Source organism: Pseudomonas sp. B329 (assembly GCF_023127835.1).
In the GTDB taxonomy this organism is placed as follows: Bacteria; Pseudomonadota; Gammaproteobacteria; order Pseudomonadales; family Pseudomonadaceae; genus Aquipseudomonas; species Aquipseudomonas synxantha_A.
In genome coordinates this window covers 1-57,671 of the sequence record NZ_SPKP01000006.1, presented here as the reverse complement: position 1 = coordinate 57,671, position 57,671 = coordinate 1, and the positions used below count along the sequence as shown (strand labels likewise).

General features: G+C 57.0%; 39 protein-coding genes and 3 pseudogenes (1 of these 42 running past the window's edge). 11 read left to right on the top strand and 31 right to left on the bottom strand.

Going from position 1 to position 57,671, the window contains the following annotated elements; genetic code table 11:
* From E4P00_RS04150 to E4P00_RS04135, 4 genes are all read left to right on the top strand, one after another.
* On the top strand, positions 1-683 hold the 3' portion of the coding sequence (locus tag E4P00_RS04150; RefSeq protein ID WP_248130726.1) for an MFS transporter. It extends 535 nt beyond the left edge of the window; only the last 683 of its 1,218 coding nucleotides appear in the window; its start codon lies off the left edge, out of view; its stop codon occupies positions 681-683.
* Positions 684-745: 62 nt separating this feature from the next.
* Positions 746-1,861 carry an efflux RND transporter periplasmic adaptor subunit gene (locus E4P00_RS04145; protein ID WP_216091371.1) on the top strand — a complete coding sequence of 372 codons (1,116 nt, stop codon included), beginning with the start codon at positions 746-748 and terminating at the stop codon, positions 1,859-1,861.
* A gap of 19 nt (positions 1,862-1,880) precedes the next feature.
* Positions 1,881-4,982, top strand: coding sequence for a MexW/MexI family multidrug efflux RND transporter permease subunit (locus E4P00_RS04140; RefSeq protein ID WP_216091370.1), 3,102 nt, complete (start codon positions 1,881-1,883; stop codon positions 4,980-4,982).
* Positions 4,983-4,992: 10 nt separating this feature from the next.
* Complete coding sequence (locus tag E4P00_RS04135) at positions 4,993-6,426, top strand: efflux transporter outer membrane subunit (RefSeq protein WP_138454148.1); 1,434 nt, start codon at positions 4,993-4,995, stop codon at positions 6,424-6,426.
* Positions 6,427-6,463: 37 nt separating this feature from the next.
* On the opposite strand, the gene E4P00_RS04130 is transcribed toward E4P00_RS04135, so the two are convergent.
* The gene (locus E4P00_RS04130; RefSeq protein ID WP_248130724.1) at positions 6,464-9,688 is read right to left on the bottom strand and encodes a hybrid sensor histidine kinase/response regulator; all 3,225 of its coding nucleotides are present in this window, start codon (positions 9,686-9,688) and stop codon (positions 6,464-6,466) included.
* A gap of 206 nt (positions 9,689-9,894) precedes the next feature.
* Here E4P00_RS04130 and E4P00_RS04125 point away from each other — a divergent pair, with 206 nt between their 5' ends.
* Positions 9,895-10,743, top strand: coding sequence for an EAL domain-containing protein (locus E4P00_RS04125; protein ID WP_248130722.1), 849 nt, complete (start codon positions 9,895-9,897; stop codon positions 10,741-10,743).
* A gap of 105 nt (positions 10,744-10,848) precedes the next feature.
* Entirely contained in the window at positions 10,849-14,481 is a 3,633-nt protein-coding gene (locus E4P00_RS04120; protein ID WP_248130720.1) for a transporter substrate-binding domain-containing protein, read from the top strand.
* 11 nt (positions 14,482-14,492) lie between these two features.
* Here E4P00_RS04120 and E4P00_RS04115 read toward each other — a convergent pair whose 3' ends face one another.
* Positions 14,493-15,122, bottom strand: a complete 630-nt coding sequence (locus E4P00_RS04115) for a response regulator transcription factor (RefSeq protein WP_138450859.1) — start codon at positions 15,120-15,122, stop codon at positions 14,493-14,495.
* A gap of 449 nt (positions 15,123-15,571) precedes the next feature.
* Positions 15,572-17,047 (bottom strand): aldehyde dehydrogenase family protein, encoded by a 1,476-nt coding sequence (locus E4P00_RS04110; protein WP_248130718.1) that lies wholly within the window; start codon positions 17,045-17,047, stop codon positions 15,572-15,574.
* 86 nt (positions 17,048-17,133) lie between these two features.
* Here E4P00_RS04110 and E4P00_RS04105 point away from each other — a divergent pair, with 86 nt between their 5' ends.
* Positions 17,134-18,054: an AraC family transcriptional regulator gene (locus E4P00_RS04105; RefSeq protein WP_248130716.1), complete on the top strand. Its 921-nt coding sequence runs from the start codon at positions 17,134-17,136 to the stop codon at positions 18,052-18,054.
* Here the strand turns inward: E4P00_RS04105 and E4P00_RS04100 are convergent.
* From E4P00_RS04100 to E4P00_RS04080, 5 genes are all read right to left on the bottom strand, one after another.
* Positions 18,051-18,800: a glucose 1-dehydrogenase gene (locus E4P00_RS04100; RefSeq protein WP_248130714.1), complete on the bottom strand. Its 750-nt coding sequence runs from the start codon at positions 18,798-18,800 to the stop codon at positions 18,051-18,053. The genes E4P00_RS04105 and E4P00_RS04100 overlap by 4 nt on opposite strands.
* Before the next feature lie 255 nt (positions 18,801-19,055).
* The gene (locus E4P00_RS04095; protein WP_248130712.1) at positions 19,056-20,045 is read right to left on the bottom strand and encodes a fimbrial protein; all 990 of its coding nucleotides are present in this window, start codon (positions 20,043-20,045) and stop codon (positions 19,056-19,058) included.
* Between the two features lie 290 nt (positions 20,046-20,335).
* Entirely contained in the window at positions 20,336-22,159 is a 1,824-nt protein-coding gene (locus tag E4P00_RS04090; RefSeq protein WP_248130710.1) for a Gldg family protein, read from the bottom strand.
* Positions 22,160-22,163: 4 nt separating this feature from the next.
* The gene (locus E4P00_RS04085) at positions 22,164-22,898 is read right to left on the bottom strand and encodes an ABC transporter permease (protein WP_198844846.1); all 735 of its coding nucleotides are present in this window, start codon (positions 22,896-22,898) and stop codon (positions 22,164-22,166) included.
* Positions 22,895-23,818, bottom strand: coding sequence for an ABC transporter ATP-binding protein (locus tag E4P00_RS04080; protein WP_248130708.1), 924 nt, complete (start codon positions 23,816-23,818; stop codon positions 22,895-22,897). Before E4P00_RS04080 ends, E4P00_RS04085 begins: the two co-directional genes overlap by 4 nt.
* Before the next feature lie 239 nt (positions 23,819-24,057).
* Between E4P00_RS04080 and E4P00_RS04075 the strand changes: the two genes are divergently transcribed.
* From E4P00_RS04075 to E4P00_RS04065, 3 genes are all read left to right on the top strand, one after another.
* Complete coding sequence (locus E4P00_RS04075) at positions 24,058-24,813, top strand: hypothetical protein (protein ID WP_248130706.1); 756 nt, start codon at positions 24,058-24,060, stop codon at positions 24,811-24,813.
* An 83-nt stretch (positions 24,814-24,896) separates the two neighbouring features.
* Entirely contained in the window at positions 24,897-25,847 is a 951-nt protein-coding gene (locus tag E4P00_RS04070) for a fimbrial protein (RefSeq protein WP_248130704.1), read from the top strand.
* A gap of 404 nt (positions 25,848-26,251) precedes the next feature.
* Positions 26,252-27,463: a fimbrial protein gene (locus tag E4P00_RS04065; RefSeq protein ID WP_248130702.1), complete on the top strand. Its 1,212-nt coding sequence runs from the start codon at positions 26,252-26,254 to the stop codon at positions 27,461-27,463.
* Positions 27,464-27,516: 53 nt separating this feature from the next.
* Here E4P00_RS04065 and E4P00_RS04060 read toward each other — a convergent pair whose 3' ends face one another.
* The 7 genes from E4P00_RS04060 to E4P00_RS04030 all read right to left on the bottom strand — a co-directional run bounded on the left by E4P00_RS04060 (position 27,517) and on the right by E4P00_RS04030 (position 38,303).
* The gene (locus tag E4P00_RS04060) at positions 27,517-28,668 is read right to left on the bottom strand and encodes a fimbrial protein (RefSeq protein WP_248130700.1); all 1,152 of its coding nucleotides are present in this window, start codon (positions 28,666-28,668) and stop codon (positions 27,517-27,519) included.
* A gap of 92 nt (positions 28,669-28,760) precedes the next feature.
* Positions 28,761-31,778, bottom strand: a complete 3,018-nt coding sequence (locus tag E4P00_RS04055) for a GLUG motif-containing protein (protein WP_248130698.1) — start codon at positions 31,776-31,778, stop codon at positions 28,761-28,763.
* A gap of 72 nt (positions 31,779-31,850) precedes the next feature.
* Complete coding sequence (locus E4P00_RS04050) at positions 31,851-33,527, bottom strand: ShlB/FhaC/HecB family hemolysin secretion/activation protein (RefSeq protein WP_216091358.1); 1,677 nt, start codon at positions 33,525-33,527, stop codon at positions 31,851-31,853.
* Positions 33,520-34,221, bottom strand: a complete 702-nt coding sequence (locus E4P00_RS04045; protein WP_216091357.1) for a fimbria/pilus periplasmic chaperone — start codon at positions 34,219-34,221, stop codon at positions 33,520-33,522. The genes E4P00_RS04050 and E4P00_RS04045 overlap by 8 nt, the downstream gene beginning before the upstream one ends.
* Positions 34,218-36,710, bottom strand: coding sequence for a fimbria/pilus outer membrane usher protein (locus E4P00_RS04040; protein ID WP_282443171.1), 2,493 nt, complete (start codon positions 36,708-36,710; stop codon positions 34,218-34,220). The genes E4P00_RS04045 and E4P00_RS04040 overlap by 4 nt, the downstream gene beginning before the upstream one ends.
* Positions 36,711-36,970: 260 nt before the next feature.
* Positions 36,971-37,717 carry a fimbria/pilus periplasmic chaperone gene (locus E4P00_RS04035; RefSeq protein WP_248130694.1) on the bottom strand — a complete coding sequence of 249 codons (747 nt, stop codon included), beginning with the start codon at positions 37,715-37,717 and terminating at the stop codon, positions 36,971-36,973.
* Positions 37,718-37,742: 25 nt separating this feature from the next.
* Positions 37,743-38,303: a fimbrial protein gene (locus E4P00_RS04030; protein ID WP_198844856.1), complete on the bottom strand. Its 561-nt coding sequence runs from the start codon at positions 38,301-38,303 to the stop codon at positions 37,743-37,745.
* Between the two features lie 316 nt (positions 38,304-38,619).
* On the opposite strand from E4P00_RS04030, the gene E4P00_RS04025 reads away from it, so the two are divergent.
* Positions 38,620-39,270 carry a response regulator transcription factor gene (locus tag E4P00_RS04025; RefSeq protein ID WP_248130692.1) on the top strand — a complete coding sequence of 217 codons (651 nt, stop codon included), beginning with the start codon at positions 38,620-38,622 and terminating at the stop codon, positions 39,268-39,270.
* Between the two features lie 132 nt (positions 39,271-39,402).
* On the opposite strand, the gene E4P00_RS04020 is transcribed toward E4P00_RS04025, so the two are convergent.
* The 16 genes and pseudogenes from E4P00_RS04020 to E4P00_RS03945 all read right to left on the bottom strand — a co-directional run.
* Positions 39,403-40,761: a lytic polysaccharide monooxygenase gene (locus E4P00_RS04020; RefSeq protein WP_248130690.1), complete on the bottom strand. Its 1,359-nt coding sequence runs from the start codon at positions 40,759-40,761 to the stop codon at positions 39,403-39,405.
* Between the two features lie 48 nt (positions 40,762-40,809).
* Positions 40,810-42,243 (bottom strand): glycosyl hydrolase family 18 protein, encoded by a 1,434-nt coding sequence (locus E4P00_RS04015; protein ID WP_248130688.1) that lies wholly within the window; start codon positions 42,241-42,243, stop codon positions 40,810-40,812.
* A gap of 278 nt (positions 42,244-42,521) precedes the next feature.
* Positions 42,522-44,177: a BBE domain-containing protein gene (locus E4P00_RS04010; protein ID WP_248130686.1), complete on the bottom strand. Its 1,656-nt coding sequence runs from the start codon at positions 44,175-44,177 to the stop codon at positions 42,522-42,524.
* Between the two features lie 435 nt (positions 44,178-44,612).
* Positions 44,613-44,793: pseudogene (locus E4P00_RS04005) on the bottom strand (hypothetical protein); the annotation flags it as partial.
* A 450-nt stretch (positions 44,794-45,243) separates the two neighbouring features.
* Positions 45,244-45,693: pseudogene (locus E4P00_RS04000) on the bottom strand (IS3 family transposase); the annotation flags it as partial.
* A 28-nt stretch (positions 45,694-45,721) separates the two neighbouring features.
* Positions 45,722-46,453: a type VI secretion system ImpA family N-terminal domain-containing protein gene (locus tag E4P00_RS03995; protein ID WP_248130684.1), complete on the bottom strand. Its 732-nt coding sequence runs from the start codon at positions 46,451-46,453 to the stop codon at positions 45,722-45,724.
* Positions 46,454-46,470: 17 nt separating this feature from the next.
* Entirely contained in the window at positions 46,471-46,911 is a 441-nt protein-coding gene (gene tssE, locus E4P00_RS03990) for a type VI secretion system baseplate subunit TssE (RefSeq protein WP_248130682.1), read from the bottom strand.
* A gap of 3 nt (positions 46,912-46,914) precedes the next feature.
* Positions 46,915-47,451, bottom strand: coding sequence for a type VI secretion system lipoprotein TssJ (gene tssJ / locus E4P00_RS03985; protein ID WP_065944078.1), 537 nt, complete (start codon positions 47,449-47,451; stop codon positions 46,915-46,917).
* Positions 47,432-48,529, bottom strand: coding sequence for a type VI secretion system baseplate subunit TssG (tssG, locus tag E4P00_RS03980; RefSeq protein ID WP_248130680.1), 1,098 nt, complete (start codon positions 48,527-48,529; stop codon positions 47,432-47,434). The genes tssJ and tssG overlap by 20 nt, the downstream gene beginning before the upstream one ends.
* Positions 48,493-50,262, bottom strand: coding sequence for a type VI secretion system baseplate subunit TssF (gene tssF, locus E4P00_RS03975; RefSeq protein WP_248130678.1), 1,770 nt, complete (start codon positions 50,260-50,262; stop codon positions 48,493-48,495). The genes tssG and tssF overlap by 37 nt, the downstream gene beginning before the upstream one ends.
* A gap of 24 nt (positions 50,263-50,286) precedes the next feature.
* Positions 50,287-51,873 carry a type VI secretion system protein TssA gene (tssA, locus tag E4P00_RS03970; RefSeq protein WP_248130676.1) on the bottom strand — a complete coding sequence of 529 codons (1,587 nt, stop codon included), beginning with the start codon at positions 51,871-51,873 and terminating at the stop codon, positions 50,287-50,289.
* The gene (locus E4P00_RS03965) at positions 51,870-54,962 is read right to left on the bottom strand and encodes an ImcF-related family protein (protein WP_248130674.1); all 3,093 of its coding nucleotides are present in this window, start codon (positions 54,960-54,962) and stop codon (positions 51,870-51,872) included. Before E4P00_RS03965 ends, tssA begins: the two co-directional genes overlap by 4 nt.
* A 260-nt stretch (positions 54,963-55,222) precedes the next feature.
* Complete coding sequence (locus E4P00_RS03960; RefSeq protein ID WP_248130673.1) at positions 55,223-56,329, bottom strand: hypothetical protein; 1,107 nt, start codon at positions 56,327-56,329, stop codon at positions 55,223-55,225.
* Between the two features lie 56 nt (positions 56,330-56,385).
* Positions 56,386-56,652 (bottom strand): PAAR domain-containing protein, encoded by a 267-nt coding sequence (locus E4P00_RS03955; RefSeq protein WP_248130672.1) that lies wholly within the window; start codon positions 56,650-56,652, stop codon positions 56,386-56,388.
* 106 nt (positions 56,653-56,758) lie between these two features.
* Entirely contained in the window at positions 56,759-57,043 is a 285-nt protein-coding gene (locus tag E4P00_RS03950; RefSeq protein ID WP_248130671.1) for a YceK/YidQ family lipoprotein, read from the bottom strand.
* 98 nt (positions 57,044-57,141) lie between these two features.
* A pseudogene (locus E4P00_RS03945) lies at positions 57,142-57,671 on the bottom strand (hypothetical protein); the annotation flags it as partial.

The following is a 57,671-nucleotide window of genomic DNA, read 5'->3' as shown; positions in this document are numbered from 1 at the left end:
TCGCTGTCGCCGCCCTCGGCATGCTGGCGCTCTGGCCGCGTCACACCCTCCAGGCCCAAACCGCCGCTCATACAGTACAAGCGTCGCTACGTGAAGGCCTGCGCGGTATTGGTCGGCCCTTCCACTTGTGCGCATGGTCGGTGTTTTTCAGTTGGTCGTTCACGGCCTGCGTTTTCGTGATTGGCCCTGGCGCAGCCGAACAGCAACTGGGCTTGAGTGACCGCGGGATGTTTGGCTACAGCATGGCGGTGTACCTGTTGATCGCCGGGGCCAGCCAACTGTATTGCAAACGCCTGGATGCAGCGCGTGCATTGCGTTCTGGGTTGCTCGCCCAGTGTGCAGCCTTCCTGCTCCTGCTGACGGCCTTCTCGGTCCATTCGCTGACGCTCGCGGCGCTGGCCCTGGTAATCGGCGGCTACGCCTATGGCGCCATTTTTGTCGGCAGTGCGCGGCTGATCAATCAGCTGGCTCCCGCCAACTGCCACGCCAAGTTGGTGGCGTATTTCTATATGACCATCTACCTGTTCAACGCTGTGCCTATTCCACTTGGGCTGCTGGTGGACTCGATTGGGCTTACCCCGAGCGTGCTCGCCGCCTTGGTCCTCTTTCTGGGGCTCGGTGCCGTGCTGGCGATTCTGGCTACGCGGGTCCGATTCCCTCATGCGCATCAACAACCCGGTTGAGCGCTCGTCACCGTTGAACCCTCAGGGTTCTTAATTTTTTGCCTTACGTCAGTACCGGAATCATGAATAAAAAACTTAAAGTGTGCGTCACGATTGCTGCGGTGCTCGCCATTGGCGGCGCCGTCGGCCTGTACCGGCAGTCCACCTCTGCCCAACCTACCCAAACGTCGGCCGGAACAGCTGCGCCGGCCATCCAGGTGGCCGTCGCCACCGCCACGCAAGCCGATATGCCTAACACGCTGGCGGGTATCGGTGAACTGGAAGCCACCCGCCAAGTCATGGTCACCGCCGAAAGCGGCGGCCTGGTACGTGCCATTGCATTCCAACCCGGCGAGCGGGTGAAAGCCGGGCAAACCCTGGTGCAGCTCAACGATGCGCCGGAACAAGGCGAACTGGCCAGGCTTCAGGCCCAGGCCGCCAACGCCAAGGCCCAGTTACTGCGAACCCAGCGTTTGCTGCCTCAGCAGGCGGCGACGCAAGAGGAACTGGATCAAGTGCAGTCCGCCTACTCCCAGGCGCTGGCCGATATCGTGCGGATCAAGGCGCTGATCGATCAAAAACGCATCAAGGCGCCCTTCACCGGCGTGCTGGGTGTGCGCAAGGTCAACCTGGGCCAGTTCGTGCAGGCCGGCGATGCCATGGTGTCGCTGACCGACGCACAGACGCTGTACGCCAATATCACCCTGCCCGAACGTGCCCTGGCACAGCTCAAAACGGGCCAGGAGATGAGCGTCAGCGTAGACGCGTACCCGCAGCGCTTGTTCAAGGGCCACGTCAGCACCCTCGAACCACGTATCGACCCGGGCACCCGCACGGTGCTGGTCCAGGCCACGCTAGCGAATCCGGACAATCTGCTGTCACCCGGCATGTACGCCAATGGCGAAATCCATCTGCCAGCCAAAAAAGATGTCATCAGCGTGCCCGAAACGGCTGTGAGCTACAGCGCCTACGGTGATTTTGTCTACGTGGTCGAGGGCGCCGATACGCAGCTGACCAACACGGTACGCCAGGTCTACGTGAAGACCGGCGAACGCTCCGAAGGCCGGGTCGTGCTGCTTGACGGCGTGAAGGCCGGTGATCGCGTGGTCACCTCCGGTCAGTTGCGCTTGAGCAGCGGCGCCCTGGTACGCATCGCGCTCAAGGACACCGTAGGGCTCGACCAGGCCTCGAGCCGCTGATACACCAAGGATCTGAAAAATGAAATTCACCGACTTGTTCGTGCGGCGCCCGGTGTTGGCGCTGGTGGTCAGCACCCTGATTTTATTGATGGGGCTGCTGGCCATAAACAACCTGCCGATTCGTCAGTACCCCTTGACGGAAAGCTCCACGCTGACGATCACCACCCAGTACCCCGGTGCTTCGCCGCAACTGATGCAGGGCTTCGTCACCCAGGCCATCGCGCAATCTGTCGCTACGGTGGAAGACGTCGACTACATGAGTTCTACGTCGACCCAGGGCAAAAGCGTGATCACTGTGCGCATGAAGCTCAACGCCGACTCCAACAAGGCCATGACCCAGGTGATGGCCAAGGTCAACGAGGTCAAATACCGCTTGCCGGAGCAGGCTTACGACCCGGTGATTGTGAAATCCTCCGGTGAAGCCACAGCCGTGGCCTATGTGGGTTTTTCCAGCCCGACCCTGTCCACCGCCGCACTCTCGGACTACTTGCAGCGCGTGGTGCAACCGCAACTGTCTTCCATCGAAGGGGTCGGCAGCATCAACCTCAGCGGCGGGCAGACAATGGCCATGCGTATCTGGCTGGATGCCAATCGCATGGCCGCCCATGGTATTTCCGGCAGCGATGTGGCCCAGGCCCTGTTGAATAACAACGTGCAGGCTGCGCCCGGTCAGGCCAAGGGTTTGTATGTGGTGTCGGACATTCAGATCAACACCGACCTGGTCGATGTCGCCGAGTTTCGCCAGTTGGTGGTCAAGTCCAGCGCTGCCGGTGTGGTGCACCTGAATGATATCGCTACCGTGGAACTGGGCGCCGCGTCCACCGACACCAGCGCCACCATGGACGGTGTTCAAGCAGTGTTTTTCGGCCTGAATGCCGCGCCCAATGCCAACCCGCTGGTGATCGTCAAGAAGGTAAATGAATTGCTGCCGGGGATCCGCGCCAACCTGCCGCCGGACGTGAAAGTCGCTGTGCCGTTTGAGCTGGCACGTTTTATCAGCGCATCGATTGATGAAGTACTCGGTACGCTGGGCGAAGCCATCGCCATCGTGGTGCTGGTGATTTTCTTGAGCCTGGGTTCGGCGCGGGCAGTGATCATTCCGGTGGTCACCATTCCCTTGTCGATGTTGGGTGCGGCCGCGTTCATGTCAATGTTCGGGTTCAGCATTAACTTGCTGACCTTGCTGGCGATGGTATTGGCTATCGGCCTGGTGGTGGATGACGCGATCATTGTGGTGGAGAACGTTCACCGTCATATCGAAGAAGGCAAGTCTCCCACATATGCAGCCCTGCTGGGCGCACGTGAGGTGGCAGCGCCGGTGATTGCGATGACCCTGACGCTGGCGGCCGTGTATGCGCCCATAGGCCTCATGGGCGGGCTGACCGGCTCGCTGTTCAAGGAGTTCGCCTTCACCTTGGCCGGCTCGGTGGTGGTCTCAGGCATTATCGCGCTTACGCTGTCGCCGGTCATGAGCTCACTGCTGCTCAACAGCCAGATGAACGAAGGCTGGATGGCGCGCAAGGCCGAGAGATTCTTTCACCGTCTCGGCAGCGCGTATGGCCGGGTGCTGGATCTGTCGCTGCACCACCGTTGGGTCACGTTTACGATTGCGGTCATCGTGCTGATCAGCGTTCCCTGGCTATACAGCCGTGCCCAGACCGAACTGGCGCCCACCGAGGACCAGTCCACGGTGCTGACGGCCATCAAGTCTCCACAAAACGCCAACATCGACTACGTCGAGAAGTTCGGCAAACAGTGGAACGAAGCCATGGGGACATTGCCGGAGCAGAGCAACCTGTGGCTGGTCAACGGCAGCAACGGCGTATCCAACAGCATCGGCGGGGTCAACTTCGTCGATTGGGAAAAACGCGAGCGCAACGCCGACCAGATTCAGGGCGATATGCAGAACCGCGCCAACACCATCGAGGGCAGCAACGTCTTTGCCTTCCAGTTGCCTTCACTGCCAGGCTCGACCGGTGGCCTGCCGGTACAGATGGTGATCAAGAGCGCCGGTGACTACAGCGTGGTCTATGAGGCGATGGAAGCGCTCAAACACGCCGCACGTGAAAGCGGTTTGTTCATGGTCGTGGACAGCGACCTGGACTACAACAACTCGGTGATCAAGATCAAAGTCGACCGCACCAAGGCCAACAGCCTGGGCGTAACCATGAAGGACCTGGGTGACACCCTGGCGGTGCTGGTGGGCGAAAACTACGTCAACCGCTTCGCCATGGACGGTCGCTCCTATGATGTGATCCCGCAGAGCCTGCGCGGCGAGCGGCTGACGCCCGAAGCGCTGTCACGCTTTTATGTAACCAGCGCCACCGGTGGCCAAGTACCGCTGTCCAACCTGGTCAGCGTCTCGACCGGCGTCGAGCCCAATCAACTGACCCAGTTCGACCAGCTCAATTCGGCGATCTTCCAGGCGATCCCCAACCCGGGCGTGGCCATGGGCGACGCGGTGAAGTTCCTCGAGGCGCGAGCCAAACTGCTGCCGCCGGGTTTCACCTACGACTGGCTTTCGGATGCACGCCAATACCATCAGGAAAGCGGCGCGCTGGTGATGGCGTTCCTGTTCGCAATCATCGTGATCTACCTGGTACTCGCTGCGCAGTATGAAAGCCTGCGTGACCCGTTGATCATTCTGATAAGCGTGCCGATGTCGATTTGCGGTGCCTTGATTCCACTGGCCCTGGGCATGGCGACTATCAATATCTACACGCAGATCGGCCTGGTGACCCTGATCGGTCTGATCAGCAAACACGGCATCCTGATGGTGGAGTTCGCCAATGAGATGCAGGTCAAGCAGGGTCTGGATCGTCGTGAGGCAATTCTGCACTCGGCGAAGATGCGCTTGCGGCCGATCCTGATGACCACGGCGGCGATGGTGGCCGGCTTGATTCCCCTGCTGTTCGCCTCCGGTGCTGGCGCCCACAGCCGTTATGACCTGGGCCTGGTGATCGTCGTGGGCATGTTGGTGGGCACGCTGTTTACCTTGCTGGTTTTGCCGACCATGTATTCGTTCATTGCCGTCGACCATCGTATTGCGGCCACCACACCCCGCGCCCGTGCGCTGGCCGCTGCCGATGCAGCCGACGCCGCCACGACCCAGACGGTGTAAGGAGACATATATGCACCCCTTTAATACCTTCGTGATTCGCCCGCTCGCGCTGCTGGTCTGCTCGGCCTGGATGACGGGCTGTACCGTCGGCCCGGACTACCGGGCCAGTAACGAGCCCGCAGTAGAGCTGACTCAAAGCCCCGATACCGCGCTGTATAGCAGCACCCGCGTGCAACAGGATTGGTGGCGACAATTCCAGGACCCACAACTGGATGCGCTGATCGATCAAGCGCTGGCGCGTAACCATGACCTGCGCATCGCCCAGGCCCGGTTGCTGGAGGCACGTGCGGTGCTGGATCAGCGTCAGTTGGACCAACTGCCAACGGTGACCGCCAGCGGGGCTTATTCCCGTAGCCTGTCCCAGGCCAACCCCGGCCCGAGCGGTGAGCGCAACCTGGCCAAGACCTATCAGGCCGGCTTGGATGCGCAGTGGGAGCTGGACCTGTTCGGCAGGCTGCAGCGCCTGTCGCAGGCGTCTTCGGCACGCGCTGAGGCCGTCGCGGCGGACCTGGCGCAAACCCGTATCGTAGTGACCGCCGACGTGGCGCGTCACTACTTTGAACTGCGCGGAGCGCAACGGCAGTTAGCGGTGGCCCAGGCCAACCTGAGTAATCAGGAAAAAACCGTGGCGCTGGTCCAGGGCCGCGTGGATGCCGGGCGCGGCACCGCCGACGAACTGGCCAGCGCCCTGGCCGAGCGCGCACGGGTGCAAGCCACATTGCCGAGTCTGGAAACCCGTCAAGCACTCAGCCGCTATCGACTCGCCGTACTCACTGGCTCGCGTCCCAGTGACCTGCAAACGCTCACCGACCTGAAACCCTTGCCGGCACTGGTCACACGCTTGCCGATTGGCCAGATCAGCGACTTGCTGCGCCAGCGTCCCGATGTCGCCAGCGCCGAACGCGCATTGGAGGCGTCGAATGCGGACATTGGCGCGGTGACGGCCGAGCTTTACCCACGGATCGACCTGGGCGGTTTTCTCGGCTTTGTGGCCTTGCGCGGTGGGGATTTGGGCGACAGCGGCAGCCGTGCGTTCAGCGTGATGCCTTCGGTCAGTTGGCCGGCGCTGCACCTGGCCAGTGTCAAGGCAAGGCAGCGCGGGGCGCAGGCGCGAGAGGTGGGTAGTCAGGCGCGTTATGAGCAAGTGGTGCTGAATGCGATTGAGGAAACCGAGGGCGCGCTTACGACCTATAGCCTGTCGCAGCAACGGGTTCGCAGCCTGGCTGAGGCTACCGCGCAAAGTGAGCGTGCGGCTCGACTGGCACATGCGCGTTATGAAGCAGGTAGTGCGGCGTATCTGGTAGAGCTGGACGCGCAGCGTACGCAACTGAATGCTCAGGACGCGCTGACGCAGGCGGAGACCGCGTCGTATCTCGATGTAGTGCAGCTCTATAAAGCGCTGGGTGGAGGCTGGCGTGCGCCGGAATCAGTGGTATCCAAGTAACCCATAGCCGCCCTGAACGGGGCGGCATTTTCAATGCTTATACATTCGCAATAGCGCGTTCGACGCGCTGGATGAAAGCAGCCACGTCTGCATGGGTATGGACCAGCCCGTCCCGGGCGACAGCGACCTCCAACTCGCGACACAGCTGGATCAGACTTTTAGCTTTGCCTACCGCCAACGCACCCCGAATCCGATGCAGCAAACGGACGGTTTCATTACGGCCCTGCCCCCTGTCAAGCGCTTTAAGCTCACTCATATCCTGGGCGATGGTCTCAAGGAATAGTTCAAGCATGCGCTCCGGCACATTGATCTCGTCTACATCGCTTACCGGCGTATCGATTTCGCAAGCCTGGAAGACCGCAGGATCAAGCACACTGCGCAAACACAGATAGAGCCCCTGGATATCCATCGGTTTGGATAACCAACTGTTCATGCCCACGCGGATGCAATGCTCGCCCTCCTCGCGCAGCGCATTGGCGGTGACGCCGATAATCGGCATATCCACATCGCGCTGGCGCAATGTATCGGCAAGTTCATAGCCGTCAATGAGCGGCATGTTCACATCCGTCAGCAGTACGTCGTAAGCCTTCAACTCCAACTGCAGCAACGCCTGGACGCCATCGGGCACGACATCCACCGTACAGCCGATACGTTCCAGTTGCTCTTTCATCAGCACCTGGTTGACCGGGTTGTCTTCGGCCACCAGCACATTCAGCTCCAGTTGCAGATGCGTCACCGGTGGTTGCGGTAACGGTGCCTCCGATTCGCCAGTGATCGCCATCACCAACGCACGGCAAATGGACCCGACGCTGTTCTGGTTCACCACCACGTCCTGGCCGATAAACTGGGGCGTACTACTGAAATCATGCTGGGCGAAGACATTAATCGCGCCTGAGCTTGCCACCTCAACCTCTTGCGGCATGACCGTCAACACGGCATCAGGCGCTCCGCGAGCATCATCGCCCATCACGGTAGTGTGTGCCCCGTGCCACTCCAGCCAGGCGCAAAGGTTATCGGACAAGGTTGCATAGGGTGTGCGAACATCGATGCACTTGCCTAATAACTGCGGCAGTGAAGATTGACGGGGCTCTAGAATTTCCAGGGCCAACTCGAATATGAAGGTACTGCCCTCGCCTAGCACACTGTCCACGCTCAATGCGCCCCCCATCATCTGGCTGAGATGGGAGCAGATAGGCAGCCCGAGCCCGGTGCCGGCGACGGTGTGATGCTTGCTGTCAGCCTGGTAAAAGCGCTCGAACAGTTGCGCCTGCACCGCTTCGGACATCCCTGGGCCGCTATCGATCACGCACCATTGCAGGCTCACTTCGCCTGCGCAGACTCCGATAGGCGACAGGAAGACTGCGACATGCCCGCTCTGGGTGAACTTGATCGCGTTATTGAGCAGGTTGCCTACGATCTGCTGGATACGCAGGCGGTCACCCTGCACAAGGTTCGGCACGCGCGGGTCAACGCAGCAGTAAAGCGCCAGCCCTTTGTTCGCCGCCACCGCCGAGAACCCGCGCACGGTTTCTTCAAGTATTTCCAGAGGCTGGAACGCCACGGACTCCAGAACCAGCTGGCCCGCTTCGATCTTGGACAGGTCGAGCACATCGCTGATCAAATGCATCAATACCGCGGATGAGCTATCGATTGTACGCAGATAACCACGTTGGCGTTCATCCAGAGAGGTCATGCCCAGCAGTTCAAGCGTGCCCAGCACACCGTACAACGGCGTGCGTAGTTCATGGCTCAGGGTGGCGACGAAGTTGCTTTTCTGCTCATTCGCCGCATCCGCCGCCTGGCGGGCGAGTAGCAACGATGCGGATGCTTCGCGGTGGGAAGAAATATCAGTGAAGGTACACAGCAACACGCTGTCGCCAAGATACTCGGTGGGTGTATAGCGCACATGCAAGACTCGCTGATCGAGCAGCAGGCAGCCTTCACCGGTAAGGGGTTTATCCTGCTCAAACAGCGGCCATAGCACCATCATTTGTGCAAACTCGGTTGTCTCGCCCAACCATTGCGTATACAAACTGTTTTGCGTCACCAGTTCAATCTGCGGCCCCTTGACCACACACAACGCCAGCGGCACCGTTTGCAACAAAGACAGGTTGAAGTCATGGTTGACCAATAACTCCCGAAAGTCATTACTCGCTGGCACCACGATGCGCCGTCGATACCATCGGATGACCGACCAGCCACTGATGATGCATAAGCCCAGCAAGCCGAGCAGTCCTAGCAACTGCCAACGTGCATCCAGGATCAGTTGTCTGTAGGGGATACGATACAGGGCCTGCCAGGCGCCCATGTCCCCGGTGCTGCGCTTGATCAGCAGCCCTGAGGTAGTGAAATGGAAGCCGCTTTCATACTGGTAAATCTGTGGCGACTTGCCGCCCACTACACGCGTGCCGTCCGGCGCGGCGATGTCGACGTTGCTGTACAACGGCAGATCAAAAAACTGCTTTTCTATCCTTACCCCGGGTGCGTCAAATTCGTCCCAATACAGCAAGGTAGCGGCCACCAATTCCCTGGGGGGGCCCTTTCGTTCCCACTGGTCCTCTTCAATGCGACCGGAGACGTAGCCCAGTATTTGTTGAATGCCCTCACCGCCCAAAAAGAAATGACTGGGCCGCCAGCGCACCAGCAAGTCACTGCTCAAGGGCGGCAGCTGACGCGCAGATTGCTTGACCTCGTTCAAGACCTGGGAAAAATTGCGCTGGCCTGGATGAGGCTGGGGGCTGATCGCAGGAATCGCGATGTCGAAATCGCTCGACAGATCAAACACGAACATTTGCGGCGACGCGAAGGTTGAACCGCTCCAGAAGTCGCCATACACATTTGCCAGCGCAACCCCCAATTGCAGCTGTTGGCTCAATACACCGTCATGCGCGTCGGCGGCCTTGATAGGCAATGCCGCCGAAAACGTTGTGGCGACCTGGGACGCCTGGCCTTCATAAATGCGCATGTTGCCCTGCGTCGTATGCTTGACCACATAGGCTTCAGGGTTAAATACCGGTTTGTATTCCAATTGGCTGCTGGCCTTAATGGCCCGCAACAGAAATATTTCATGGTCGTAAGCACGACCCACGAAACGCATAAAATGATAATCGACTTTGAGCACTTCCCCGCGAATGACCTTGTAGGTCACCCAATAGCCGGCCACGGCGAAGAACACTAGCAACAAAAAAGACACCAACAGGCCGAAACCCAGGCGCAGCGAGACTTTTTCAAGTTTGCCGACGCTCGATTGCCTATAACGCATAAGCGATGCCATTTTCAGTGTTCATAAGGGGACTTCTGGCCTTTAAAGTTCATGTGCGATTACCGGACAACCGTCCACTCGGATGAGTCTATAGGCTTTTCATTAGCAGGTAAGATTAGTCCTACGCATCTGCTCGAAAGAGCTGACGTTTATGGTTACGCGCATCCTGCAAAATTGACTCATGGTCATCCCTTGCAGGGCATTAAATGAAAACCTCAGCCGCACTCAGCTTAAGTCAGATTCCAGCCGCCCCGAAGGTTCAAGAGCCCGATGTCCAGGATCTGCGACAAGGGTTGGCGGATCACGCGTTTGTGGGTTTTTACCAACCTCAGCTTTCGTTGAAAACGGGCACGATTAGCGGCTTGGAAGTTCTCGCCCGCTGGCGGCACCCTCACAACGGCCTGTTGACGCCCGGTTATTTTCTACAGGCCCTGGAACGCCATGACCTGATGGATGAGCTGTTCCTGCGCCTCTTCGAGCAAGGGCTGATCCTGCGCCAGAAACTGGCCAGCCTGAACCTGCCATTGACGATGTCATTCAACCTTCAACCGTCTCAACTCAGCAACCCCATACTGAGCCAGGCGATTAAAGTGCTGCTGCGTGCACATGAGTGCCCTGCCCGAAGTATCATCTTCGAGATCACCGAAACCGGCACGCTCAATCCGTGCAGTGTCGCCATGAACAACCTGCTGCAGCTCAAGCTGTTAGGCTGCGGCTTGTCCATGGATGATTTCGGCACTGGCTTTTCTTCCCTGGAGCGCTTGTGTGATGTGCCTTTCACCGAGCTCAAACTCGACGCCGGTTTCGTACACAAACTCGACACGCACTCGGCCTGCACCGCCATTGTCACTCACACCGTGAGCCTGGCAGCCAGCCTGGGCGTGTCACTGGTCATCGAGGGTGTCGAGACCCCGGCCCAGCTCAAGCGGCTCAAAGCCCTGGGTGTATCCATCGTACAGGGATATGCCATCGCACCGCCGATGGTGGATACCGCACTGTTGCCTTACATCCTTGAATACATTGCGGGCTCGCAGGTGGTGCTGACGTCAGTCTGAACCCCCGTTCACAGCGCTTTCCCCCCCCTCCCCCGCCATGTCCGTGGTCGACCTTGAGCCGACCAGCGCGGCGTACTTGGCATTTTGCAGTCAGGTAACCGTTTCATGTCCACGTTCAAAGCCCTGGTGGCTTTTTTCACCGTGCTGCTGCCAGTTGTATCCTACGGCGCTGCGGCAGCGATACCTATGCCGCAACAACCCCTGCACTTGCTCAGCCAAGTGAGCCAGGAACCGCAGAAGCTGCAACTACCCGAAAGCGACTGGGCCTGGCTGCGCGAGCGGCGCGCCCTCACCCTGGGCGTGGTCGCGCCGTTCACCCTGCCCTTCGACATGGTCTACGGCAACGGAGACTACGAAGGTATCAGCGCCGATGTGGCGACGATGCTCAAGCAGCAACTGGGCCTGGAAATCACAGTCGTAGGGTTCGCTGATCGTGTGCAGGCGATGGCCGCCTTGCGGGCTGGGGAAATCGACTTGATCAGCCGGTCCAGCGACTATGACCGCGAGTCCTTTGACACGGTGGTGACTCTGCCCTACAGCGTCAATGCACCGGTACTCTATCAACGCCAGGACAGCGACATTGCAGTGCCCTCAAATCTCAAGGGGCTTACCGTAGCGGTCTCCAAGGATTACCTGCCATACGCGCTACTGACCGAACGCTATCCCCACGCGCAGTTTTTTACCTACGGCACCACCGCGCAAGCCTTGGCCGCCGTAGCCTTCCAAAACGTTGACGTGTTTTTGGGCGACTCGGTAACCACCCACTACCTAGTCAACCATAGCTTTTTCAGCTATCTCAAGTTTATCCAGTTTCTGAAAATCGACTCGGGCGGCTATGGGTTTCTGCTCAAGCAAGAGGATCAACGCCTGCTGCGCATTCTCAATGCCTCGCTGACCACATTCGGACAACTGCGCATGAGCTACCTGATCAAGCGCTGGACCGGCGGCGGCACGGTGATGCCAGACGACAATGTGCATCTGAACGCCCAGGAAAGACACTGGCTGGCGCAGCACCCGGTCGCGCGTTTCATGATCAACGATGACATGGCCCCCTCGGCATTTTTCGACGCCAAGGGCCGCTTCAACGGAGTGATTTCCGACCTGTTCGAGATCATCACCCAGCGCACCGGCCTTAAGTTCGATATTCAACGGGCCTCCAGTTTTGAAGGCATTCAGGACGCTTTGCGCGATGGTGACACCGATTTGGCCGTGCTGACGTCCAGCCCGGAGCGTATGAACCACTTCCGTTTCAGCCACCCATTCGCAACCAGCTCATTTGCCCTGGTCGCGTCTACCGCCGAATCGAGCCGTGAGCGCTCAAGCCTCAACGCGCTGGCCGGCAAGCGCCTGGCAATTGTCCAGGGGCATGTACTGACCGACAGCATTCGCCAGAACTTTCCCACGGTGCAGTTAATCACCCCGACGAACAACCTTGAAGCCATGCGCATGGTGGTCAATGGCGACGCCGACGCCGTCTTGATGACCTTGTCCATGGCTCGTTACTACACCGCCCGCCTCTACGAAAAAGAACTGCGCGTGGCCGGTATCGTCGACGGTCAAACGGCCACCGCCAACTTCGCCATGCGCCGTGGCGAAACCGAGCTGCAGTCGATCATGGATAAAGCCTTGCTGAGCATCCCGCCTGACGAGCTTAACGCGATCACCATTCGCTGGCGCGCCAATGCGGCCATGAGCGGGCAGACCTGGCGCGACTACAAACTGGTGATCCTGCAGATCATCTGCTGCGCATTGCTGGTGCTGCTGGTGTCAATCATTCGAATCGTACAACTGCGCCGTCAGATTCGTCGCCGAGTCGCCGCTGAGAAAGCCCTGAATGATCAGTTGGAGTTTCTGCAAACCTTGAACCATGCCATGCCCGTGCCAGTGTATGTACGCGACCGCGAAGGACGCCTGCTGTCATGCAGCCGCAGCTATGAACACGTCATGAAGCTATGTCAATCCCAAGTGCTGGGTAAAACCGCCTTGCAAACCCAGTATGGCGATATCGAACTGGCGCCTACGCTCCACCAGAGTTACCTGCAGGCCATGGAGGATGGCAACCCCATCGAACAGCAACTGCAGATCACTATCGACGGGCAACCCCACTTTATCGAGCACTGGATTCAGCCCTTTCGTGATTCCAACGGCCTGATTGCCGGGGTGATCTGCGGCTGGCAGGACGTTTCGCAACATCATCAACTGATCGAACAACTGCAACAGGCAAAAACCCAGGCTGACGAGGCCAGCCATGCCAAAACCCAGTTTCTGGCGACGATGAGTCACGAGATCCGCACGCCCATGAGCGCGGTGATCGGTACATTGGAGTTGGCGCTCAAACGCGCCGACCATGGCGTACTGGATCGAGTGAATATCGACGTGGCCTACACGGCCGCCAAGAACTTGCTGGAGTTGTTGGGCAATACGCTGGATATCGTACGCATTGAATCCGGGCACTTGAGCTTCTCACCACGCCGGGCCAACCTCAAGAATCTGGTGGAGATGGTGGCGCGGGTATTTGAAGGGCTGGCGAGAAAGAAGAAACTGGACCTGATTCTGGAAATCGACGCCGGTACCACCCTGGACGTCTCTATCGACCCTCTGCGCTTCAAGCAAGTACTGTCGAATTTGGTGAGCAATGCGATCAAGTTCACTGAGCGCGGCCGTATCGTCATCCGCTTGGTATGCCGCGTGTTGAACGGGCAGACACTCAACATGCATCTGCAAGTGCAGGACACGGGCATGGGCATCAGTGAGGCAGACCGGCAAACGCTGTTTCGCCCCTTCGCACAAGTGACTCAGTCGGACCTCTCGGTCCATGGTGGCAGCGGCCTCGGGCTGGTGGTATCGCGCTCGCTATGTGAAATGATGGGTGGCCGCCTGGAGCTCATCAGCACGCTGGGGCAAGGCACTACGGTCAATGTAACCCTCAAGCTCAAGCTTCTGGAACCGCTGCCTGAAGAAGAACTGCCGCTGCCCGCGTCCTCCGAGGCTACTCCAAGCTGGGCCATGCGAGTGCTGATCGCAGACGACAATACCTTGAACCGTCAAATGCTGCGCGCGCAGCTGGAGTACCTGGGCTGCAAGGTGATTGAAGCCAGCAATGGGCTGGAGGCGTTGGAGGCCTGGCGTGCCTTTCCGGTTGACTGGCTTATCACGGATTACCACATGCCGGTCATGGACGGAGTAGAACTGACACTGGCGATCCGCCAGGAAGAACAGCAACGCAACGGCGGTGAATTGACGATTCTGGGGCTGACGGCCGACGCCCAGCAGGAAGAAATGGACCGCTGTCTTAATGCGGGCATGGGCGACTGTCTGATCAAACCCATCAGCCTGGCCATCCTTGAACAGCGCCTGGCATCACTGGAGCCTGCGGATAAGCCGGCCTATAAAGGCGCCAGACCGACGCTGCATCGGCCTGAATTCGACATGAATCTGCTCCAGCCGATTACCGGTGGCAACCCGGCAATCATTCAACAACTGCAAGCTGAATTGATGCGCAGCAATCAACAGGATATCGAACAGTTGCGTGACTTCAGTGAGACACGGGACCTCGCCGGCATTGCCGAGCTGGCTCACCGTTTGAGGGGTAGCGCATCATTAATGCGCAATGACTATCTGCTTGGGTTGTGCAAGGAACTGGAGCATGGCTGCCGAACCGGCGCCGAGGACGTACCGGCGCAGGTCAGGCAGGTGAAGAAGGAGTTACGGCGCATTCAAAATATGCTCGAACCCTAGGCTGTGAACGACTACGCCAAGCCATTGCGCTTGGCCAACTCACCCAATGCAATCAGGTTTTCCACACTCAGCTTGCGTTGCAGGCGGATTTTGTATGTGCTCACCGTCTTGTGGTTGATCATCAACTCATCGGCGATGGCCTGGTTGCCCATACCCCGAGCCAGCAGTTTCAACACGGTGATCTCACGATCGGACAGTTGCGCGATCAGCAGGCTTTCCTCGCTGGCGGCCTGGGTATTGTCGCGTAACTGGTGGATGGTATTGGCCGGGAAATAGCTGTAACCCGACAGCACTGCCTTCACCGCACCGACCAGTTCGTCCAGGTTGTCATCCTTGCAGACAAAACCCGCCGCACCAGCCTGCAACGAGCGCATGGCGAAGTTGCGAGTGTCGCCGGAGGTAAGGATCAGCACACGGGTAGAAATACCGATAGCTTTGAGGTGCGCAATGACTGAGAGTCCGTCCATTCTCGGGATACTCAAGTCAAGAACAATCATGTCCGGGAGCAGTTTGCGAATGACTTCTACCGCGTCCACACCGTTGTCGACCTCAGCGACAATCGAATGCCCTTCCTGCTCGAGCATCACGCGCACTGCCATGCGCATCAGGGGGTGGTCGTCGACGATGACTATGGTGCCCATGGTTAATTTTTCCTGGATTTCGATTAGAGTAGCGACGACGGAATCGTCTAAGCAAGCAAACACCTGAGCAGCTAATCGTAACTCAAAGTATTTGAGCACAATCATGCGCTGCACGACATGATGTACAGAAGACGCATAAGTTAACGCGAACACTCTGCAAACTGCTATTGAAGCGCCGTCGCCGAGGACGCGGGCAAGAGGCGGCAATCATACTCAACTTATTCGCAGTGCAAACCGCAAGAATCCTCGCCAAACCACAGATATATCCTTCTCGCAGGCAGGATAATTCCTACATCAATCTAACTGACCGGAAAGCTTTCGTAGCGTCAGGCGCTGTTTTCAACCTCATCTTACTGAATAAATGCACCCACCAAACGAACAAAAAATATCGTTGACATCAGGCTATCGGGTCCGCGTGCACCCTCCGACTGCACGCGGCAACCGCCTATCTACACGTCTGCAAACCAGCTCAGCGGTACACGTGCCTGCATCGTGATGGTTTTTATCTGTGTATAAGCATTAAGCGTCTCCCGACAAAACTCACGCCCTATCCCACTGTTTTTATACCCGCCAAACGCAGTCCCGTCGGTAATGTTCGAGTAACGATTGATCCACACCGACCCAGCTTCCAGCCGGGAGGCAGTCTCCATAGCGTGTTGCAAGTTGCTGGTATAGATCCCGGCGGCCAAACCATATTCAGTGTCATTGGCCTGGGCGATCATCGTTTCATAGTCGTCCCACACGATCAGCGAAAGCACCGGGCCAAAAATTTCTTCCTGGCAGATGCTCATATCGTTACGTGCAAGTAATAACGTTGGCTGGATAAAGTAACCGTGCTCGCAACCTGGAATCGCCGCCCGACCGCCCCCTGCGAGCAATTCGGCGCCCTCTTCCAGACCCATGATGATGTAGCTCAACACGCGCTCACCTTGTTGCGCGTTGACCAGGCAACTGATCCGTGAGTCGTCAGCCAAGGGGGACCCGACTCTCACGCGCTTGAACGCGGCGATGAGTTTTTCCTGAAACGCCTCGGCAATCGATGCATGCACGAACAGACGCGTACCCGCCAGGCACGACTGCCCGTTGTTATGGATGGCGGCGAAGGTGGCGTTATCGACCACCGCATCGATGTCTTCGATGTCCGGAAACACGATATTGGCGCTTTTGCCCCCCAGCTCCAGGGTTGAAGGCACGAGGCGACGGGCCGCCACGCCGGCGACCGTCCGGCCGACTTCGGTACTGCCGGTGAATGACAGCTTCCTGACCAGAGGATGCTCACTCAAGGCTGCACCGACGATGTCTCCCAGCCCGGTGACCATGTTCACCACACCTGCGGGAAAGATCTTGTTGATCAACTTGCCCAGTTCAAGCGTCGACAACGAAGCATTTTCATCAGGCTTGAGCACAACGGTATTACCGGCAACCAGTGCCGGTGCGAGCTTGAACGCGGCCATGATCGCCGGCGCATTCCAGGGAATGATCTGCCCGCACACGCCCAAGGGCTCACGCTTGGCGATGGCGTAACCACCGTCGATTTCCCGACCAGTGTCTTCATGAGCCATGATCACCGAGGCGAAATAGCGGTAGTGTCGGACGGCGGTCAGGTAGTCCTTGCGTACTTCGCTGATGCAGCGCCCCACGTCATGGGCATCGATCATCGCAAGGCGTTCGCTGTGCTCTTCGATCTCGTCAGCCAGCAGGTTCATCAGGCGCGCGCGCATCTGCTGACCCAGGGCACGCCAGGCGGGAAACGCTGCATGCGCGGCCTTTACAGCGCGATCAACATCCTTGGCGTCACAATAACGGATGTAGGCTAAGTGCCTGCCCGTGGCAGGGTCGACCGCAGCAAAAGAGCGCGCTTTATCGTCAGTTTCAAACACCCCATTGATCAGTGGGCCATAAAACTTATCGAAATTGGTTTGCATGGTGAACCTCATATTTAAACGTGAAATCTGGATGAGCTCTGTTATAAAATCCCGATTGCTTTATTTTCCGTCCACCTAGGTGATATATGGATCCTCTGTCCGACGTTCTTTCCTTGCTGAGAATCCGTAATTACCACTCAGCCACGCTCTCCTTGGGCGGTGATTGGGCCTTCACTTTCCCTGAACGTGAGGGCATCAAGTTCACCGCGGTGGTCAAGGGCAGTTGCTGGTTGCAAGTGGATGGCGAACAGCAGCCGCAGCGCCTGCACCAGGGTGATTGTTTCCTGATGACCCGTGGCATGCCTTTTTCGCTCTACAGTGATATGTCCCAGCCGGTGATGAACTCCGACTGTCACTTTCAAACCCTCGCGGCGGACGAACTGGCCTTGCATTACGGCGGCAATGACACGCAGTTGGTCGGTGGCCGTTTTGACTTCAGCGGCGTGCCCACCCAGTTACTGCTCAGCAGCCTGCCCTCGCTGGTTCATGTGCAGGCCAATGACCCCCAAGCATCGCTCCTGCGCTGGGCACTGGAGCGATTCACCTCGGAGTTGCAGCAGAAACGTCCCGGTCGCTCGCTGATGAATGAGCACTTGGCTCACCTGATGCTGGTCGAAGTCCTGCGTACCCACCTGGCGACCCTGGACAGCACCGGCATCGGGTGGTTTTACGGCTTGGCCGACCGTAATCTCAGTACAGCCTTAAGCGCCATGCACGCCGACCCGGCGCGTCGCTGGAGCGTCCAGGAGCTGGCGCAACTGGCAACCATGTCGCGCTCGGCGTTCGCGCTGCGCTTCAAACAGGTGGTGGGTGCAGCCCCCATGGAATACCTGACGTACTGGCGCATGCTGCTGGCGAGTGATCGGTTGAAAAACTCCGATGACGCGGTGTCCACCATCGCGTTCTCATTGGGATATGAGTCCGAAAGCGCATTCAGCACTGCGTTCAAGCGTGTCATGTCGCAATCGCCTCGCCACTATGTGCGCGAGCACGCCGCCCAGGCTTAGTGCAGGCCGCCGCCGATTATCAGGGTTTCACCGGTGATCCAACTCGCATCCGACGACGCGAGGAAAGCAACGGCAGGCGCAATATCCGCAGGCTGACCGATGCGACCCAGCGGCGTGATGGCTTCGATCTTTTGCCGGAACGCATCTTCGAAAAAGCCGCTGGCGTGCACGCCCTCCGTGACGACTAGCCCAGGGTTCACCGAATTAACGCGGATATTTCTAGGCCCTAACTCATTTGCCAGGGTACGGGTGATAGCGTCAACTGCAGCCTTGGAGGCGGTATACACCGAGGAGTTGGCCGGCGTGAAAGAGGTGACGCTGGAGCTGATATTGACGATGCTGCCGCCCTGAGGATTGAACACTTCAACGGCTGCTTGGGTACACTGAATCAGCCCCAGGACGTTGAGGTTGAACTGGCGATGAAACTCTTCCTCGGTAATATCGGCAAGAGCACTCGTGGAGTAAACACCAGCATTGTTAACCAGAATATCGAGGTGGCCATGCTCGTGCGCTATGGTCTTGAATAGCGCCTTTAGGTCAACGCTCTTCGAGATATCGGCTTGCACCGCGTAGGCCCTGTTACCCGTTTGCAGAATTTGTTCAACCACGCGGTCGGCATCCTCGCGACTGTTTGCGTAGTTGACGATGACTGTCGCGCCATCCCGGCCCAATTGCCTGGCAATCTCTGCACCGATACCCTTCGAGGCACCGGTAACCAAGGCGACTTTTTTATGCAGCTTTTTCATGCCCACTTCCTTCTGTTGCTGGCTTAATTCAGTTGTTCCAGATTAAGAGCAACCCCGTGAGCGGTTAATAGTCGGTCCTCCAGAAAAGCTTCGCGAGCGTCCAGAATGCCGCGGTGTTCCTACCGTCAAAACTCACCCGAAGACATCAGGACACCTGGACGTACTCGCTGCAGGAGCGAACCTACGGTAATTTATTCGAGAATACGTTAAACACGCCGGAGTGACGGCGGGCCATTAGACCCCACCCACCTCTATTCAGTCGTAAGACAAGACAAGTGCTACTTCACCCGAGACACGTCCTGGGGACGGGATGGCCATTGTGCGACGGACGTAACTGACTAGCAGCTTTCTTGAAATAACCCCACCTGCTACGGGAATTTGCCCAACCGGATATGCAGTGCCCATTAAGATCGTTGTAGCGTCATCCGTTAACTGCAAACCGATAGACTCAAGGCTACCTGATTCAGTAACAGAGCGAAGCGTTACATAATTGGAGCCTGCCACTGAACTATTCACATCAACCAGTGAATACTTGACACTATATGCAACGGCCGCCCCCTCACAGGTTGCGGAAATAGCAACGGCTGTTGTACCCGCCTTGGCATTCACGCTTCCAATCTCAGAAAGGTCAATTTTTGGAAGCGCGTACTCGCTGGGACCAGAGAGTTTGCAAGTAGGACTTTTCGACGTAATGACCGTGCTCGTAGTTTTTGTAATCGCCGACCCAGTATATGATGCGCCTTGCTTAACGCCGGTATTAAGCAAATTCACTGCCGGCAGGCTATACGAACCAGGATCCAATCTACCGGTGGCGACCAGTCGAACCAATATTTTAATCCCAAAGGTACTGCTCATGGTGCCTTCATTATCGTAGGTCGTCAGCGGTACACCTTTATAAGGCTTCCAATTACCCTTGGTGTCCGCGACGGACATAATAAATGAGACATCAGGAATAGAACTTTGCAATAACGTATAGGTCTCCCCACCGAAAGAATATACTCCAGCGCTCGCAAGCGGACTATCAGTGACAATTTCAAATTTTCCGGATCCTGTCACATCACAATTCATCAGTGACGCATCACTTGCCTGATGCCAGTCCTGGGAGATCATTCCAGCTCCGGCCCCCTTATAAGTAAAACTACTATACAGACCCACAGTCAAGGTATTGTAGGTACAGTACGTAGCGTGCACCTGCAAACTCAAAAAAACCAGAATAAAACACAATAATAATTTTTTAATACGCACACCTACCCCATAAAACCTCATGACATTACCAAGACAAGCTCGGACTCGCCCAAACTAAAAATGCGAGTATTAAAATCAAAAAACACGAGCTTTTGGATATGAGAATTTTTCTCTGCACTGAGCAATAGACATATAAAAGTGATCAGTGAAAGCCACGACAAAATTAACCCGTCGCGGCTAAGTGCGACAGCGCAAAAATCTGACACCAGCACCAGATAAAACCATGCAGAATGTACGATAATTCCTACACGACACATCAAAGGGATAAAACGAAAGCGCTATGAGCGCTCTCAGTGTTGCGCACGCCGACGCCATAAGAAGACTCCAAGTGCCGCCAGCGAAAGCAACAACGGAACTAAGATGATATTGATCAACTTTAAGCACATTCCGAGCCGCTCCACCTGTTGATCCAGCTGATGCGCTACCAAGCGCAGAGCCTTATCAACAGCCACTTTCTCAGTGGTAAATTGTTCTAGCGCGGCTTGCTGCTCAGCTGTCAGCGGCGTATCTCGTTCACGTCCCGCTGCCAATTCGGCCAAGCGCTTTTCGGCCACGTCCAGTTTGCCTTGCAGATCGACACTTATATCGCGAAAGCGCGCACGCGCGTGTTGTTGCAACTGCTCCAGCACAGTGAAGGTGCGGCTGTAGTGCCCGCGCGAGCGCAAGCTAATCAGCGCATCCGAGCCAGACAGGCTGTCGAGTGCATTGAGCACCAACACCGCATTATCAGCCCATGCTACGGTGAGCTGCCGACCCCCTTGCTGCTGCACATCCGCCCACAGGTTGTCGCTCAACAGATCCGTGTCCGCCACGACCACGACGTTTATGTTCTGTGACTCGGTAAGCGCTCCGGGCGAGTCGGTGAAGGCCGAGGACGCAGGCCCCTGCAAGCGCGCCGCGATCAGATAGCGCTCGCCTGTCGCCTTGAACGTCTTGGCCAACTCGTCGGGGTTTTCCAGATGATCCAAACGTGCCGTCTTGAAGGGCATGGCTTGCTTTGAACTGTGCAGAAGCGGCGTCAGCGTGGTCGTGGCGCCGGGCACGGTGCTCAAGATACCGGCGGTTGTCAGGTTGAGTTTGCCAATGCCAGCGGTGATCACGTCCTGTGCATTCATCGAAGTAGCCGGCAACCCCAGTGCGGTCGGTTGCCAGATCGGTTCGGCGCCTTGCGCCAGCGTCACAAATTGCCCGTATCGACCGTCGCCCACCACGCTGTCGGTCAGCAACTTGATGCCCCACGCCTTGAACAAAGGCCCGAGATCAGATGACTTGTCTTTACTGGGTATCCCAAAATAATGGTCGCCTGGATCCTGCTCGCTATAAGGATCGACGAACACCAGCAATCGCCCACCACGCAGTACAAACTGGTCGATGCTGCGCAGTGTCGCCTTTGGTAACCGCTTGGGGTGAACCAGCATCAGGACCTTGAGTTTGCTGTCGATAGTGTCTACATCGGGCGCCACTTCACGCACATCAAATGCGTTGTCGATCTCCTGCATGATCCGCCAAGGTTGCCGGGTTCGCCCTGACTGAACGTCGAAGCCACCCGCCAACGGCAACGAGGACATCAAGCCGATCACAGGCCGCTCAGCTTGAGCCAACGTTTGTAATGTGCGGCTGATGTCGTACTCAAGAAACGTTTGCTGTTCCAACGCAAAAAAACCGATGCTTGCGTGGCGCGCCTGGGCATCGACTATGGCCAAGCCGAAAAAGACCGCAGCCCCCGCCTTACCGATGGGCGCGGATTGCAGGCCAAGCTCCACTGCGCGGGCTTCGTCCACTGAGAAAGGCGTCGGATCAACGATGTGAACCCGTAACCGACCATTCGACACACGCTCATACTCACGCAGCAGCGCGTCAATACGCACCGCATAACTGCGCATAACCATCAGATCCCTGGCGGCCTGGCTGGAAAAATAGAAGTACAGGTCCGTAGGTTCCTTCAAGGCCTGAATAATCTGGCGCGAGCCCGGGCTGAGGGTATAAAGCTGCTGCTCGGTAAGGTCCACCCGCATCGACGCCAGACGGGGTGCCAAGTCAAAATTGACCGCCACGAAACCGACGACGATTAACGCCAAGCGCACACAGCTACGTATCACCAAGTTGAACGACATAGCCTCACACCGCCTTCTTCAGTTCAACCGCAATAACGGTAGCGGCGAGCCAGCCAACGATTTGGCTGAAAAAGTACAGCAGGTCCTGTGGGTCGACCACGCCTCGGCAAAGTCCCTCAAAATGCGTGAGCAAACTCAGCGAAGCCACGCCGTCCAGCCAAGGCAAGCTTGCCCAGCCACGCAAGGCATCCAACACCACCGCAAAGCCACAGGCCAGGAACGCCAGACACAATGCCATCGCGCCAAGGTAGGCAACCAACGGGTTCCTGGTCAGTGCCGACAGGCACCCACCGATTGCCAGGCAACTGCCCGCCAGTAGCCAACTGGCCAGATAACCGCAGAGGATAACGCCGTTATCCGGCGCCCCCAGGTAGTTGACCGTGATCACCAGCGGAAACGTCAACGCCAGCGCAATTGCACTGACCATCCAGGCCGCAAGAAACTTCGCGACAACTGCTTCGGCGGTGCCCACCGCCAGGCACATCAACAACTCGATCGAGCCCGTCTGCCGCTCGATGGACCACATGCGCATCGCCAAGGTCGGCAGCAGCAGCGCGTATAGCCATGGCAGGTAGTCGAAAAGCGGTGCCAGGTCAGCTTGGTTGCGCTGGTAAAAGTCACCCAGATAAAAGGTGCTGATGCCGCTGAGTATCAGCAACAACAAGGTGAACAAGTAGGCACTAGGCGTGATGAAGTAACTGCGCAGTTCGCGCTTGAACACCGGCCATAATGTCCTCATGCGCGTTGCTCCCGGGTCAGCAGCCGGAAAACTTCACCCAGCGAGCCGCGTTCGACCTCCTGGCGGGGCACATCCCAACCGCGGCTCACAATCAGCGAGTTGATAGCCGGTAATATCACCGCTCCAGTACGTGCCAACACCCGCAAGCTGTGGGGTTCAGGCCCCGCCTCGATCCCTGCGACGCCTGGCAGCAAGCCCAGCGTCATCACATCCAGAGGTCGCGTGGCATACAACGTCACTGCCTGGTGATAACGCGAGCGGCTTTCCAGCTCAAGCGGAGTGCTATCGGCCAGCAAACGACCTTTATCCATCACCAGCACCCGGCAGCACAACGCCGCAACCTCTTCCAGGATATGCGTGGAAATGATCACGATTTTGTCACGGGCCAAATCCTTGATCTGCTCACGTACCCGGTATTTCTGATTCGGATCGAGACCATCTGTGGGTTCATCGAGGATCAATATCTTGGGGTCATGCACAATCGCCTGTGCCAAGCCAACACGGCGCTGGAAGCCCTTGGAGAGGGTATCAATCGTCTGGCCGCGGACCTCCATCAACTCGAATTGCTCAAGCATGGCTGTGACCCGCGATTTCTTTTCGCGCCCGCGGTAGCCGCGCACTTCGGCAATAAAGCCCAAAAAATGGACGACTGACATTTCGTTATAGCAGGCGGCTGTTTCTGTAACGTAACCGATCAAGCGCTGAGCATGGCGCGGCTGGCGGCGGATATCAAAGCCACAGAGGTTGGCGGTACCCGAGGTGGGCGATATGAAACCGGTGAGCATACGTAAAGTGGTGGACTTGCCGGCCCCATTGGGGCCCAGCATTCCCAACACCTCTCCGCACCTTGCACTGAAAGACACATCGTCCACTGCAAGGGTTTTGCCGAACCGTTTGGTTAAATGGGCTATATCAATCATGACTATCGAATTACCTGCGCAAACGCGTTAAAGCGCTCGAGAGTGCACGCTTCATTTCGCGATGCACTTTAACCACAGGGTGAGAGCCCCGAAAGATCATGGGCGGTGAATCCGACCGGTCCTTGGCGCACGTCGAAACCTCTGCGAGCAAGCGCGACTTATCTGACAACAACATCAGAGTCAGCTGGCTATTCTGGTCTCGATTATCCATCCCTCTATCTGATATAGCTGGAATTCACATGCTATTGCGAACCCTCGAAATACCTGACGCACATGGACAACTTCTCAACGCAGTGGTGCTGTGTTGTTTTACCGCGCCTCCTGTCGAGCGGAGGTTTCTGGTTTATAGCCTCAATGAAAAAGCGAGTGATGAACTGGTCAAGATTTACCTGACATCGCTCGAAGGTGACAACCTCACACTGAGTATGTGCGACGCCCCATCCGAGACGCTTACAGCAGCCGCTCAAGTACTCAAGGATATTTTCCGCGATGCCTGCTCGCCCGATGCAAGGCAGACCGTCGAAACCTATAAACTGATAGATCTGACTGATACAGACATTTTATGCAGCGCTGCAAATACCCATTACAACTTGAAAATCAGTGACGCATGGCTCATGAGCCTGCTGCACTACGATCCGCAGGCACTCTCTAATACCCAGCCCTTACCACCGGAGCAAACCGTTATTTCGACGGAGCTTACGATACCTACCCAGAGTGATCCAACGGAAGGGTTGGTGAAAACCATTGATAAGCAGGTTACTTCAGATGATATTGAAGCGAGCCTTAAATCACTGATAGCCAGCGTGACCAACCACAAGCAAATATTGCTCGAAAAACATGTGCATATGGAAGAACTGAAACTGCAGTTGGAACAGCGAGAACAGTTATTGACGAGCCGAGAATCAACATTGATAGAGCGGGAGAAAAACTTAGCAGCCAGCATTCAACTACTGCAGGATACCGAAAATCAGCTTAATGGAATAATGAAGTTTTAAATCACCTCCCACCCTCTATAAAACCCAACATCACAATCTGAAAACCAACAATATTCATCCCAACAGACATTGACCACCACGCCATGAAAACCCGCTACTCAGCAATCAAAACATATACACTTCTTGTATTTTTATGGGCAGGTAGCGTATCTGCGGACTGCATCCACACACAGGGTTCGTCCGGAGACACATTTACAGCCACCCTACCTGCCTCACTTAATATTCCCAGAGACACCCCAATAGGTGCAACGATATTTGAAGCCTCATACACCACAGGACCGAAAAACAGCTTCGCTTGCACCGGGGGCATGCCCGTTGGAGCAATAAACAATCTAGGAATTACTTCATCGACTTCGGACACACACCCCATAGGTGACTCTGGGCTATCATTTATTATGTATTACCATAACATTCCCACCCTGGGAATTGGTAAAATACTTGACGACAAAAACTACACCGACAGCAACGTACCAATGCGTCTACGCTTTATTAAAACAGGTGACACACCGAGCGGCCACGTCATTCCAGCGGGCCTTATAGCGACCTACACTGCCGGAACGCTTCACATTGCAAAGTTCATGCTATCTAAAAGCACAACCATCACCGCACCTTCTTGCAAGACACGAGACATTAACGTCAAGATGGGACAATATAAGCTTGATGACTTCCCGACAGACGGCTCCCCCTCAAAAAAAACAGTGCCGTTCAGCATCAATATTTACAACTGCCCTACCGGCATAAACAAAGTCATGTATTCACTCGTTCCGATTTCATCTTCGCCCGCCTGGAACACAACCCAAGGTATCATCAAGCTCAACCAGAACTCGACCGCAAAGGGTATAGGCCTGCAAATCTTAGATGACAATCTGACGCCCCTTATTCTTGATCAAGCTAAGCCATTCAGCGAATACTCAGCAGGCGGAGATAACTTCACCATCCCTTTCAATGCACGCTACTTGAAAATACCCGATGGGCCCAGCATTTCCCCTGGTACGGCGAATACCGAAATGACGTTCGTCATGAGCTATCTTTAATAGTTAGCTTTCAGTCACTCGCTCATTCGTCACCACAATACAAACTACCGTGCATCAGGGAAACGTGAACCTAAACTCTGCCGCTCCGTTGGCTGAACCCACTTTCAATACCTCACCCCTATCCAACCGAACATACTGAGCATTCAATGGTAATCCTTCCCCACCCGGTCCGCTTCATTGCATAACTCAACCCATCGTAACGCGTGATCGTGGCGCCGGGCACCGTCCTCAGGATACCGGCGCCAAGGCCAGTGGCGATCTCCTGCATGATCCGCCCCGACTGCATGCCGCTCAATGGGCCAAACGCGTTAAAACACTTGAGAATGCACACTTCGTTTCGCAACGCACTTCAACCACAGGTGAGGCTCAGAAAGGTCATGGACGGCGAATCCGATTAATCCTGAGTGCTCGCCGAATTATCAGATGGCAAGTACGATTTATCTGATATCGGTATTAGAGTCGGTATACTAATCTCGATCATCAACCCTCAACCTGAGCTAGCCGGACTTCATATGTTATTGCCACCCTCAAAATACTCGACGCTCATGGACAACTTCTTCAACGCAGTGATGCTGTATCTTTTCACACTTATCACCCCCAAAAAATCTTCAAAGACTGAAGACGTAAAATCACGCACACAACTCTTTTGGACATCGCTAATAAAGGCCGACAACCTAGCAACTAAAAAATATACGCTTCTCTTATTTTTTTTTGCACAAAGCGTATCAGCAGACTGCTCCTACCGTTCAGGCGACCACGCAGACACGTTTGCAACCAGCATACCTCCTTCACTTAGCATTCCTCGAGACACCCCCATGAATGCAATCGTATTTGAGTCCTCTATATATACCAATAATAACTCAAACAAATTCACCTGCGCCACCGACGTCGCTTGGGGGGCAGTAAACCACTTAGGCACTAACTCAACCACCTCGTCCATCCATCCTATAAAAAATTCTGGATTATCAATTATCTTGATTTACGGTAACGACGAAGTGAAAGGCCACGGCTATCTAACACTTCCTCGCCAGGATTATCGGCTCGGCGATACAAAAATGCAGCTACGCATCATCAAAACAGGCGAACCCGTAAGTGGCTTTCTTATTCCTGCGGGCGAAATAGTAAGCTTATCAGCAGGAACACTTAAAGTTTCAACAATAAGACTATCCAATAGCAGCGTCGTAAACACCCCTTCTTGCAGCACAGCAGATATCAACGTCAAGATGGGACAATACAAGCTTGATGATTTCCCAAAAGACGGTTCCCCTTCGGATAAAATTATTCCATTCAGCATCAAAGTTGACAGCTGCCCGGGTGGTATAAACAAAGTCACTTATTCACTCGTCCCGACTTCATCTGCGCCCGCATTTAACGTAAATCAAGGCATCATCAATCTCAACCAACGCTCGACGGCAAAAGGTATCGGCTTACAAGTCATGGACAGCAACTTGAATCCGATCATTCTGAACAAAGCTAAAACCCTCGACAATTACTCGATCAACGGCGGAAGCTATACCATCCCTCTCAATGCGCGCTACTTGAAAATATCCAATGGCTCTGGCATTACCCCTGGCACAGCGAATAGCGAAATGACGTTCGTCATGAGCTATCTTTAGTTACTCTTCCCCATGACCCGCTCATTCGTCGTAATGATAAGAATAGCCGCTCATCAAGGAAACGTGAACGTAAACTCTGCCACTCCATTAGCGGCGCCAGCTTTCAATACCTCACCACTACCCACCCGAACATACTGAGCACTCAAGGGTATTTTCGCCCCCTCTCCGGCCCGCTTCATTGCATAACTAACCCCGTCGTAACGCACCGCTTGCCGGGTAAGTTCATTCGTCATGACAATCCCGAAACCCTGTGCACTGGCCGCGGTTGGCTCAAGCGTCAACACAGTCGGGTCCGCAGGCGGCCCGTACTTGTCATTGAAGGTAATCTCCGGCTTGGCATTGACCGCGCAATCGCTCAACTCGATGGCAAAGTGCGTTGGTCTGGAGGTCGAGCCAACCTGCGGGAACTCATTCAGGCTTATGCGCCCCAGTTTTACAGGTATCGTCTGATAGGTTTGCACATTGCAGGTATTGGGGACTTCGATCGGCCCACCGCCATCCCCCATGTTGATAATGGCCGGCCCCATCAACAAATAGGGTACGCGGCAGACGCCGCTGGGCCTGTTATCCAGGGGTATTTCCACGCTACTGCCAAAACCCACTTGGCCTTTGAGCAAATCTACAGCGTAGAGCGTGAGTTGAGAACTGCCAGCGACCCGGTCGACGATCAGTTTCCCGGCAGGTAACTGGCTGGGCGCAACTGTGAGGATCAACTGTTGCACATAGTTGGTTGTCAACGCTGAACCACGCGCTTGAGAGGCGGCGGAATCATATTGCACAGGCTCCTTTTCAACCGCGACGGGCAGCGGCGTTTGCAGCAGCGTTCGGCGTTGACCGTCCGACGACCCGACGCCTACTTTCAGACCGATACCGTCAATGTTAGTAGGGGCAACCCCATCCGACAGGGGTGTGCCCGGCCCCCAGTGGCCTGCTGAGACCAGTTCATGAGCAGTACCGGCAGGTCCGGTATACGCATAGTTGATATTGAGCCCCACCCCGCGCTCCCATAAAACCGAGCCTACCGGCGTGGTACTGGTTAGCGGAGTGACTTGAACCCAAGGCCTGCCCGTGCCATTGGTGAACGTGCAAAAGGTTGCCACGCTGTTGACGGCGGCCCTGGCCTCGATTGCAACCCACAACATCAGCAGGCAGGCTGCGCCCCGCGGGAGCATCAAGCACAACCGCCATACGTTGAATAAATTCATATCAATCGCCCTGTAGAAGCCAACAGACTGCATGGCCTAGTCAGCGCCCTGCAGTCTGTTGCTACTTCATAGAGAGGAAGAAAGGTTAACGATCAACGAAATGAGCCAAAATTGACGCCATACGACGGCACCAACGCTGCCTCTCCGTAAACCCCATTAAATGCCATATCGCCGGAATTTGACCCAACCAGTCCACCAAATACCTGGCGGTAGGTGGGTGCCATCGTAGTGATTTTGCCTGAGGCAACAGAATGGCGAACCGTGCCGAAATTCGCCCCGATCAGACCGCCCAACGTAGCGCCGACGCCACCACTGACCCCACCTGTCGCCGAGGAGTTGGTGATTTGACTTTGGTTCATGCCCACCAAGCCACCTACGCTGGCGCGTGGGCCACCTTGAACGGCGCCGCTGGCCTTGGCTGACTCAATGTAGCCGGAGAAATTGCCGCCCTGAGTGCCCACTAGGCCACCCACATGACTGCTCTCTCCACCAACAACCATACCACTGGCCTCGACCGATTGCAGTGCGCCATCATTCGCCCCTACCAGGCCGCCTACTTTGCTTGAAATAGCGCCACTAACATTGCCTCGGGCCACGGAGTGGCTGATGGCACCTTGGTAGTTATTCCCCACCAGACCGCCAACGCGAGCGTTGCTACCGCCCGTTACTGTTCCCAGTGCTTCAGCGGTATCGATACTACCGGCGGTGTTACTCCCCACTAACCCGCCGACGTTCGCGCCAAGGCGATCCAGAACATTACCGCCCGCTTTGACTTCTTTGAGGCGGCTGTTTTGGCTGATCCCAACCAGGCCACCGGTACCCGTTGCACCGTAACCTGTCACTTTGCTGGTCGACGTCGACTGGGTGATATCGCTGTAACTGTTATACCCCACCAGGCCGCCCACAGTCCCGGCGCCAGCGCCGCTTACCTCGCCAGACGAGGTGGTGCGCTCCAGCACACCGTTAACGTTGAACCCAACCAAGCCACCGACATTGACACCCGCTCCAGTGCTGATGGTCGATCCTGTACTGCTGGAGTCAATGATATAGCCGCCCTGATTGATACCCGCCAGCCCACCTATACCGCCAGTGGTATCGCGCTGCATTCCGCCACCCACCCAGGCGTTGGAAACTACATGGTCCAGCGTTGCCAGCCCGACGGTGGTAGTAATATTTTCGCCGACTATACCGCCGACAGCATGCGTGTAGGTGTTACCGGTCACACGCCCACCGGAAACAGCGTTCTTGATGGTACCGCCTAAGTTTTGCCCTACCAGCCCACCAACACTGTTCTCACCACTGGTGCCCGCTAATACCGTGACCTTGCTGGTAGTCACGTTAGTCAATGAGCCAACATTCAGACCGACCAAGCCACCGATTGCAGCGAAGCCATATGCTTGCGGCCCGCCATTGTTAATCGTGGCGCTGTCCAGCGTCAGGTTGCTGATCGCGCCTGAGGAAATCGCGAATAGCCCGCTGTGGCTGCCAGTGCTTGAGATCCACAAGTTAGTCACCGTGTTACCCAACCCGTCAAAAATCCCGTTGAACCCGGCACCGTCACCAATCGCCTTGAAACGCCCCGCACGGCCATTGATGCTGTTACCCAGCACGTAGTATCCGTTGAGGTTGGCGTTGATGTTCTGCAGCTGCGCCAGGTTCTGGATAACCGTGTATTGGTTGCCGTTCGAGGTGTAAGCCGCCCCTGCGCCGGACAAGGTCAGTTGCCCGCCATTGCCCAATATCGATTTGCCAACATGGTTGAGAGTGAGGCCGCTGGAGAGCCCGGTCAGCCCAACTTTGCTATTGAGATTGATATCGCCACCGGCGTTGACCATAAGACGTGAGCCAATGCCACTTGCCGTCACGTTACCGTCGAAGTTGACGTTGCCGGCCGAGCTCAAGGTCAGGCCATTGGCACTGTTCCAGGTGACTGGCCCGGCCAGGTTCAGATCGCCTTCGGTACTGGCCAGCTCGATGTTGGTACTGGCCAGATTGCGCGACAGGGTGTCGGCGTAGGCCGTCTCGCCTGCTGATGCGGCAGTCGGCTGAATCTGGACATTTTTGGCGCTGACTTTGAACGTGCCGGTCTGGCCGTTACTGGCCAATGTGTTGAGCTGAGTGCCCAACTGCGTTTCGACCTTGGCGCCCTTGGCCTCGATCACACCACCACTACCGTAGGTATTCTGGGCGTGAGCCTGCAACGACCCACCGACCTTTACCGTGCCCACATCACCACCGTCCAGCGTGATGCGGCCGGCTTTGCCGTTCAAGGTTTTGGCTTCGATGGCGCCTTGGTTATTCACCACTGCATGCAACATCGCACTGGCGCTTTTACCGGTCATCAGCACCTGGCCACCGTCGGCCTTGAGCAAGCCGCCGTTTTGCGCCAGAGCATTGATCGAGTCGCCGTTGACCTGGAGGTTGAGCAATTGGTTACCGTCGAAATTGACCGTAAAATCATTCCCCGCACCCAACGCAACGTGGCCCATCTGGGCCTGGATAACGCCATCGTTGCGCACCTGGTTACCAAGTAAAGCGATGCTACCGCCCTGTGCAGCATTGATCGTGCCGTTGTTGATAATCTCGGCATTGGAGTTGCCGCTGAAGGTGTACTTGCCCGCCAGGAAGTCTGCGTCCTTGATGTCCTTGGTGCTAGCAATCAGGCTGCCGACGTTGATCTGCGCACCTTGACCGACCACGATCCCGTTAGGGTTGACCAGGAACACACGCCCATTGGCGTCCATCTGGCCCTTGATGCTACTGGCGTTGGTGCCGATCACTCGGTTGAGCGCAACGGAAGTGGCGCTCGGTTGGTTGAACACCACCTTTTGCCCCACGGGAACGCTGAAGTCCGCCCAATTGGTGATCAACTTATCGCTGTGCTGGTTGATCGACATTTGCGAGTTGGTTTCGTACCCCAAAATATCGGCCTTGCCGGAGACCACCGTACCGCCTAGCGGCAAGGCAAACGCCGGTGAAGCGCCCAACAATGCCAATGCGCCGATGGCCGAACATTTGGCGCCGGTCTTGCAATGCCGGCGAGCCCCTTCGTGAGCAACCTTCCAGCAGTTCATCGCGTGGTTCCAGACCAGTGAGTAAACCTTGTTCACATGAATTTCCTCTTCCTTAATGACGCCTTGCATAGCGTTGCAAGGCGGTACTGCTTCCAGGCACAAATGTGCTTAGAAATACTGAATGGCGCTGAACCACACGCGCGGATCCTGATGCGGTGCGTCGTTCTGCTCAGTCCCGTGGATGGGCCATGCTGCGGTGACGCTGAGCTGTTGCCCGGCGCCGCGCCAACTGGCGCTAACCCCTGCGGCCGTTAGTGATCGCTGATTGCTTTGCGCGGTCCAGGGCCGCTTGCTGACCGTGATGACGCCCCGGTCAGCGAAGCCGCTCAATTGCACGCCCGGCGCGGCCAGGTAGCGCAGCTCGGTACTGGCCTGCCAGCCCTGGTCACCACTGCCGGCACCCAACGCGTAGGCACGAACACCATTGGGGCCACCAAGGCCAAACTTCTCGGAGCTGTCGAGGTTGTTACCCGCCCACTGCGCATTCAATTGGCTGTACAGCTGCCAGCGCGGGCTCAGGTACTGCAAGCGGCCGAGGCTCAGATTGGCGCGTGTGAAATGTCCCGCGGCGCCGGCGCTGAGCCTATCCATGGTGCGGTCGATGGCTTCGCCGATACCCAGGCGCCCCGCGCTGTAGCTGAGCGAGACAAAACTTTGCCCACCGCCCAGCCAGCGGTCCTGGCCACTGGCGTTGATGCCCAGGGTCCACAGCTCCACATGCTTGGGGCTGCGCAGGTCGAACAGGTCGATATCGTCTTGCAGTTGCTTGTCGTCGAACTGCAATTGCGCGCTGAGGTTGAAAGTGCGGCTGCGAATCAAGGGTTGCAAAGCGAAGAGGCTGCGCACGGTGGCTTGGCCTTTTGCCTCCAGCACTTCTACATCCTTGCCCAGTTGGTAGCTCATACGCGAATAGGAAGTGCCAAGGGTGGTCGACCATGGGCCCACGGGCAGGCTGTAGCCGAAGCGGTAGTAACGCTGGTGCTGATCGCTTTGCAGCAGGCGCATGTTAAGGGCATCACCCAGGCGTAGCGGGTTGTTCAAGACCAGGCTGGCGCCAAGGCGATATTCGCCGGTGTAGCGGTCGCCGTAGTTGTCGGCTTCCAGGGTGCCGGCGTACCAGGGGCCAGGCTCGGCATCGACCACCAGGTCGGTGCTGCCGGGCAGTGATCCGGGGCGCAAGGTGCCTTTTACTGCCACGCCTGGAAGATCGCTGAGCAACAACAGGCTTTGCTCCAGGTCTGCGTCGTAGACCGCCTCACCCGGACGCAATGCCGACAACGGTTGCTGCAACACAGCATCGATCACGCGGGAGCGATTGTTCAACTCGATGCGGCCGTAATGTCCCTCCAGCACCTGGATACGCACGATGCCTTGATCAATGTCCTGGGCGGGCAAAAAAGCCCGCGCCAGTGCATACCCGTGAGCCTGGTAATACTGTGTGATGCGTTGTGCAGCGGCGCGTAGCCCGGCGAGGTCCAATGACTGGCCCGGCAAGTCGGCCAGCAGTTCAAGCAGTTGCTCGCGATTGAAGGCCTGGTTGCCGTCGATCACAAAACCTTTCACTTGCAACTGCATACCGCCGCCAGGCGTTGCCTGAGACGGTGCTGAAGGCTGGGGCATGTCAACCTGCACCGGCGCAGAAGGCAGGGGTGCCGGTGCCAGGGATTCGATGTCACGCATCACCTGGCCCGCACTGGGCACTTGTGCCCACGCCGAGGGCACGCCAGAGAGCGCCAGCGCGACACCGACGGCGAGCAAAGGCCTCGTCGCGAAACCGTTAATCATGGTGAACCGGCGCCCGTGCATCGATCATTTCTCCCCTGTCTGCAACAAATTGGTAATGGATAAAAGTGGGTGTCGCCGACGCCCCTGTAAGGGGGAAATCCGCGCAGGTAAATGGCGCAATCGTGGCGCTGCGCTGAATCTCGTCAGCGGCTCCCGGCTCCAGTCGCTGCGCAGTGAGCGAGACAAAAAACGGTGCCTTATTGCAGGCCTCAAGGGCCTTGCGGTGTGCACGCCAAGTCAACTGTCGGCCCGCCTCTTCCGCGCTCCCCGCCAGCCCCGCCGGCCTGAACAGCAGCTTCATGCGCAACCGATACGAAAGCCGCAGCAGATGTGTACTGCGTGGCGGCAGCGGTGGCACTTCAAGGAAGTTCAGCCAAAACAGCGACTCGCGGTCGGTGGGCAGCGCTTCGCCGGTGTAGCGGACTTCAAGCGCACTGCGCTGCCCAGGGTCCAAGCGCAACAACGGACGGCTGACCACGAACGGCACGGACAGGCCTGAGGGGTCTTGATTGATCTGGCCCCGGTCCAACCAGCTCTGGGCCAGGATCGGCGCTTCGCCGCCATTACTGATTCGTACCGTCAGCGCACGTGCATCGGCTGCGTAGACGAAGCGAGTTCCCGTCACCGTCAACGCTGCCTGGCTGCTACTGGCATGCGCGCAAATCAGCAGGCACACGGCATAAAGCGACCTCACAACACGCGCTCCTTGCCTGCAGGCCGGGCGTCTATGTCGTGACACACCAGATTGAGCAGCTCGAACGCGCTGCCTTCACGGGCGTGGCGCTCGGGCAGTGCATAATCCACTTGGCATTGCTGGTCGGCATCGCTGCCCCACTCCACGCGAATCGAGCCTCGCTCTTTTTCGCTGCGCACTACCAGACGGCTGCCCTGCCCCACTGCACCAATGACTTGGCCGCTCTGCACATCAATGGCGGAGGCAGCGAACGGCAAGCGCTGGCCATTGCTGCGTCGGCTGTCGATCAAGAACGGGCGGGATTTACGTGTCGGGAAATCGAGCATCACCACGGCGCCGGCACGGGGGGCGACACTGCGTGAACTGACCTGTAGCTCTACGTCATTGGGTACGCCTTGCGGGTCGACATCAACCTGGTTGAGTTGATAAGGGCTCAGGCTAGAGATGATCGCGTAGCCATCTTTACCAACGCTCGACCCTGCGTAACCGACTCTTGCGCCTTCAGCGTCAAGCGCCTTGACAACACCTACCGTTTCGCCAAGGGTTTGCGCAAGCGTCATGCCGCCCGGGTGCAGGACTACGGCGCCCGATGCACTGAGTGACTGCTGGTGATAATCCGCCCCCTGGGAAAGGCTTGCACCGAACGCACCTTGAGGCAGGCGGTAGTTGACGCTGGCATTGCTGGAGGCGCCGCGCTGCCGGTCGGCATGGGCGACCGAAACGGCATAGGACGCATCGCCGCGCTCACTGAAGGCGCCGGAGATACCGGTAGACATCTGCCGGCCTGAGCGACGGTCATGGCTGGCATAACTGTTGATCACCGCACCGCCATGCCCATCGCGGCCCAAGGGAATCGACAGCGTGAAGGTGAGCTGCGTGTCGTCCTGATCCCTTGCATATCGCAGCCCACCTGGCGATGCGCTATGGCTACGCTGGGCCGCGATCGAGTAGAAATTACCGCGCCACTGATTGCTGTAGCCCATGGAGAAACTGAGGGTCCGACCCGCTTGCTGCCAGTACTCGCTTGAGGAAGTGTTGAGATATACGTTGCCTCCATCGGTGCCCAGCCCCTGGCTGATATTGGCGTCGAACCGAGCGCGTACGCGGGCGAAGTCGGTGGCGCGCCCGGACTCGTTGCGCATCCGATCCTGAAGCGCTACCGCATCGTGAAGCCCCAAGTACCCGGACGTTGAATAGCGATAGGCGAGTAACGAGAAATTCGTACGGCTATTGGGCAGGTTCTTGCTGTACGACAGGCGCAAACTGGAACCCTGCTGGGTCTGCCCTGCGGGGAGTTCGGTGCTGGCTGCAGTGAGGTCGGCGGCGAAACCGCCGAACCGTGTATTAAGCGCCATGCCTGCCAGGCCGGATACATAGCCGGGGGTCAGTGCGGTGCCGCCATAACCGGTCAGGTTGTTGTCCAGGCCGCGTTGCAGGGTGCCTTGCAAGACAACTGGCGGTCGGCCGTGCAAGCCGGGATCTACCAATTGACCGGCCACCAGGCTGTATCGCGTAGAGCCCGGGCGGAGTAACTGCACGGTTGTGGCAAATGGCACGACGAACCCATGTTCGCGACCATCGGCCTCAGTGACTGTTACCCGCAGGTCGCCACCAAAACTCGCTGCTTGCAGGTCGGCGATCTCGAAGGAGCCCGGCGCTACGGTTGTTTCATAGACCAGGTACCCACGCTGATAGATCGACACCTTGGCATTGGAGGTCGCGGTGCCACGTACCACCGGGGCGTAGTAGCGCTGCGTATCAGGCAACATGCGGTCGTCGCTTTCGAGTTGGACACCACGAAACGACACGGCATCGAACAACTCACCACTGGTAGTGCTCTCGCCGACCAGTAACTGCGACTTCCAGTCCGTGAGGTCGACCTGGCCATAGGCGTAACCGCGCTGGTAACGCCCACCCAATGTGGGCGACCAGGTCAGGCTGGCGTTATGCCGCAGCCTGACACCGCCCAGGTTCAGGCCCATGTTCAACCCTGAATAGGCATGCGTGTCGCGGCGCCCTTGGCTCTGAACGCTGAACAGGTTGGCGTCGTAGTTCAGCAAACCCGCTGTTACGCCACTGTCCCAACTGGACGGGTCGACATAGGTGCTTGTGGCGGACCGTTGCAGGTAGTACTGCGCAACGGTGATGTGCAGTTTCTGTTCGGGCAGGTCAACACGGATGGCAGCGCCCGGCACGAAACGCTCAAGCTTGTCGCAGGTCGGTCCTTGCGGGAGGACCGCGCTCTGTTGATCACTGCCACGCCCTCTGCGACTACGCTTAAGGTCTATGCCAAGACGCGTGAGTAGTTCGCCGCTATAGCACGGTTGTGCATCCGCCAGCCCAGCGACCGCCCGCAGCTCAATCTGCTGGGTCACACGCCACTGACCATTGACCAGGATATCCAAGCGATAGGTCCCCGGAACATTGCGGTCCGGCTGTTCAAAACGGGTGGTATCAATGGCCATGCCGGACGCTCCTTGCATTAACATCTGTGAATCGAAAATGATCGGTTCATCAAGCTGGCTGGGCGTGACAGGCGTTGCCGTTGGCACATCCTGAGCCCATGCCTGAAGTTGCCCTCCCAACAGGACGGCAATGAATAAAAACAGTGTCCAAGGACGACTTTCATTCGCCCATGGCATAGCCAGACCACCGAATGCTCTCGGTCGAAATCGAACAGGTAAAAACATAGTCAGTCCCATGCCACGGCTGTGTGCCGGAACCGGAAAGAAGCGCGAGGCCTGCGACGTTATTCGCCTAAGGGCTGCTCATACATCCGCCTTGCGCCATAGTCATTGATGGCTTCGTAACGCACTTTTAGCCGAGCAGCGTGGCGGTTAAGGCGGGTTGAGGTTGTGAGCACTGTCTTGCCGAACGGGGCAACCATTCCGGTTTTGACGGGAAACGCCTGGCCATCGTGGTCGACTTCGATATGGCCGAAGGACACGTAATACGGCGTCGGATTCGCCACCTCGAGGTTCGTCGCCCCCGTGCTTTTGGGCGCCGCCACAAGCGTCCATTTGAGCTGCTCGGGAGCAGCGTCTACGCCCAATGCAAGCGCAGTCGGACGGTAAAGCAGCTTGAGTCGCGTCCTGAAGGCAAACTGCAACACCGCATCATCCGACGCCCTGCGTGGCGGGTTTTCCAGCACATTGAGCCAGAACAGCGATTCGCGGTCGGCGACAGCGATGGATTGAGTACGACTGATCCTCAACACCGCTCCACCACTGGGGTCAATCCGGCTGACCGCAGGCGCGACAACAAAGGGAACCTGAACATCCTCAGGGGCCATTTCTGCATGCCCATCATCCACCCAGCTTTGCACCAGTACCGGCTCACTACTGGAATTCTCCAACCTGACCGTCACATCATCCACATTGGCGGGGAAAATCACTCGAGTGCCTTGCACCACAATGGCTGCCTGGGACGCCTGCACAAACAGCCCAAGGAACACAGCGCCGAAGGCGAGAGAAAACGTACGCGTTATCGGCGCCATGAACCACCTCCTGCATCGTCAGCGATTATTGATAGGCCAGCGTGTAGCGCACGAACGAAATGCCAGAACCCGGAGTGACAGCAGGCGCGGTCGATACGTAAGACGCCTTGTAGGACAAGGTCGCAGTATTGCCTTTGACCACTGCCACCTGGGGCGTTGTTTCCCTTTGGCCCAGCTGGATTTTCTTGCCATTGGCCGTATCGTTGAATACTTGAATCTGCACGCCTGTTGCCGGCGCACTGCCAATCAACTTGAGATTACCGGTGACCGAATCGATGTTCTCAACTTGATCGAAATCGATCGAAACCTTGGCGTCGTTTGTGCATTGCGCACCCGACAATTGCAGTTTGAACGGCACAAACGGCGATGCGTTGCCAATCGCGGCAAATGTTCCTGGTGCGATCCGACCAAGCTCTACATTGGTCACGTTACCCTCGCCTGGCGCCTGGCCATTAATGTCACAGGTCACATCTGTGATGCTTCCCGAAAAGTTCACAACTCCATCCGCCGCGTAGGAAAGAGAAGGCGCAACTAATGCACAAAGAAAACTGGATGCAACCAGACGTCTCAATGAAACATTTTTCATATCATATCCTTATTAATTTAAGTTCGCGATCACGCAACTAGCAGGTGCAACCCACAATGGTGCAACCACCTCGCCACATACCTACCGACATCAATATCGGAAGGCCAGAACAAAGATACAGGATGCACATGCGATTTTTTTATAGATTATTCGCACAAGGACTAAGGACATTTCGCCTTGACGAAAGTTTTTCACCAGCACTTTCAAAACCGTATTTAACTTAGTAGTGCCTTCATCGCATAAGGCCGGCATTATTTGCGATGGGCTTGGCCCTGTGTAAGCAGCAGGCAACGTTACCCGGAAAGGGATTTTACGGATGAGCACCATTGTAATCGCCGACAACCATGCCTTGATGCGTTATTCGATCAAGAGGCTACTGGAACAAAACGGCCACACCGTCGTCGCCGAAACAGAGAATGGGCAGGAAACCCTACACATGGTAAACATGCTCGAGCCACACCTGCTAATAATGGAACTGGACCTGCCAGAAATACACGGATTGGACGTCATTTCGGTACTGACCTTGGGTAAATGCTCAAGCAAAATACTCGCACTCACTGCCTTTGACGCCGAGAATTATTTAATTCGTTGTTTAAAAGCCGGCGCCTCCGGATTCATCTCAAAAACTGCTGAGGTGAGTGAAATACAATTTGCTATAAGGGCACTGCTAAGAGGCAAGAATTACTTCCCCAACGTCACTCTAAAAATGGCAAAAGCCATCAAGCGCACGTACTCGTCTCGTGAACAGAAGCCAATAAAATTAACGAGACGCGAAACCGATATATTAAAGCTTTTAGCGAACGGCCATAACAACCAGGAAATCGCCAAGCTGTTAACGATCAGCCATAAAACTGCGAGCGCCTATAAACTCCGTTTGCTATATAAATTCAATACCTCACATTTGCTCGGCATGATTGACGCTGCGCGTCGAGAAGGGCATATAACCGAAGGGAACGCGGCCTTATGACTACGGACGCGCCCTGCACGCCTTGCTGACTAAGGGGCGTAGCAGGTGTCGAATAGACTCTTGATCAGTAATGGTATTGTAAGCCGGAACCTAAAAAGGTTCCGGCTCACACACTTTATTTGACAAACTCAGTTAAACCAGCAACCAAAGAATATTTACTGTCTCTGCAGGCGTCCAACCCGCGTTAGAGATATGTGCCTGGAAACACGCGTACTTAACCCCCTGATAGATGACTTTATCGCCCACCTTGTAGGACTCACCTAATTTCCACTCCGGGGTCTCGCCCCCTTCGCCGGTAGAGGTAGTGACACTTAGCACGTTGCTAGGCACCGACAGTTGCCCCTGAGTATCCTCGGCGGCCACAAAAAAACGATACATTGTTGCGGGAGTCAGGCCGCTGTCGGTAAAGCTGGTTTGTGAAGCGGGGATCGTCGTAACCTGCTCCCCATCGCGATAAAAATTATAGTGCTTCAGCGGATAGCCGCCTGTGGATGCTCCCCACATCAATGACACCGTATTTGCGGTGGTATTCATCGAGTGCAGGTTGACCGGTGCCGTTGGAGAGGCCGTACCACCGCCTTCAGCTTGAGTTCTAACCTGAATCGCCGTACTCGGAAGTGACTGGTTGCCTCTGTCATCAATAGCGGTCACAAAATAGCTATAGCTGGTCCCCGGTAATACGCTGTTATCAGTCCAGCTCAGCAACGGAACGTAGACATCAACGGTGGTGGAGCCATCACGGGTAATGCGGTAGGACGCGATAGTAGAAGAGCCGGTTGAAGCGTTCCAGGTTAACCGAACCTGCTTATCGGTTATGTCACTGGCTTTTAGGCCGGTTGGCGTGGTTGGCCGCCCACCGCCGCCCTCCCGCTCTACAAAATCAAGATCCACCACCTGATAGAACGCCGCTGCGGTATCTGCAACTTCCCAAATTGCCAGCAAAACGTGATACCCCTCACGGATCGGCAGTGGCATTTGATGAACAGTAGGTGAAGGTGGTTTCATCGCATCGCCATGAGACCAGTAAGGTTTCAGATTAATCTGGACAGTATAAAAAGGCTCCGCTTCAAACTGATCGCGGGACAGCACTTGGCTCGGGTCCCAAGCCTCTTTAGTGATGAAGTAGTTCCAGCGGCGGGTTACATGGTTAGCTGTAAAGTGCCACGAAATATCCAGCATCTCGCCACCGCGTACCTCATGCTTTTGCCAGTGGCTACCGGGTTGATCGAGGAACAGTCCGGTTGCCTGATTGGCACTGGCAATTTTTCCATCCGGCGGCGGCGGCGAGTTCGCCACATCTTCAGGGGCATACACGTCCAGCAACCCTCCAGCGACAGCGGGGAAAAACTTGCCCGATTCACGCTGGTTGAGTGCCCCCTCATCCAAGTCACCTGCCTGCCAAGCAAAGTAAGCACGAGAGGCGGGAGAAAAAATATGACCGTGACGTGGAACTATGCTCTTGCTGATAGGATTCGCTATATGTTTAGACATGATGAATCTCCATTTCTTTGTTTTTCCGTCTGTAGCTTCAGTATTCGGTTATGCGCGCTGCCAAAGGGATGTAGCCTTGTCTGGTGCCCACCAAGAAATCGAGGTGTGTACCATCACGCAGATATAGGTAACGCCCTTATGAGTGACGAGGTCACCGTCCTTGTACCGGGAGCCCGTGACCCATTCCGGCGGGGTTCCACCAGATGACAAGGTACGCACGGTCAATGTTGTACTTAGGCTGGAGTTGCCACCCTGACTGTCTTGCGCGCTCACCTGATAGCGATAGTCGGTATCGGGCCGTAACCCGCTGTCGTTAAAGGTAGGTGTAGCTGTTACGCCGATTGATACTCCGCCCCTATACACCTGATAGCTTTGGATCGGATGAACACCTGAAGCAGGTTGCCAACTAAGCAGTATTGAAGACGGTGTTTGAGAGAGGGAAGTTAACCCGGTCGGTACTGACGGCCCTTCTGGTACCGGCGTCTCTCCGCCAGTAAGGTAACCATAGCGATTGAGAAACTCCCAGTTATAAAGCTTGCCGTGCTTATCTCTGCCATTATCCCAGTTAACTGACCATGTCATGAGACCACGAACAGGGTTGCCGGCTTTTTCCAGATCCGACAAAGCTTCAATAGCGTTTAGGGGGTCTACCACATAACCCGTCGCGGCGGCATCAATATTGGAGGGCAAGCCTATTACCAGACGATTGGCCGCGATGCTAGAAAACCCGCGCGTACCATGAATCAAACTATCGGTAAGATAGTAGAGAAACTCTTTCTTGTAAGTATCGCTATTTTGAGTAACCCATAAATTAAGCTCGTCCACCCAAATACCATCACCGCCCTGATTGTAATACTGCGGCGCGATGAAGTCATAAATATCGTCTAACGCTGTAATATAATCGAGGTAGATTCCGTTAGTGCGCAAATAAGGAAACTCTGGAGCCATACTGATTATAAAATGCTTACCTTCCTTCTTATAATACTCACGCACCCTTCGTAGTGCCGCCGGTATCACTATTCGATTATCCGCGTGAGTAATCGCCAGTTGTTCAAGATCGATATCCAGACCGTCAAAACCGTAGGTCTCTACCAATCGAACTATTTCATAGGCCAGCGCCTCTTCCTGCCCAGCATGAAGCTCGATATGAGCATCAGCCCCGCCCAGAGAGATCAGTACAGCACGTCCCTGCGCATTCAGTACTCCAACCTGGCGGCGGAACTCAAGATCACTGTAGACATCGGGTTTAAAGGTAGGAATACCGCTGCCTTTCATAAACGCAACAGCAATCACGTTATAGTTTTCCGGGATATCCGTGAGGGCCATTTCAGCAAACAGGCCTTGCTGATAACCCTGCCCGGCCTCAGCTTTCCAGTTATGCCAAAAACCCATCAGGATGTTTTTAGAAGAGATATCTGGCATCACTGAAGCCGCATCATGGATACGGTTTCCATATTGATTAATAACTGTCTGTTTCAGCATGATTTCTTAGTCCTTTAGTAGCGGAGGTGCAGACATCTAAACTGAATCGCTGCAAGTCGCTTTAACGAAGGAATCCTAACTGCTCACCCGCACAGTGCGCACCGATAAAGCCCTAGCACACATGACATGATCTATTTCAAACAGAAAGAGTCCTCGATAGGGCTGCTTGCGTTAGCCAGCGTACTCAGCGTTGATAATGGTACATATACTGTATTGACTTCAGCCGTAGAACTCGCCCAAACAAACAGTAATAGAACAAAACGTTTATCAGAGCTTCCCTAAGGATGCGCTAATGGTATGGACAGTTCACTGCGGAAAATGTTTTTGGGGTCAAATTTAAGCTTAGTCCTAATGAGCATTTGCCGTTTATCACCATAATAAAGCTCCAACCATCGCGTATCGACCACCGCATGACTATCGTCCGTGTATTTCACATCGATATCTGGATAGTTTATATAACACCCTTGATAGCGCTGATTATCTTGAAAAGGTTTGCCGCCTTGCTGCTCAAAAAATGCCTTGTAAAAACTTCGACACCACTCAATACAGTGGTGCTCATGCATCGGGCTACTCCAATAAACCTGAAGCTGCGCTTTCAGAATTGAGCGTCTCTGATAGACGGAAGTCGGGCACTCCTGTTCATCCTTAGCATTGATACAGCCTCCATAAGAGTCAATCTGCAACAATGCCTGATTAAGAACAGCATCGCCTGCCTGATTGAAGTACTGCCAAATAGCATTAACTTCCATATCAGAGAAATCACCAACCTGATAAAATGACTTATATTTACCATGTTGATTATTGCCGGAACCATTTAACATCTGGGTTACATACAACCAATCCATCAACCTAGCATCCTGCAAGATATTACTTAGCTTCGGCTCGTTTGAATGGCGCTTTCTTATCGGGCCGAATAAACTATCTTGCGTCGTGACAAACGCATTCTCACCGGCCGCTTGATTCATATGAGTGACAAAGTCGATCAGCGGCTCGGTTTGCCTTTCACCATCGACTCGTCCATCCATTCCAGTATATTGAACAAGCAAATTGATATCGCCAGTTGAGCGGTGTTGCAATTTAAGTAATGCAAACAAGCCACCATTGGCTTTAGACAGGTCATCACTGTTCCAATGCTCATCATTCTTACTAAACCAGCGCCAGTACTCATTCAGGAAATGACTAAGCTTATCCTTACTATCAAATACACTCCATGGCCATGCTAAAGAGAGCAGATAAGCTTGCTGCGGCGCTTGTGGCAGTTCTTTGAAGTAGTAATTAAGAATAATACCAAAATTTCCACCGCCCGCCCCTCGACAGGCTATAAACAGGTCGCGCTCCCCATCCAATTCATCACTACCTTCGTGAACATGCCTAACCTCCAGCGCGTCTCCGGTTTTGTTCGGCACTAAAATATCCACGCCGCTTAACCAGTCCACAGTCAGGCCATGCATACGCGATAGCAATCCATAACCGCCGCCGCTAATGTGCCCTCCTGCACCGACCGAATAGCATGAGCCACCCGGGATCGTACGATTAGCTATTTTATAGAGAGCCGAAAAACCATCCCAGTTCTGGTTTCCCGAAGCTATACGAAACTTATATTTTACACTTTCATTATAGTGAGAGCGCAAACGCCCTTGTTCATCGAACTCAATACCTGCCATCAAACCAAGATCGATAATAGCAAGCCTCTGACTTCTTTGAGACACCAATTTATTCGTCACAAATCCTTCGTAGCAATGGCCACCACTACGCACTGTAATGCGATAATTTTTTTTCAAAGCATCGTTAGCCGCTGCCCATACCGAGGCCGGACTATTACAGATATAGATGAAGTCGGCGCCCTGCCCATTACCGGGCCAACGTAAATTAAAGCCTTTTTTTAGCGTTTCATAACGACGATCATGATGATTAATAAGAATGTAGTTTGACATGGAAATCCTCCTTGATAACCTAAGAACATTGGAATAAAGCTTGACATTAAAATCACTGGGCACACCTTGAAATTCCGCTAAAGCGAAATCCTGGCCACCCACTTTAGGCCTTTCCCACGCAACCTAAAAACCATCAACGTATTACGCCAACATCCATGCTGCGTCACACTCACTAAACTTTTTCTCATGTAAAAACAGCATAGCCCCTATCTTGCCAATGTCCAGTCGATTTTTTTAGAACATCATCATTTTCTTGTAAACTGCTCGGAAGTAACGAGAGCAACTTTCTCTGATTAGAGATAATTCTTACAGACATCGCTATTTCGTGACTATCGTACCGTGGTACCATTTAAAAGCGACGCGCATCGATATTTTATCAATACTCTTATTTTTCAGTCTCATTGAACATTAAAGTGCGCTCCCAGCGGTTGTTTTTTACCCCCGTGCGCACCTGTATCGACACGCCGACATCCAGGAGTTCAAAAGTGCGAACAGCGTCACGTTTGCGCGGTGTTTTTAGCCAGGCCGTAAAGCGAACACTTACGTAGCAAAACGGCCGTTTTATCATCCAGAATGACTGCTCGGCCTCGCTGCGAACTTGTGCCTTGGCCTTCTCAGAATAGATGGGCCGCCAGCCAGCAATCTTCGAATTTCATCGCGTCGTTCGATAGCTTGCTTGAGTCAGATTCGAGGATAGTGAGCACCGGATGCTCGCCTTTAGGACCGAGGAGGCCAGTCAAGATGGGGACTCGAACTGGCACGAGATATTGAACTCAATCTTGTAGTGTTCGTACCGGACCAACCTGGATCTCAATGGTTTTGTGCACAAACAAAAAAAGACGCCTAAGCGTCTATTCCGTAAATCACAGGCAAAAAAAGCCACTCGTTAGAGTGGCTTTTTCTTTTATGCTTGGAGCGGGAAACGAGCTTCTTACTAAACGTCTATCCCTTTGAAAACATTGAGTTCTTAAGTTATACAACGCTTTCTATGGACAGAATCATGGACTACTTTTTTGAGCATGACAAGCCTGTGAATCGCGCTAACCAACGAGCTAAGCCTGAGCCTCACCTCCTGCTTCGGTTTACACCTCCAAACCGCCATCAACAACGCATCAATAGCCAAATCACTGGTCGTCTGCGCCTTCATTGACCAGCCAGCGACCTGACGAGAAAACATATCCGGCACCACCGCCAAATACAACCGGCCTTCATACGTAAGAATGTAGGTGATGTCGGTGACCCAAACCCTGTTGGGTTCCACGACATAGAACTGGCGCTTCAACAAATTGGGTGAGGCGACCGCTGACTTACCGCCGTACTTTCCAGGGCGGCGTCGATAACCTGTTTGAGAGCGCAGCCCTTCACGACGCATCAGCCTCGCCACACGATGCCGACCACAGTCTTCACCGACCTCGCGCAGATCGTTATGGATTTTGCGATAGCCATAAATGCCGCCACTTTCCAGCCATGAATGCTTGATCAAACCCAGCAATCGTTACTCGTCCTTGGCGCGCGCCGGATCGGTGAATCCCGGCTACTACCGGCTACATCCACCACTTGGCCCCACACGCCAAAGCGATGAACGCAAGCACCCCGAGCAGCCACCAGAACAGGGTGCGCCTACGCACAGGCGAAACCGTCGTTAAGTATTCAGCAGGCGCCTCAGGTGACGGGGCAATCGGCTCAGTCACCACGGGCACCAAAGGCGCCAACGCTGGCGGCGGGCTGGTGACCGGCGGCGGCACATCGGGTTCGGTACGACGCGCTAGGCGCTGCATCAAGCCACCAAGCTGCTGACTTAGCGCCAGCAGCGTGACCGGAGGCTCCTGCCTCTGGCTAACCAGTAGCCTTGCCAGCCTCTCCAGCTCCTTGTCCAGATGGGCCAGCGCGGGTAATGCCAAGCGTGTGATTGCCAGGCTGCGCAGTACCCTCTGCCATTGGGCGAACAGCCAACCCAGGATCTCCAGGCGTGCTGACACCCTGGGTGGCCACAGGCCGGATTCGACGCGGCAAACTGCATCGATCATCATCACACCCTGGGTCATGCCGTCCACCCCCCGTAGATGACTGCAAGCCAGGGCAAAACAGGCGGTGGTTTGCAGGTCGGCGCCATTTTTTTCGAACAGGTCCAGGCTTAATTGCTCCACCTGGGCCCAGTCCACGTCCGGACAGGCCGGATGCGTCAATTTGGCCAGCTCATTACGCAGCAAGGCAAACTCACGCAAGCCACTCGGGTCGCCGCCCACTCGCAGGGGTCTTTCCAATAACGCCGTCATTGCGCTTCCTTCAGGGTTCATGGGTTCGACAGAAAGTTCTGCCGTCTCAAATGGCGTACCAACACCTTGCCCTCGGGCGCCAGGGTGGCAGCAAAAGTTACCTGCTCGCCGGCTTTGAGTTGGACGTCGAGGGCATATTCCAGATGGCCCGGCACGGCTTGCGGCAGCAGCTCGATCTGCACCGCCGCCAAACGAGGCTCGTACTTGAGCAGCGTGTGCACCAGGGTGTTCATCAGCCCGTGCGCCGAAGCGGGCAAGCCTTGCAGGATCTGGCCCATGTCCGGCAAACCGTAATCCGGCAGGTGGCTCAACGAGCCCGCGCGGCTGTTGAGGATGCGTTGCAGGTTGTCCAGCACCGACAGGGTTTGCTGGTCTTCTTCGCGCACGCGATGCAGGTCCATTTCACCGTCGAAGTTCTGCAGGAGTATTTCGTAGAGCGAGGGGTTCAGCTCTCCCATGCGCTATTTCTCCACGGGTGTTTGCAGCGTCAATCGGTTGTTACCCAACTCGATCACCCGCGCCTGGTCCGGGTCCAAGTCTTCGCGGGACAGGGTGAGGCGCCAGGTGTTTTTGACGGTATCCGGGTTGCGAAATAACGCCACCACCGTGACAAACTTCGCGTCCTTATGCATGGGCATGTTCAGTTGCGCGCCCTCTCCGGGCTTCACTACCTGGGCTCGCTGGTCCAGCAGATCGGCACTCAACAGGTTGTCCGCATCGCTCAGCACGCGTTCATAAGTCGCCTTGTTGATCAGCGTGTCGTCGCGCAACTGATACACCCGCACCAGGGTCGGCACCGACAGGCCGCTCATGTCGGTCACGTCGGTGTTCATCGCCGCCCGGCCAGTGAAATCCAGGTGCAGGGTCGTCACTTGCTTGTAAAAGATCGACTGGGTCGTGGACACCGTGGCGTCCGTCACCTTCTGAGTCAGCCCACAGCCGCCCAGCAGTGCCCCGAGCACCGCCACTGTTACTGCATTAAAAACGGTACGCGACATGCTGTGCCTCTCTGAACTGGGGATTACCTTGCAGGCCCTGATAGCGGCCCAGATTGATGGTGATGGTGTCGTCGGCGCCGACCTGCCAAGCTGTGCCGCCCAGGCCCAGCACGCCGGTCATGCCCAGCAGCACCGGTGGGCCGCCCAGCACGGGTTTGGGCAAGCTGCGCACCGGCAGCGACAACTGCAACTTCGCGGTGCAACGCCAGCCCAGGTACACCCGCAATAACACCAGCAGGTCCTTGTATAACTGGCCGTCGGGCAGCCAACCATGAGCCTCGTTCAAGTCTTCGGTGTACAGCGCCAGGTGCAACTGGCTGTTGGCATCAAAGCCGGCGCTACCCAGCGGCGTGCCCTGGGACAAGCCCACCGGGCGACTGGAGGACAGACTCGCCGGCTGTGCCAATGGAATCTTGCGCGGCCAGTGCGGTGTCACCTTGGGTTGGGTATTGGGCGCCAGCAGCTTGACCAGCGCGGTAATGCCTTCGGCGTTGCGCGTCGGCAGGCGCATCACGCCCAGCAGCGCCAAAAAGCGCGAGATCGGTGTGGCCACCTGTTGCGCCGTCCCGGGAATGCCCAGGCCCACCAACCCCAGCAGGCATTGCGAAGTGGCGTCGCGGCCACCGCTTTCAAATGCCGCAGGGTAGGAGTACTTGCGCCAGATCCGATAGAACTGGGTAAAGATCCGGTGATTGAAGATATCCAGAAACGCCTCCAGCGCTTCATGGCCTTCGCGGCGTTGGGCGATGTCATCCAGGAAGCTGGTGGGCATCGGCGAATCAACGCCGTACAGCCCCAGCAGGCGCGTGCGCACCGTGGCCGAGCGCTCGGGATGGTACTCATCGGTTTCGATGGCCCGCAGCTCTCCGGCGGGAAAGCCCATGCCGGGGTCGGGGCGAAAGCGCACCGGGTCATCCGCCGGGTGGGCGGTGCTGCCCAACAAGGGGTGACCGGGCAACGCCTGTTCCAGCAACTGGCAGAACCGGTACAGGTTGGCCTCCGCGACCCGCCCGCCCAGTGCGTCCAGCAAACCGGAGGCTTTCAGCCGGGAATACGCTGACTGTGGTTCTCGTTCCATCGCAGGCACTTTCCAGTAGGTTGCAGGATCAGCGTGAGCTGGTTGAATAAATGAATGTCGGCATACAGGCCAAAGAAGCGGTGGAGCATTTCACCGAACAGGCTGATATCGCCCTCCCCCGAAAACCCGTTGGCATCCAGGGTGACTTCGATGTCTACGCCGCGCAGTAAAAAGCCCTTTTCGAAGCGCTGAACCAGATGGTGGCGAACATCGACAATCGCCTCCAGGCGACGACGGTTCAACTCGCTGCCGGTCCAGTCGTACAGCGCCAACGTGCCGCGCAGTACCTCGGCGCTGTCGAGCATCGGCAGGAAGTTGGAGCCCAGGTGGCTGAGTACCCGCCAATGGAAACGATCCCGGTTGGGCGGGTACTGCGGCAGGCTCGGCGCACACAGGTTGCGCACCCGCAGACCGGCCTGGGTCGATTGCACGGCGGTGTCGAGCAAGGTGCTTTGCAATGCTTTGCGCGGCAACAGGCCGTTGGTGCCGGTCAGACGCAGGGACAGGCTTTCGGTGGTGTTCAAACGGTCCGCGTCGAAGCCCTCGCCCCCCAGGATCAGCCAGGTGTCGTGCAGGCCCTTGGCCGAGCGCTTCAAGCGGGTGTGGAAGTAGCGTTCCGGCGCATCGTCGCGCAGCATCCCGCCCTTGTGGCGGAAGCTGGTGAACGGCACATAGTCGTGGCGTTCGGCGTTTTTCGACGAGGTGACCCGGTCGACCGAATAGATCTCCGTATGGCCGTCCTGCAAACGCATCGGCCGCAGCAGGTAGTCAGTCTGCAACGGTGCCAGGGTCAAGGGGTCGGCTTCCAGCGGGAACAGGTTGATTACCGGCACCGCATGCAGGCGAATGTGCTCGTGGTTGAGGCTGAATTCGTGGGGCCACGCCTCGCGCAGTACCACGTCCAGTTCGAACCAGGGCGTGCCGGCAGCCAACGCCAGGCGCTCCAACCCGCACAGGGTCACGAACATGAACTTCTCGCGGAAGGTGAAATATTCCAGCAGCAACTGATAACCGCTGAAGGCGCTGTCGCCCTTGGGCCACAGGCGGTCTTCATCGGCAAAGCCCTTGGGCGCAAAATGCGCCTGCAGCGCCTGGCGCTCGGTTTGCCCTGGCAGGCGCGCATACACCGCCTGGGTGTTCAGCGTCAGGGCCTGGTGCAAGGCGCTGGCCAGCGGCGCGTCGGCATTGAGGTACAGCGGCAGGCGGCTCAGGTCGATCTCGCCCCAGTCGGTCAAGGCGCCGCAGGCAAAGCGCAGGCGCAACACCGAACGGCCGTCCGGCTCGTAGGCCAAGCGCACCTGCTCCAGCGCCAAAGGTTGCAGGGTCAGCGCCTGGGTGGTGGTGTAGCAGCAGCGTGTACCTTGCGCACCGATGGGTTGGGACAACACCTCGAAGCCTTTCGCGATCGGTTCGCTGTGCTTCATTTGCTTGAGGTCCGGCGCCAGCTCGATGATCGACAGCGACGGAATAGTGCGCAAGTAATGCGGCCACAGCAGGCTGACCAGCCCCTCGGTCAGCTCCGGCAAGTCATCGTCGAGCTTTTCGCGCAGGCGCCCCATCAGGAACGCGAAGCCCTCGAACAGGCGCTCTACATAAGGGTCCTGGGCGCCGGGTTTATCCAGGTTGAGTTGCGCCGCCCGGTCGGGAAACGCCTGCGCGAACTCCTTGCCGGCTTCGCGCAGGTAGCGCATCTCGGCGTCAAAGTAACGCAGCGTCAAATTATCCATGCTCACACAAACACTCCAGCTCAATAAGGGTTAGCCGCACAGCACGGCGGCGCGTACCGGGTCGATCGTCACCAGCGCCGCCAGCAATGCTTCGGTGCGCCGGGCCAGGCCGGGCTTGTCGGCATCGTTGCGTTGGGTTTTCAAGCGCAGCAGCTTGAGCAGACGCGCCTTGACCTCGAAATTCAGTTCCGGCTCCCAGGTCGCCAGGCCATGCTGCTGCGCCGTGGCATCCAGCTCGCCAAGCAGGTGCATCGCCAGGTCACTCTTGCCGTATTGCTCGGCAACCCGTGCCATCAACAACCGCAACAGCCAGCGTTGGCGCCCGCTCTGCACGCCCGGACGTGCCGCCAGCCAGGCCAGCGCCGCCTCGACGCCATCACTGTCGGCCTGAGCCACCGCTTCGCTTTCCAGCGAGAGGATGTCGGCATCGCCGGAGCTCAGCACCGCCCTGGGCGCGGGCAGCCATTGTTGCGGGCGATTGCCGCTGACGTGCTGGGTGATCCAGTCGCGGGTGGTTTCGTCGGCGAAGGGTGTGCCGTCGCTCCAGTGCAGCAACTCCAGGCCCGGCAAACGCTCAAGGAACATGCCCAGGTCACGCTTGACGATGTCTGCCCAACTGTCCTGCGGCGCCGGTTGCTTGCTCAGCGCCTGGTACAGGTACCACTGCAAATCCAGCCAGAAATGGTTCACCCCTTCGGCGTACATACGTTCTATCTGGTCGAGCAGTTCCGACCAGCCCTGTTGCAGGTACAGGCGCTTGAGCTGCGCACGGTAATCGCCACGCGGCGGTGTCAGGCGCGTGGTGCCACTGGCCTCCTCCGGCGGCGTCTGATGCACGGTGTCCCAGCGCAGGCTTTTCATCAGCCGATGCGCCGCCAGCCACCCCAGGGGTTGCTCGCGCAAATAGCCGGCCAGCGCACGACCGTTGTCCAGCAGGTCGCGCCCGGACTTGATCGCCGTGACACTCGGTGCCGCCGCATGCGCATTGGCCTCATGGCTGGCACTGTGCTGCGGCACCAACGCATCCACCCCACCCGACTGGGCCAACCTTGCCGACAAGGCGTCATACAGCGCCCCCAACGCCGGGCGCTGATCCGCCGGCCAGGCTTGCAGCCCCTGCTCCAGCCAGGCCAGCGCCGCCACCGTACGCTCGGCCTCGCTGCGCACCACCTCCGGGTACAGCGACAGGCTGTCCAACACCTTGCCGCTGGCCAGCCACTCCAGCGCCATCTTGCGGGTGTTGGGCCGCGTCGGCAGCACCTCGGCGGCATAGCGCTCGACCAACGCTGCCAACAAAGTCAGACCATCCGCCAACCCGGCCTCACCGTCTTTTTGCAGGCGCGCCCACAGATAATAGGTGGCCACGCGCAAATCCTTGCAAGTGTGCTCCAGCAGTTTCTGCGCCCACTGCACCACCTGCTCGGCATCGGCGCCGGAGAGCTTGTTGACCTCTTCGCGCATGCGCTGGAAGTCGTCGTCGTAACCGGGGTCTTGGCCGGCGGGCGCGTCGCTGCTGATCGGCTGCAGCCACGCCTGCCAGGGCCCGGCCTGCTGACGGGCCAGGGCCACGGCGTCGCGTTCGCCCAGGCATTGGATGACCAGGGTGTGCAGGCTCATTCAAGGTTCCCCTGTGTTGCAGTAGTCGCCGTGCTCTCAGCGAGAAAGATCTGCTGCGGCAAGGTGAAGTTACGCAGCGCCAGCAAGGCCAGCGGCCCGGTGCTCATTTCGGTGCGCAGGTTCCAGGTCAGGTCCAGGCCATCCGGGGCCTTGAGGACCATGCGAAAGCGGCTGTCGCCGTCGTCCAGCGGTGTGAGGGTGGCTTTTTCCAGCAGGCGGATCAGGCCCCAGGTACCCTCGAAATCACCGAACAGGCGCTCGCCGCTCTGCACGCTGGTCCAACTCAAACTCGCCCCCGGATCGTCGCTGAAGCCCGGCCAGTTGAAGCGTTGCCATGCCTGGCGCTGGTTGAAGTACTGATGCTCCTCGCCGTTGAGAATGAAGTTGGTCTGCACCACATTACGCGACGGCCTACCCTGCAATTCGAAGCTCATGCCCATGCCGCCGTCGGTGTACATCACGTCGGCCAACTGGCTGAGCTGGTTGATCGCCGCCAGGAACTGCGGGTTGAAGCGCAGCCCCTGACTGTGGCGCGGGTCGGCCACCCAGCGGCTGCCTTCCTTGCGCAGCACGCCGCCCAGTTGGTTCTGCAAAAACTGCTCGATGCGCCCGGAGTCGGCGCGGATCATCTGCCCCAGCATCGGCAGCGAGGCGTCGCTGGTGGTGTTGGCGAACGGATAACGCCCGGCAAACGCGCCCTGCCAGTCGGTGACGATTGCCCGCCGCCACTGGTTGTTGAGCCCTGCCGCCGAAGGTTGCAGCACCCGCTGCCAGGCTTGCGCCAGCGGCTGCACGAACAGCGTCTGGCCGACCACGCCCCACTCCGCGCCCAGGCTGGCGGCGATCAGGCTGCCGTAGGACTGGGTGTCGGTGAGGTCGACGCTCTTGCCCTGGAACACGGTTTGCGCCAGGGCCTGGGTCATTTCCCGCGGGTCGGAGGCGCTGCTCACTTGTTGCAGCTTCAGGCGCACCCGCGTCACGCGGGTGAGGAAGGCTTGCAGGCTCAGGCGCTCGCTGTCGGCCTTGCCTTCGGTGTCTTTGCCAAGCAACGTCAGCAGCGGCCCGAAGGTGCCGTCCAATGGACTGCGCGGCACCTGGCTCTGTTGGTCGATCAACGGCACCTTGTCCTGGTCGAGCAGGTCTTTTGCCGACTTCATCAGCGAGTCAGCCAAGGCCTGCGTGCGCGTGCCGGCCTGGCCCTGGTAGGCCAGGGTGTTCATCAGCGCGATCAATGGCGACTGGCGCACGTCGGTCATCAGGGTCAGTTGGTCGATCACATCGCCCATGCCCTCGGCCTTGCGCCAGCGCAGGCTGTTGAGAAAATCCAGCCAGGCACTGGCGTAGTCCTGGAAGTAGCGTTCGGTGAGTTGCTCCTTGAGCATCTGCGGAGTCAGCTCGCTGGCGATGTCAGTCTGACTGTCGCTGAGCACCCAGTCGATTTCCTCGCGGCGTGCTTCGGCGATCTCATCGATGGCCTGACGCACCCGGCCTTCCCACGCCTGCCGGGTAAAGACGCCCGCTACGCTGGCCGTGGTGGTGAACAGCGCCGAGGCATCGGTTTCGCCAACCATGCCGTGCAGGCTCAGCGCCGGGTATTGATTGGCTGCAATGTCGAGCACCTTGCGGTACAGCGCGGCCTGCGCATTGCGCTGGCCCAACTGGCTGAGCAACACCTGGCGGGCCTGGGCCACCAGCGCCGGGTCGGCCTTGATCGCCCAGTCCGGGTGCGCCGCCAACTGCTCACCATAGAAACCCCACAAGACCGGCGACAGCCCTTGCCAAAGCCCATTCGTCACGCCGCTGCGCGCGGGTTCGGCGTTTACCAGCGCCTTGCGCAAAAAGGTCGCATCGGCCTTTTGCGGCCGGGCCAGCATCAGGTACGCCTTCAAATTTTCATAAGCGCCCGCCGCGGCCCCCGCACGCTGTTCGCTGCCGGGTGGCAAGGCGATAAATGCCTTGAGCCGGCCTTGCAGGTTGGCCACCACCGGGTCGCGCATCAAACGATTATTGGCCTGCACGTAATGCGGCCACACCGCTGCCAGCAGGTTCTGGTTTTGCTCCAGGCCGAAGCGCTGATACCACGGCACGCCGTTTTTGGCGCGGTAATCCAGACGCGCCAGTTCACGGGTCAGATCGTTGAGCGCGGTCAACTGCACGTCGCCGCTGCCGGGCTGCTGCAAGGCCGCTACCGAACGCTCGACCTCGCCAATCTGCACGCGGTTGGTCACGAACGAGAGCAACAACCCCGCGCCCCATAACAGCGCCAGGCCCAACACCAACGCATACCCGACGCGCACCACGCCCCAGCCCAAACGCCGAGCCGTGCGGTTATCCTCAAGCACACCCTGCCACGGGGCGGGCGCGGACCAGTCGTGGGTTTTTGAAGCAGACTTTAGCGGCGCCACCGGTAGGCTGAACCACAGCCCACGCAACGGCACTCCCCGAGCAAAATCGGGCGTCAGCGGCTCCAGCACCTGCCGCCAACGGGCAATTCCCTTGGCCTGCAAATCACGCGACAACCGCAGCAGAAAATCGTGGGCCAACGTCTCATTCATCTGCCCCAGCCCGGCGCGGCGCAACGGCGTGAGCAACTCGGTCAAATGCTCCTGCAGTTCCTGCGCACTGAAACGCTCGGGCAATACACAGCCCACCGGTTGCACCGCACGACCGGTTTGCTCCCAGGTGCTGGCGCACACTTGCCAGAGGTACAAGGGCAACTGCCAGCCTACGTGATGCGCCAAGCGTTTCAACTGGCGCACGCCAGTGGCCATCGCGGCATCGTCGGCGGCCTGGGTGTTGTCCAAGGCCCAGACCACGCCGTCCAGGGAGCGCCAGCGGCTCAGGCCGGACCAGTGTGCGGTGAAGGTTTGCTCCAGGGATTCGTGGGCGTTGCCGCCCCACAGCAGGGCGGTGCCCTGGCCTTCCAGCCAGTGACGGGTGGTGAGGTTGGGGGCGATGGCTTCGACGGTGTCGGGGTCGCCGATGATGAGGAGGAGGCGGACTTTTTGGCGCCAGAGGGGGCCGTAGTATTCGCGTAGGTGAGCCTTCAGCTCTGGGAGATGCGCACTTGGCTTTTGAGGCAAGGTCATCCGTTTATCCGTCTCAGGATAAACCTTATCCGCCTGCCCTTGTTCTCGATGGTTTTGGCGCTTGAGATACGTCAATAGACGCGGTACTGAATAGGCCATCATCGCGAAGATGATGATCAGTAAAAAAGCAAAAAACTTGTGGTGGTTCTCGACGAGCCCCAACTTATTGCCGTATGTCCAGATAGCCCAGCCCACAGCAGCCGCCAGCGCAATGACCCACACCGCAGTCCCCGCGCGGCGCCATGAATTGCTCCCCATGTTCATGCCAACTCTCCTGTGGTAACCGTGCTGATCCAGCGCTGTGATTTTTCTCGGGCCAATACCAATAAAGGCTGGCGCTGATGCCGGACTATCTCCACGCCAAGCGCGGTTACCAGCCAGTGACCCAGCGGCCCCGGACGGCCGCACAAACCCTCCAGAAGCCACTGCTGTTCGGCCTGCAGCGACGAGCCGTGCCCGGCTGCAGCGGTGAGTATTTTTCCGGTGATTGGGTGCCAGTCCGCCCCATCGGCTAGAAGCCCCGTCGCCTTGCAAGCGCTGGTCTGGGTTTGCACAAACAGCGGAAATTCGCTGTCCAGTGCGTCGATGCTCAAAGGCATTGGCCGTAACAAGCCAGCCGTCACAGGCAGCTTCAAGGCCTGCGCCAGAGCGTCGGGGCATAGCAACAAGGCAGCCAGACCGTCGGAATAGGTGTCCTTGCCACAGACCTGTAGCACCAGGACCAACTCGATGGTCGTACTCGCCGTTTTAAAAACGTCATCGACCCACTGAAAGGACAGCTCATTCACGACGCTGATCATCATCGGTTGGGATAGGTTCGGATCGGCGGACCAGGTCTTCTGTACGTCGTCGCGTAAGGCCTGGTAGTGGTCTGGAGCGACATCGCTCAACAGGGTGATCCGCAGATCCTGGCCCACGGGCAGCGTTTGCAGGCTCGGCGCCAGCGCCTGGATCAGCATCTGCAACCCAGCCGCCGCACGCGCCTCTCGCGCAGGCAAAGCGGCCAAGCGCCGCACCGTATCCGTACGTAAAGGTATTGCAGAGGGGTTTTGAACCAGCACACTGGCGGACACCTGATCCGGCAACAGCACACAACTGGCAGCGACGGCCAGGCTACGCTGCGCCCACCCCTGCCAGGACTGCTCCGCCTCTCGGGCTTGCGCCTCAAGAAACTGATAATGGCTCAGGGCACCGCCGTACAGATGGGCACGAGCGCCGAACGCCAGTACCCACACCAGCAATGGGAAACCGGCGAGCGCCCAGATGTTCAACGCCTGCAGCCACGGCAGACGTTCGGAGGCATGCAGCACAAACAGCAACACACCGACCAGCACTGCCACGATGGCCGCCAACAGCCAACGCATCATCACAGGAGGTTTTGGAGCTTCCACCCCCTCGGGTACCCGACGATCCCAGCCCATGACTAGCCCACCCCGCAATCGGGAGCGCTGGAAATCAACTGGCAGCCGCACTCACTGCGGCAACCGTTGATCACCATAGCCCGGCCACCTTCGGTCCAATCCGGGCAGCCTTCGACGATGCGGTTGACGCCATGGCCTGGCAGCGGGCAACGCACTAGATCACCGACCAGCGCGACGGGCTTGCCATGCACGATGGTGGTGGATGAGGCTGATATAACCTCGCCACCGTGGGTGGTTTTATCACCCAACAAAACAAAACCTTGGGACATATTTATAAATTCCAATAACTAGCTTGCAGCGAGCAAGACGTTCACAAAAAGGGCTCAGATAGCTCGTCAAACAGCCCCTTCAATAAATTTTCAAACAACACCAGCACTAACTAAATTCACGTGGACACTGCCCTGCTCCATTATCAGCGTTTAACGCACTTCCAAGCGTCAACGTGTCGACAACAAAAGAGAAAGGCAGGTCGATGATAGCCATGGGAATAACAAAACCAGTCGTTGCCTTGATCATGCTCCAATCGGTTGCTGAAAAAAGATCTAAATGTACGCCTTGATAGGGGCAAAATGGGCCATTCATAGTCACTGCCGCGAATGAGCCACAGCCGGAAATAGAAATGGCAGCGCCTCCTAAGAAGCTATATTTAAAACGTTTCATGCCGTTCCTTTAAAACTACGCCAAAACACACAAAAATAGCCAACTCAGACTTCATATCTCACTCCAAGTGACGGGGAGTAGACGTAGAAGTTTGATAGTCATTGTTGTTGTCCCAAGCGAAGCGCTTGCAACTTCTTGAAGCTTGGGTCGCTGCCACCCATCGCGACACTGCCATCAGAGTAGGTGTATTGGTTGCGGTTGCCCTTTTTATGCACTTTCGGGCCAATCGAGTAAACAGCGTAGTCAGCATGCAACAACGGTTCGAACACTACTTTTCGGGCATTCAGAGCTCGGTAATATGAGTATATTTCACCCTCACCGACTATCCAGGCGAGCTTTTCATGCCCACCAATAAATTGCTCGTTAACCCAAGGGTAATAGTCCTTCCTAATCAGTAGATCACCGCTGACCGTTCTCGTGGGTTCAAAGACAGAGCGTTGTTGGGGTAGGTGCTGATCAAACATCACAATAATCCCCCCGCCCGGTCCTGCCCTGACGTTATCTCCAAAGTGCGCCGTGTTGGCATAGGTAACGCCAAAAGTGACGTTGCTCAGTTGCCACTGACATCGGGTACCGCCATTGATGGCCAGCTTCGCCTCATATATATCGCTCTGCCCCTGCTGCTGCG

Coding starts and splice junctions, on each gene's coding strand:
- E4P00_RS04015 (WP_248130688.1), bottom strand. CDS start 42,243: ATGCTGAAACAGACAGTTATTAATCAATATGGAAACCGTATCCATGAT.
- tssG (WP_248130680.1), bottom strand. CDS start 48,529: ATGGAACGAGAACCACAGTCAGCGTATTCCCGGCTGAAAGCCTCCGGT.
- tssE (WP_248130682.1), bottom strand. CDS start 46,911: ATGGGAGAGCTGAACCCCTCGCTCTACGAAATACTCCTGCAGAACTTC.
- E4P00_RS04100 (WP_248130714.1), bottom strand. CDS start 18,800: ATGAAAAAGCTGCATAAAAAAGTCGCCTTGGTTACCGGTGCCTCGAAG.
- E4P00_RS04145 (WP_216091371.1), top strand. CDS start 746: ATGAATAAAAAACTTAAAGTGTGCGTCACGATTGCTGCGGTGCTCGCC.
- E4P00_RS04135 (WP_138454148.1), top strand. CDS start 4,993: ATGCACCCCTTTAATACCTTCGTGATTCGCCCGCTCGCGCTGCTGGTC.
- tssA (WP_248130676.1), bottom strand. CDS start 51,873: ATGAGCCTGCACACCCTGGTCATCCAATGCCTGGGCGAACGCGACGCC.
- E4P00_RS04020 (WP_248130690.1), bottom strand. CDS start 40,761: ATGTCTAAACATATAGCGAATCCTATCAGCAAGAGCATAGTTCCACGT.
- E4P00_RS04110 (WP_248130718.1), bottom strand. CDS start 17,047: ATGCAAACCAATTTCGATAAGTTTTATGGCCCACTGATCAATGGGGTG.
- E4P00_RS03955 (WP_248130672.1), bottom strand. CDS start 56,652: ATGTCCCAAGGTTTTGTTTTGTTGGGTGATAAAACCACCCACGGTGGC.
- E4P00_RS04085 (WP_198844846.1), bottom strand. CDS start 22,898: ATGAGGACATTATGGCCGGTGTTCAAGCGCGAACTGCGCAGTTACTTC.
- E4P00_RS04120 (WP_248130720.1), top strand. CDS start 10,849: ATGTCCACGTTCAAAGCCCTGGTGGCTTTTTTCACCGTGCTGCTGCCA.
- tssJ (WP_065944078.1), bottom strand. CDS start 47,451: ATGTCGCGTACCGTTTTTAATGCAGTAACAGTGGCGGTGCTCGGGGCA.
- E4P00_RS04125 (WP_248130722.1), top strand. CDS start 9,895: ATGAAAACCTCAGCCGCACTCAGCTTAAGTCAGATTCCAGCCGCCCCG.
- E4P00_RS04075 (WP_248130706.1), top strand. CDS start 24,058: ATGCTATTGCGAACCCTCGAAATACCTGACGCACATGGACAACTTCTC.
- E4P00_RS03965 (WP_248130674.1), bottom strand. CDS start 54,962: ATGACCTTGCCTCAAAAGCCAAGTGCGCATCTCCCAGAGCTGAAGGCT.
- E4P00_RS04035 (WP_248130694.1), bottom strand. CDS start 37,717: ATGGCGCCGATAACGCGTACGTTTTCTCTCGCCTTCGGCGCTGTGTTC.
- E4P00_RS04040 (WP_282443171.1), bottom strand. CDS start 36,710: ATGTTAATGCAAGGAGCGTCCGGCATGGCCATTGATACCACCCGTTTT.
- E4P00_RS04060 (WP_248130700.1), bottom strand. CDS start 28,668: ATGAATTTATTCAACGTATGGCGGTTGTGCTTGATGCTCCCGCGGGGC.
- E4P00_RS03950 (WP_248130671.1), bottom strand. CDS start 57,043: ATGAAACGTTTTAAATATAGCTTCTTAGGAGGCGCTGCCATTTCTATT.
- E4P00_RS04050 (WP_216091358.1), bottom strand. CDS start 33,527: ATGATTAACGGTTTCGCGACGAGGCCTTTGCTCGCCGTCGGTGTCGCG.
- E4P00_RS04080 (WP_248130708.1), bottom strand. CDS start 23,818: ATGATTGATATAGCCCATTTAACCAAACGGTTCGGCAAAACCCTTGCA.
- E4P00_RS03960 (WP_248130673.1), bottom strand. CDS start 56,329: ATGATGCGTTGGCTGTTGGCGGCCATCGTGGCAGTGCTGGTCGGTGTG.
- E4P00_RS04030 (WP_198844856.1), bottom strand. CDS start 38,303: ATGAAAAATGTTTCATTGAGACGTCTGGTTGCATCCAGTTTTCTTTGT.
- E4P00_RS04105 (WP_248130716.1), top strand. CDS start 17,134: ATGGATCCTCTGTCCGACGTTCTTTCCTTGCTGAGAATCCGTAATTAC.
- E4P00_RS04130 (WP_248130724.1), bottom strand. CDS start 9,688: ATGCGTTATAGGCAATCGAGCGTCGGCAAACTTGAAAAAGTCTCGCTG.
- E4P00_RS04090 (WP_248130710.1), bottom strand. CDS start 22,159: ATGTCGTTCAACTTGGTGATACGTAGCTGTGTGCGCTTGGCGTTAATC.
- E4P00_RS03995 (WP_248130684.1), bottom strand. CDS start 46,453: ATGACGGCGTTATTGGAAAGACCCCTGCGAGTGGGCGGCGACCCGAGT.
- E4P00_RS04025 (WP_248130692.1), top strand. CDS start 38,620: ATGAGCACCATTGTAATCGCCGACAACCATGCCTTGATGCGTTATTCG.
- E4P00_RS04115 (WP_138450859.1), bottom strand. CDS start 15,122: ATGGGCACCATAGTCATCGTCGACGACCACCCCCTGATGCGCATGGCA.
- E4P00_RS04070 (WP_248130704.1), top strand. CDS start 24,897: ATGAAAACCCGCTACTCAGCAATCAAAACATATACACTTCTTGTATTT.
- E4P00_RS04140 (WP_216091370.1), top strand. CDS start 1,881: ATGAAATTCACCGACTTGTTCGTGCGGCGCCCGGTGTTGGCGCTGGTG.
- E4P00_RS04010 (WP_248130686.1), bottom strand. CDS start 44,177: ATGTCAAACTACATTCTTATTAATCATCATGATCGTCGTTATGAAACG.